At 43.7% G+C, this 57,671-nt stretch carries 48 protein-coding genes and 1 riboswitch (1 of these 49 running past the window's edge); of the genes, 19 read left to right on the top strand and 29 right to left on the bottom strand.

Going from position 1 to position 57,671, the window contains the following annotated elements:
- The 6 genes from hflX to ABGU93_RS00215 form a co-directional block, all read right to left on the bottom strand.
- Positions 1 to 763: the beginning of a GTPase HflX gene (hflX, locus tag ABGU93_RS00240; protein WP_347411499.1), read on the bottom strand. 1,049 nt of this gene lie to the left of the window's left edge; 763 of the gene's 1,812 nt are visible here — the first part of the coding sequence; it begins with the start codon at positions 761 to 763; the stop codon falls past the left edge of the window.
- Between the two features lie 172 nt (positions 764 to 935).
- Complete coding sequence (thiI, locus tag ABGU93_RS00235; RefSeq protein ID WP_347411498.1) at positions 936 to 2,096, bottom strand: tRNA uracil 4-sulfurtransferase ThiI; 1,161 nt, start codon at positions 2,094 to 2,096, stop codon at positions 936 to 938.
- A gap of 16 nt (positions 2,097 to 2,112) precedes the next feature.
- Positions 2,113 to 3,279 carry a cysteine desulfurase family protein gene (locus ABGU93_RS00230; protein WP_347411497.1) on the bottom strand — a complete coding sequence of 389 codons (1,167 nt, stop codon included), beginning with the start codon at positions 3,277 to 3,279 and terminating at the stop codon, positions 2,113 to 2,115.
- A 42-nt stretch (positions 3,280 to 3,321) separates the two neighbouring features.
- Positions 3,322 to 3,855 (bottom strand): dCTP deaminase, encoded by a 534-nt coding sequence (dcd, locus tag ABGU93_RS00225; protein ID WP_186894404.1) that lies wholly within the window; start codon positions 3,853 to 3,855, stop codon positions 3,322 to 3,324.
- 165 nt (positions 3,856 to 4,020) lie between these two features.
- Positions 4,021 to 6,390, bottom strand: a complete 2,370-nt coding sequence (locus ABGU93_RS00220; RefSeq protein ID WP_347411496.1) for an endonuclease MutS2 — start codon at positions 6,388 to 6,390, stop codon at positions 4,021 to 4,023.
- 17 nt (positions 6,391 to 6,407) lie between these two features.
- Positions 6,408 to 8,903 (bottom strand): U32 family peptidase, encoded by a 2,496-nt coding sequence (locus ABGU93_RS00215; RefSeq protein WP_347411495.1) that lies wholly within the window; start codon positions 8,901 to 8,903, stop codon positions 6,408 to 6,410.
- A gap of 216 nt (positions 8,904 to 9,119) precedes the next feature.
- Between ABGU93_RS00215 and ABGU93_RS00210 the strand changes: the two genes are divergently transcribed.
- Positions 9,120 to 10,394 (top strand): glycosyltransferase, encoded by a 1,275-nt coding sequence (locus ABGU93_RS00210; protein WP_347411494.1) that lies wholly within the window; start codon positions 9,120 to 9,122, stop codon positions 10,392 to 10,394.
- A gap of 87 nt (positions 10,395 to 10,481) precedes the next feature.
- Here ABGU93_RS00210 and ABGU93_RS00205 read toward each other — a convergent pair whose 3' ends face one another.
- From ABGU93_RS00205 to ABGU93_RS00185, 5 genes are all read right to left on the bottom strand, one after another.
- Positions 10,482 to 11,096 carry a DUF308 domain-containing protein gene (locus tag ABGU93_RS00205; protein ID WP_347411493.1) on the bottom strand — a complete coding sequence of 205 codons (615 nt, stop codon included), beginning with the start codon at positions 11,094 to 11,096 and terminating at the stop codon, positions 10,482 to 10,484.
- 42 nt (positions 11,097 to 11,138) lie between these two features.
- Complete coding sequence (locus ABGU93_RS00200; RefSeq protein WP_347411492.1) at positions 11,139 to 11,573, bottom strand: C-GCAxxG-C-C family protein; 435 nt, start codon at positions 11,571 to 11,573, stop codon at positions 11,139 to 11,141.
- Positions 11,574 to 11,706: 133 nt separating this feature from the next.
- Positions 11,707 to 12,885, bottom strand: a complete 1,179-nt coding sequence (gene metK, locus ABGU93_RS00195) for a methionine adenosyltransferase (protein WP_347411491.1) — start codon at positions 12,883 to 12,885, stop codon at positions 11,707 to 11,709.
- A 96-nt stretch (positions 12,886 to 12,981) separates the two neighbouring features.
- Positions 12,982 to 13,078, bottom strand: a riboswitch (SAM riboswitch).
- Between the two features lie 122 nt (positions 13,079 to 13,200).
- A complete protein-coding gene (locus ABGU93_RS00190; RefSeq protein WP_347411490.1) occupies positions 13,201 to 14,382 on the bottom strand; it encodes an aminopeptidase P family protein in 1,182 nt (393 codons plus the stop codon).
- Positions 14,383 to 14,397: 15 nt separating this feature from the next.
- Positions 14,398 to 14,883 carry a small multi-drug export protein gene (locus tag ABGU93_RS00185; RefSeq protein WP_347411489.1) on the bottom strand — a complete coding sequence of 162 codons (486 nt, stop codon included), beginning with the start codon at positions 14,881 to 14,883 and terminating at the stop codon, positions 14,398 to 14,400.
- Between the two features lie 151 nt (positions 14,884 to 15,034).
- On the opposite strand from ABGU93_RS00185, the gene ABGU93_RS00180 reads away from it, so the two are divergent.
- The 4 genes from ABGU93_RS00180 to ABGU93_RS00165 are packed head-to-tail and all read left to right on the top strand — an operon-like array spanning position 15,035 to position 19,403.
- Positions 15,035 to 15,745: a tRNA 2-thiocytidine biosynthesis TtcA family protein gene (locus tag ABGU93_RS00180; RefSeq protein ID WP_347411488.1), complete on the top strand. Its 711-nt coding sequence runs from the start codon at positions 15,035 to 15,037 to the stop codon at positions 15,743 to 15,745.
- 52 nt (positions 15,746 to 15,797) lie between these two features.
- Complete coding sequence (locus tag ABGU93_RS00175) at positions 15,798 to 16,484, top strand: response regulator transcription factor (protein WP_347411487.1); 687 nt, start codon at positions 15,798 to 15,800, stop codon at positions 16,482 to 16,484.
- A complete protein-coding gene (locus tag ABGU93_RS00170) occupies positions 16,484 to 18,292 on the top strand; it encodes an ATP-binding protein (RefSeq protein WP_347411486.1) in 1,809 nt (602 codons plus the stop codon). The genes ABGU93_RS00175 and ABGU93_RS00170 overlap by 1 nt, the downstream gene beginning before the upstream one ends.
- The gene (locus ABGU93_RS00165) at positions 18,273 to 19,403 is read left to right on the top strand and encodes a hypothetical protein (protein WP_347411485.1); all 1,131 of its coding nucleotides are present in this window, start codon (positions 18,273 to 18,275) and stop codon (positions 19,401 to 19,403) included. Before ABGU93_RS00170 ends, ABGU93_RS00165 begins: the two co-directional genes overlap by 20 nt.
- A gap of 73 nt (positions 19,404 to 19,476) precedes the next feature.
- Here the strand turns inward: ABGU93_RS00165 and pyk are convergent, their stop codons facing one another.
- The 3 genes from pyk to ABGU93_RS00150 form a co-directional block, all read right to left on the bottom strand.
- Positions 19,477 to 21,219 carry a pyruvate kinase gene (gene pyk, locus ABGU93_RS00160; RefSeq protein ID WP_347411484.1) on the bottom strand — a complete coding sequence of 581 codons (1,743 nt, stop codon included), beginning with the start codon at positions 21,217 to 21,219 and terminating at the stop codon, positions 19,477 to 19,479.
- A 181-nt stretch (positions 21,220 to 21,400) separates the two neighbouring features.
- Entirely contained in the window at positions 21,401 to 22,357 is a 957-nt protein-coding gene (locus tag ABGU93_RS00155; RefSeq protein WP_347411483.1) for an ATP-dependent 6-phosphofructokinase, read from the bottom strand.
- A gap of 2 nt (positions 22,358 to 22,359) precedes the next feature.
- Positions 22,360 to 25,908: a DNA polymerase III subunit alpha gene (locus ABGU93_RS00150; protein ID WP_347411523.1), complete on the bottom strand. Its 3,549-nt coding sequence runs from the start codon at positions 25,906 to 25,908 to the stop codon at positions 22,360 to 22,362.
- Positions 25,909 to 26,420: 512 nt separating this feature from the next.
- Here ABGU93_RS00150 and glpK point away from each other — a divergent pair.
- From glpK to ABGU93_RS00105, 9 genes are all read left to right on the top strand, one after another.
- The gene (glpK, locus tag ABGU93_RS00145) at positions 26,421 to 27,911 is read left to right on the top strand and encodes a glycerol kinase GlpK (protein ID WP_347411482.1); all 1,491 of its coding nucleotides are present in this window, start codon (positions 26,421 to 26,423) and stop codon (positions 27,909 to 27,911) included.
- A 163-nt stretch (positions 27,912 to 28,074) separates the two neighbouring features.
- Positions 28,075 to 28,662, top strand: a complete 588-nt coding sequence (locus ABGU93_RS00140; RefSeq protein ID WP_347411481.1) for a glycerol-3-phosphate responsive antiterminator — start codon at positions 28,075 to 28,077, stop codon at positions 28,660 to 28,662.
- A gap of 111 nt (positions 28,663 to 28,773) precedes the next feature.
- A complete protein-coding gene (locus ABGU93_RS00135) occupies positions 28,774 to 30,246 on the top strand; it encodes an NAD(P)/FAD-dependent oxidoreductase (RefSeq protein ID WP_347411480.1) in 1,473 nt (490 codons plus the stop codon).
- Positions 30,246 to 31,514, top strand: coding sequence for an FAD-dependent oxidoreductase (locus ABGU93_RS00130; RefSeq protein ID WP_347411522.1), 1,269 nt, complete (start codon positions 30,246 to 30,248; stop codon positions 31,512 to 31,514). The genes ABGU93_RS00135 and ABGU93_RS00130 overlap by 1 nt, the downstream gene beginning before the upstream one ends.
- Positions 31,514 to 31,876 carry a DUF1667 domain-containing protein gene (locus ABGU93_RS00125; RefSeq protein WP_347411479.1) on the top strand — a complete coding sequence of 121 codons (363 nt, stop codon included), beginning with the start codon at positions 31,514 to 31,516 and terminating at the stop codon, positions 31,874 to 31,876. The genes ABGU93_RS00130 and ABGU93_RS00125 overlap by 1 nt, the downstream gene beginning before the upstream one ends.
- A gap of 198 nt (positions 31,877 to 32,074) precedes the next feature.
- Positions 32,075 to 32,839, top strand: coding sequence for a GDSL-type esterase/lipase family protein (locus ABGU93_RS00120; protein WP_347411478.1), 765 nt, complete (start codon positions 32,075 to 32,077; stop codon positions 32,837 to 32,839).
- A gap of 102 nt (positions 32,840 to 32,941) precedes the next feature.
- Positions 32,942 to 33,322 carry a DUF4358 domain-containing protein gene (locus ABGU93_RS00115; protein WP_347411477.1) on the top strand — a complete coding sequence of 127 codons (381 nt, stop codon included), beginning with the start codon at positions 32,942 to 32,944 and terminating at the stop codon, positions 33,320 to 33,322.
- 9 nt (positions 33,323 to 33,331) lie between these two features.
- Complete coding sequence (locus ABGU93_RS00110; protein WP_347411476.1) at positions 33,332 to 34,732, top strand: MBOAT family O-acyltransferase; 1,401 nt, start codon at positions 33,332 to 33,334, stop codon at positions 34,730 to 34,732.
- 10 nt (positions 34,733 to 34,742) lie between these two features.
- On the top strand, positions 34,743 to 35,930 hold the full coding sequence (locus tag ABGU93_RS00105) for a DHHW family protein (RefSeq protein ID WP_347411475.1): 1,188 nt from the start codon (positions 34,743 to 34,745) through the stop codon (positions 35,928 to 35,930).
- 47 nt (positions 35,931 to 35,977) lie between these two features.
- Here ABGU93_RS00105 and ABGU93_RS00100 read toward each other — a convergent pair whose 3' ends face one another.
- Entirely contained in the window at positions 35,978 to 36,622 is a 645-nt protein-coding gene (locus tag ABGU93_RS00100; protein ID WP_347411474.1) for a 5-methyltetrahydrofolate--homocysteine methyltransferase, read from the bottom strand.
- A 211-nt stretch (positions 36,623 to 36,833) separates the two neighbouring features.
- Between ABGU93_RS00100 and ABGU93_RS00095 the strand changes: the two genes are divergently transcribed.
- The 4 genes from ABGU93_RS00095 (at position 36,834) to ABGU93_RS00080 (ending at position 38,259) form a co-directional block, all read left to right on the top strand.
- The gene (locus ABGU93_RS00095) at positions 36,834 to 37,085 is read left to right on the top strand and encodes a hypothetical protein (protein ID WP_347411473.1); all 252 of its coding nucleotides are present in this window, start codon (positions 36,834 to 36,836) and stop codon (positions 37,083 to 37,085) included.
- Between the two features lie 105 nt (positions 37,086 to 37,190).
- The gene (locus ABGU93_RS00090; protein ID WP_347411472.1) at positions 37,191 to 37,439 is read left to right on the top strand and encodes a hypothetical protein; all 249 of its coding nucleotides are present in this window, start codon (positions 37,191 to 37,193) and stop codon (positions 37,437 to 37,439) included.
- Positions 37,440 to 37,516: 77 nt separating this feature from the next.
- Positions 37,517 to 37,897, top strand: a complete 381-nt coding sequence (locus ABGU93_RS00085; protein WP_347411471.1) for a hypothetical protein — start codon at positions 37,517 to 37,519, stop codon at positions 37,895 to 37,897.
- A 134-nt stretch (positions 37,898 to 38,031) separates the two neighbouring features.
- The gene (locus ABGU93_RS00080; RefSeq protein ID WP_347411470.1) at positions 38,032 to 38,259 is read left to right on the top strand and encodes a hypothetical protein; all 228 of its coding nucleotides are present in this window, start codon (positions 38,032 to 38,034) and stop codon (positions 38,257 to 38,259) included.
- 259 nt (positions 38,260 to 38,518) lie between these two features.
- On the opposite strand, the gene ABGU93_RS00075 is transcribed toward ABGU93_RS00080, so the two are convergent.
- The 14 genes from ABGU93_RS00075 to ABGU93_RS00010 form a co-directional block, all read right to left on the bottom strand.
- Positions 38,519 to 39,100, bottom strand: coding sequence for a TetR/AcrR family transcriptional regulator (locus ABGU93_RS00075; RefSeq protein WP_347411469.1), 582 nt, complete (start codon positions 39,098 to 39,100; stop codon positions 38,519 to 38,521).
- A gap of 179 nt (positions 39,101 to 39,279) precedes the next feature.
- Positions 39,280 to 40,515 (bottom strand): CaiB/BaiF CoA-transferase family protein, encoded by a 1,236-nt coding sequence (locus tag ABGU93_RS00070; RefSeq protein WP_347411468.1) that lies wholly within the window; start codon positions 40,513 to 40,515, stop codon positions 39,280 to 39,282.
- A 111-nt stretch (positions 40,516 to 40,626) separates the two neighbouring features.
- Positions 40,627 to 42,057, bottom strand: a complete 1,431-nt coding sequence (locus ABGU93_RS00065) for a sodium:solute symporter family protein (protein WP_347411467.1) — start codon at positions 42,055 to 42,057, stop codon at positions 40,627 to 40,629.
- Positions 42,058 to 42,476: 419 nt separating this feature from the next.
- Positions 42,477 to 43,658 carry a thiolase family protein gene (locus ABGU93_RS00060; RefSeq protein ID WP_347411466.1) on the bottom strand — a complete coding sequence of 394 codons (1,182 nt, stop codon included), beginning with the start codon at positions 43,656 to 43,658 and terminating at the stop codon, positions 42,477 to 42,479.
- 135 nt (positions 43,659 to 43,793) lie between these two features.
- Positions 43,794 to 45,833: a 3-hydroxyacyl-CoA dehydrogenase NAD-binding domain-containing protein gene (locus ABGU93_RS00055; RefSeq protein WP_347411465.1), complete on the bottom strand. Its 2,040-nt coding sequence runs from the start codon at positions 45,831 to 45,833 to the stop codon at positions 43,794 to 43,796.
- A gap of 214 nt (positions 45,834 to 46,047) precedes the next feature.
- Positions 46,048 to 47,430, bottom strand: a complete 1,383-nt coding sequence (locus tag ABGU93_RS00050) for a glycoside-pentoside-hexuronide (GPH):cation symporter (protein ID WP_347411464.1) — start codon at positions 47,428 to 47,430, stop codon at positions 46,048 to 46,050.
- A gap of 46 nt (positions 47,431 to 47,476) precedes the next feature.
- Positions 47,477 to 48,649 carry an electron transfer flavoprotein subunit alpha gene (locus tag ABGU93_RS00045; protein WP_347411463.1) on the bottom strand — a complete coding sequence of 391 codons (1,173 nt, stop codon included), beginning with the start codon at positions 48,647 to 48,649 and terminating at the stop codon, positions 47,477 to 47,479.
- 14 nt (positions 48,650 to 48,663) lie between these two features.
- Positions 48,664 to 49,449 (bottom strand): electron transfer flavoprotein subunit beta, encoded by a 786-nt coding sequence (gene etfB / locus ABGU93_RS00040; protein WP_347411462.1) that lies wholly within the window; start codon positions 49,447 to 49,449, stop codon positions 48,664 to 48,666.
- Between the two features lie 52 nt (positions 49,450 to 49,501).
- Positions 49,502 to 50,638 (bottom strand): acyl-CoA dehydrogenase family protein, encoded by a 1,137-nt coding sequence (locus tag ABGU93_RS00035; RefSeq protein WP_347411461.1) that lies wholly within the window; start codon positions 50,636 to 50,638, stop codon positions 49,502 to 49,504.
- Between the two features lies 1 nt (position 50,639).
- On the bottom strand, positions 50,640 to 52,199 hold the full coding sequence (locus tag ABGU93_RS00030; RefSeq protein ID WP_347411460.1) for a class I adenylate-forming enzyme family protein: 1,560 nt from the start codon (positions 52,197 to 52,199) through the stop codon (positions 50,640 to 50,642).
- 4 nt (positions 52,200 to 52,203) lie between these two features.
- Positions 52,204 to 53,328: a 2-hydroxyacyl-CoA dehydratase family protein gene (locus ABGU93_RS00025; protein ID WP_347411459.1), complete on the bottom strand. Its 1,125-nt coding sequence runs from the start codon at positions 53,326 to 53,328 to the stop codon at positions 52,204 to 52,206.
- A gap of 1 nt (position 53,329) precedes the next feature.
- Positions 53,330 to 54,562 carry a 2-hydroxyacyl-CoA dehydratase gene (locus ABGU93_RS00020; RefSeq protein ID WP_347411458.1) on the bottom strand — a complete coding sequence of 411 codons (1,233 nt, stop codon included), beginning with the start codon at positions 54,560 to 54,562 and terminating at the stop codon, positions 53,330 to 53,332.
- Positions 54,555 to 55,349 carry an acyl-CoA dehydratase activase gene (locus tag ABGU93_RS00015; RefSeq protein ID WP_347411521.1) on the bottom strand — a complete coding sequence of 265 codons (795 nt, stop codon included), beginning with the start codon at positions 55,347 to 55,349 and terminating at the stop codon, positions 54,555 to 54,557. Before ABGU93_RS00015 ends, ABGU93_RS00020 begins: the two co-directional genes overlap by 8 nt.
- Positions 55,349 to 56,551 carry a CoA transferase gene (locus ABGU93_RS00010; RefSeq protein ID WP_347411457.1) on the bottom strand — a complete coding sequence of 401 codons (1,203 nt, stop codon included), beginning with the start codon at positions 56,549 to 56,551 and terminating at the stop codon, positions 55,349 to 55,351. Before ABGU93_RS00010 ends, ABGU93_RS00015 begins: the two co-directional genes overlap by 1 nt.
- Before the next feature lie 318 nt (positions 56,552 to 56,869).
- Between ABGU93_RS00010 and ABGU93_RS00005 the strand changes: the two genes are divergently transcribed.
- Positions 56,870 to 57,553 (top strand): GntR family transcriptional regulator, encoded by a 684-nt coding sequence (locus ABGU93_RS00005; protein WP_347411456.1) that lies wholly within the window; start codon positions 56,870 to 56,872, stop codon positions 57,551 to 57,553.
- Positions 57,554 to 57,671: the final 118 nt, after the last annotated feature.

Raw genomic sequence — 57,671 nt, 5'->3', positions numbered from 1 at the left:
TGATGTCGTTATTTTGAATCACCTTGATCAGTTCCTGCAGCTTGCCCTTGCCCACATAAAAAGTAGTGTCAATCTGGCTTCTGGCCTGACAGACCTGTTCCAGCACCGTTCCCCCGGCAGTTTTTACCAGTTGCCGCAATTCTTCCATGGAGTCAACCAGCTCTACGCCCTTATTCCCGGGCAGATCCAGACCAATCAGTAAGGCCCGTTCCTCTTCATCTTCGGAATCAAACTTATTGTTGGGATCGTCTTTAATAAACCGATCTGCTAAAAGAATGTAATGCTCCAGCGGAAACTTGTTCAGTTCCTTGAGGGTTTTAAATAGTGCCTGTCCGTATTCCATCGTCGCTTCTTCAACCACTGGCACACCGATGCTAAAGCTGGTCGGTATTTTTTCATCGACGCCAATAGCAATGATACACTGAAGGTTCTGTTTTTTTGCTGCTGAAAAATCCTCGTCGGATAACCGTGGATTGCCGCCGGGATGGGTATGGATCACCCGGTATTTATTTAGCGCCTTAACGTGATACAGCATTTCCGCATTGCCAATATTGACGGTGGCGGCATCGCCGATATTAACCCATTGGACGCGGTTTTTTTCGTTGGTGCAGATCAGCACTTCCCGCTTTGTTGCCAGGGTCAATCGTTTCATGATCTCTAGAATAGTTTCATCCAAAAGAACCTGGTTTTCCATTTCATAGCCAACCAGGTCATCCAGTTCTTTTATATAGCTTTGGCGAATGCCACTTTTATTATCTGCCATTATTTTTTCCTTCTATTTTAATATAATGATTTGTAAAATAATTCCTAAAATGATAAATCGAACGTCTTATTATAACACAAAAACCAGGCAAAATGATTGCCTGGTTTTATGTTATAGACAAAGGGCTAACGTAGTACCGACAATTGGTCGGTACGGGAGTTAAAGTTTCCCCCTAGAGTGTGACAACTTCAGATTCGGCCACGGCGGTGGCCATCATCTCTACCATCATTTCCGCAATTTTTTCTTCGGAACGCAGCATTTCCGAAACTTTTGGTCTGGTTTCCGGATGCTTGGGTACGAAAATGGTACAACAATCTTCGTAAGGCAGAATCGAGGTTTCAAAGGTGCCGATGGTTTCGGCGATCTTGACAATTTCGGTTTTATCAAAACCGATCAGCGGTCTGAACACTGGCATTTCGGCCACCGCATTGGTAGCTGCCAGGCCTTCCATAGTCTGGCTGGCAACCTGACCCAGGCTTTCCCCGGTAATCATAGCCTTGGCCCCTTCATTGTTGGCAATCATTTCGGCAATCCGCATCATATAGCGTCGCATGATTATGGTGGTTTGTCGATCCGGGCACATTTCGACAATCTTAGTCTGGATCTCGGTAAAGGGCACCACAAACAGTTTGATTTTGCCGCAATACTGACTCATAATCTTGGCCAGATCGATGACCTTTTCCTTGGTCCGGTCACTAGTGAAGGGGAAGCTGTGGAAATAAACGCCAATGACTTCGACCCCCCGCTTGGCCATCAGATAACCAGCCACCGGACTGTCAATGCCGCCGGATAACAGCAAGGCCCCTTTGCCACTGCAGCCCACCGGCAACCCGCCGTTGCAGGGAATAAATTCGTGGTACATATAGGTTTGTTCGCGAACTTCCACCCACAGATTTAAATCCGGGTTGTGGATATCCACGGTGATACCCGGGACGTTATCCAGTATTACTTCACCCAACCGGCAGCATAGATCCGGTGATTTAATTGGGAAGGTTTTATCGCCCCGCTTGGCGGTGATCTTAAAGGTTTTGATGTCCTCGGCGGATCGCACCTGCTCAATGGCATTTTCTTCAATCACAGCAATATCACTTTCAATAACAATGGCCGGACTGATGGAAACGATGCCGAATACTTTTTGCACCCGCTCCATGGCCCGGTTCAGATCTTCATCACTGACATTAACGATCAAGCGCCCCTGTATTTTTTTTACCTTCGCCGATGGTACACTGCGCAGAGTATTCCGGATATTTTTTGCCAGTAATTCGATAAAAAAATTACGGTTCAACCCTTTCAGGGCTATCTCCCCGTATCGAACCAATATAACATGTTCCATTATTTTTTTGCTCCTGTCATCTATTTTTGTTTGGTTTAACCAAAAGTCTCAAGCTGTTTACGGCCTGGGCAATGGCGGCCACTGCGGTCTCCACATCATCTTTGGTGATATCTTTTGAAAAGCTGATGCGAATGGTTCCTTCTTTGTATTCTTCGGCCAGCCCGATCGCTTTGAGGACATACTGCTTCTCCTTTTTATGGGACGAACAGGCTGACCCGGTGGACACAAAAATCCCCTTGGCTTCAAGGCTGTGCAGTAGCACCTCGCCCCGCACCCGGTTAAAGGAAACATTCAGCACATAGGGGCTGCCGTTGGGATCGCCATTTATTTTGATATCATCGATTTTTGCTTCCAATTCGTTGATAAAGGCAGTACGCAGGCTGCGGATCGCTTCAAACTCGTCACTAAATGAGTCTTTCCGTAAACGGATGGCTTCGCCAAAACCAACAATCCCCGGGACGTTTTCAGTCCCCGAGCGCATGTTGTTTTCCTGACCGCCACCCCGTAGCAGGGGTTTAATGTCAGTCCCTTTTTTAATATAAACGGCGCCCACGCCTTTGGGCCCAAAAATCTTATGTCCGGACAGGGTCGCGGCATCGAGCAGGCTAGACTGCACATTCATGGGGATTTTCATAAAGCCCTGAACAAAATCAGCATGAAAAACGCATTTGGGATTAACCGCCTTAACAATTTTGCCAATCGCCTTCAGATCCTGAATCGTTCCCAGCTCATTGTTCACGCCCATAATGCTGATCAGAATGGTATCCTCGTTCATGGCCGCTTCCAGCTCATCCAAACGAATATGCCCCTGGGTATCCACTCCTAAAACAATTACCTCGATCTGGTGGTTTTCATAAAAGGTAAACACATCCAGCACCGATGGGTGTTCAATGGCCGAGGTGATAATCCGCATCCGGTTGCGCTTTTTATTTTCCACCACCCCCTGGATAATCAGATTATTACCTTCGGTTCCACCGGAGGTAAAATAGATTTCCTGGTTCTGGCAGTTCAGATTCTTGGCGATTAATTCCCGGACTTCCTTGATCGCTTGTTCAGCGCGAATCCCCAGGCGGTGGAGGGATGAAGGATTCCCATAGTTGTTCACCAGGGCATCCATCATTTTTTCAGCAACCTGGGGATGAACCCTGGTGGTTGCTGCGTTATCTAAATAAATTTCTTTCATTATTTTGTTCCTTCTCTCATAGGACCGCTTTAACACTTCGGATCAGCATTCCTCATCCAGAAAAACGCGACTCCCGACGGCCGAACGCTGTCCCTGATATTTTCCCTGATAGGGGTTTAAGGCCATATCATCCATTTGGGCAAAAACCAGCTGGCAGATCCGCCGGCCCTTTTCCAGTTTAATTGGCAGGCGGTTGGCATTGTAAAGTTCCAGGGTGATCTCCCCTTCAAAGCCCGGGTCCACCCAGCCGGCATTCTGAATAAATAACCCCATCCGACCAATCGAGCTACGGCCTTCGACAAAGGCGGTCAGATTGCAGGGCAGCTTGATATATTCCATGGTGGTTGCCAAAAGGAAAGAGTTGGATGGAATAATGATCTCATCCGCTTCCATCGAAATATACTTAATTTCATCCGTCAGCGTCATCATCTCAAAATTATTTTCATCCAGCTTTAAAAAACTACTGCCCAGGCGAATATCCACCGAGGCTGGCTGCACCTGGCCCTGTTCCAGTGGGTCGATGACCAACTCACCGCTTTCCAGATATTTATAAATGGTCTTATCCGATAAAATCATGTTTCCTCCAAAATTTCCAAATTCAGTTTATCCGTGAAATTTTCCCATTAATTGTATTATGGGTGCTGTAAATTTACAAGATTATTTTTTTAATCTCCGTGTCTGCTTATCTATCGCCTCATCTGCTCTGGTGATCCCTGCTCTTCTGGAGCAGATAACGCTCTTTTATAACGTCACGATGGTCACCCCGGAGCCGCCTTCGTTCATGGCGCCCAGACGAAAATCTTCGATTAGGGGGTTTCCTTTTAAGTATTCATGAATAATCTCCCGGAGCCTGCCGGTGCCCTTGCCGTGGACAATCACAATCTGCTTGTTGCCTGAAAGCATCGCATCACCGATCATCTTATCGACCAGATACAGCGATTCTTCGCCATTTTTCCCCCGGAGATCGAGCTTGGTATCCATCACGTGCCGATCGACCTTTTTATAGGTGACCTTTTTCTCTTCCGGCTTGGCCAGCGCCGTTGAGACACTCAGGTCACCGACGTCTACCTTCAGTTTAATCATCTCCGCCTGAACCATGGCTTTATTTTCATTGGGCAACAGGTTTATAACCTCCCCTTCCCGGCGCAGGCTATTGATATAAACCTTCATCCCAACACTGAGATCGTCCATTTCCAGAGCCGCCCCCTGATAATCTTTGGGTCGGCTGCCAAATTGATAGAGATTTTTTTCTTTTTCTTTAATACGCTTGCGAATCGCTTCCAATTCTTTATTATCTTTGACCGCGTTGGTCGTGGTCTCCTGAATAGTCCTGATTTCCCGGTAAATTTCTTCAGTTTCAGCCCGGGTTTTCTTAACGATTTCCATCGCTTCTTCCTGAGCTTTTTGGAGCAGCGCTTTTTGTTCGTCCGCAAACTTCTGCTTTTCCTGATCCATTTGTCGTTTCAGGGCTTCGGTTTCCTGCTTCAGGCGAATAATGGCATCATGTTCCGCTTCGGTGCGGCGACGCTTTTCATCAATTTTTATCAGCGTTTCTTCAAAGCGGATGGCTTCGTTCTTGATCAACTCCCGGGCATTTTCAATGACATCCTCACCAAGCCCCAATCGCATCGCAATTTCAAAGGCATTGGATTTTCCCGGCACCCCAATTAACAGGCGATAGGTCGGTCTTAGCGTTTTGACATCAAATTCGACACTGGCATTGACCACCCCCGGAGTGACCAGGGCATACTCCTTAAGCTCGCTGTAATGGGTGGTGGATACACTGGTTACCTTGCGCAGATGCAGGGCATTAAGTATCGATATAGCCAGAGCGGCCCCTTCGGTGGGGTCCGTGCCGGCGCCCAGTTCGTCAAATAACACCAGTGAGTTATGATCCGCTTTGTTCATAATCTCAACGATATTGGTCATATGCGAAGAAAAGGTACTGAGGCTTTGCTCAATGCTTTGTTCATCCCCGATATCCGCAAAGATATCGGCAAAAATCCGGGTTTTACTGCCTTCCCGAACCGGGACAAAAAGCCCGGACTGCACCATCAGGTTCAACAGGCCGATGGTTTTTAAGGAGACCGTTTTCCCACCGGTATTTGGCCCGGTGATAACCATGGTGTCAATGCCTGCTTCAAAATAAATATCCGAGGCGACGACCTGATCTTCGGGAATCAGCGGATGCTTGGCCCGTAACAGCTCAATCACGCCGGTTTCGGTGACACTGGTGCGGACACCATTGATAGTCAGACCATACTTGCCTTTGCCAAACTGAAAATCCAGATCCACCAGCACATCATAATTGCAGATAATTTCATCCCGCTGATTCGCCACCTTTTCGGTGAGATCTTTGAGAATCCGGACAATTTCCTGTTCTTCTTCGGTGACCAGAATTTTGATATCGTTGTTCAGTTCCACCACCGCCATCGGTTCAATAAACAGGGTCGCGCCACTGGCTGACTTATCGAGAACGATCCCAGGCACCTGGCTGCGGTATTCCTGTTTGACGGGAATAACATAGCGATTGTTCCGGATGGTCACGATTTTTTCCTGGAGTATTTTTTCATAGGCGGTTGAGCTGATCATATGGCTTAGTTTTTCAGTGATCCGCTTGTATTTAAACTGCATCTCCCGCCGAATCCGGGACAGTTCCCGGGAGGCGTTGTCAGCCATTTCTTCCGATCCCAGTATTTTTCGGCTGATTTCTTTTTCCAGTTCTTCACAGGTTTCCAGCGAAGTAAACAGATCTTTTAGTAATACCAGGGTGTCCATCTGCGTATCACCATGGTAATAATTATCCATATCCCGGGCAATCCTTAGCAGGGTGGCAATCGACAACAGTTCTTTCATCGACAGCATTGAGCCAATGGCGGCCCGCTTGACGTAATCACTGGTATTGGGCACATCTGCCAGGGGCGGACGGCCGTTGCGAAGGATCATCCCCAGACTCTCGTTGGTTAAATCAAGGCCCCGATTGACTGCCGTCAGGCTTTCCAGCGGCAATAGATTTTTGGCCTGATCCTTCCCACCCTGGGTGACGCAATGCTCACCCAGACTTTTTAATATTTTATGATATTCCAAGACCTTCAAACTTCTTTGATCCATGTATTTATTTCTCTCCTCTATTTTACGCCTCGTTTAAAACTTCCCCGGGTGGTTCCTTCGGTTCCAAGCCCTTCGGGAAGACCCCAATGTTTGTCATAAATCCCCTGACTGTAATAGCTGATGATGGTCCTTAACTTTTCCATACTTTCGTTGTGATGCTGGATTCGCCAGGTGTCCACACCTTTTAGTTCCAGGATTTCTTCCCTTAAAAATAAGGTATCGCTATTATAGACATGAATTAGTCCCTGGTCATCCCGTTCTACCGGGAAAGCAAACCCACGCTCATCCACCAGCTTACCGGTCGTTTCCTGACGGCACAAACCGGTTGTCCCTTTTTTCTTTTCCAGACAGCTTTTACAGCCAAACAGACATTTTTTGCTGACCATCAGCTCCTGCGAACCATAAACTGGTAAAACCATGGCAATTTCAGAATGCTCGGTTATTTCTTTCAGCTCAGTTTCATTAAGTTCCGGTGATAACACGCCGCCACCGACGCCCCACTCTTTTAATGCCCTGGTTGCCAGGGTATTAAACAGGTTAAATGACTGATCAGCCTCTAAATAAGATGATGTTTTATTTAGCAGATGCAGGGCTTCATAATTGCCAATTAAAAAGCCATCCTGATTCATCTCTTGGGTTATTAAGCGACGTACTTTTTTAGTTAATTCGTCATCCATTATTTTAGGTGTCTTCAGTAGCACTGCGATTCCCAGATCCTTTAAGAGGGCGGCCTTTTCCGCGACACCCTCCCCAAGCAATGGCAGCACGACCTGATCCAGACTCAGTCCATCCAGGAGCGTTAAAAACTGGCTATCCGGCATTTTTTCGAATGCCAATGAAACCCGTTTTTTCGAGTCTGCTAATTGCCGTTTTTTAAATCGTTCTGATTGACCCGCCAGCTCTTTCTCCAGCGGCACAATCGTAATGGCCTGATTTAACTCATGCGTACTTCCGGCGTTTTTTTCAGCGTCAGCCAGAGCCTCTGCCAGTTTAATCAATACTTCTTTGCGCAGCGTGTTTAACTGGCTGCGGGATAGAAACACCTGATCATCCAACTCCATGGAAATGGTACCCAGTTCATAACCGGTGCCGCCGATCCGGGAAATCTGCTCCCGGACCATCGCTTCATCAATGGCATTTTTCAGCGGTACTTCGGGACCGAAAGCGGCTATATAATTGACCGCATACCCCTGGCTGAAAGCTGCTATTGCTGCCGGTTTTCCCAGCTTGAGGAGCAGTTTAAAATTCACTGCGGCGCCTGGTTGATCAAGCGATTGGGAACCAAGTTGTTTAAGGCTATCCATTAAATTTTTATCGAGATTTTTATAAAGCGGCGTCCCTGGTGAAACCCCATATCGACAGGGAATAGCCACGGTTTCGCCACCAAGGCCTTGTTCCAGCCGGCGGCCTGCCGGGGTGAAAATTGCATCCACCTTGGTCCCCATTTTGCCATCCTCACCAAAAGATAAACCATCCCCGACATGAAGCTGGGCATCCTCATTGAGACGAATCCCCAGAGGCTGATAGGCACTTTTATGATTCTGGTTTTTAGCGGTTTTAGCAAGGCTGACAACCTGGCCAATTAAAACGCCCCGGTTCTTGCCCACCTGGGCATTGAGGAGATCCGCTTCATTAAAAAGATGACCCCTGGTGAAATCCCGGTTAAACACCTGCATAACGGCCTGATTATCAACAGTTTTGGTAATCTTATCCCCGGCAGCAGCATCGATGCCTTCCCGATAAGCCCGGGTGATCCCATAAACGTATTCCGGTGTTTTCATCCGGCCTTCAATTTTTAAGGAGTCCACACCCGAAGCGATGATTGTCTCCAGGTCGTCCAACGTATTTAAGTCCTTGGGACTGAGGAGATAGCCTTCCTGAACCAGTCGATTGTTCTCATCAAACAGCCGGTAATTCTTGCGACAAGGTTGAGCACAGAGACCCCGGTTGCCGCTACGACCACCAATCATACTGCTCATCAGACATTGGCCGGAATAGGCGTAGCACAAGGCTCCATGAGTAAATATTTTTAATTCAACCTTGGTTTTTTTCTTAATTTCAGCTACCTGGGTTAATGGCATTTCTCGAGGCAGCACCACCCGGGAAAAACCAAGTTCCTGGAAAAACAGTACCCCTTCCACACCATAAACAGAAGCCTGGGTGCTGGTCTGGAGTTTGAATTCGGGAAAATAATGACGGAGCAAATAGATTAATCCCATATCCTGTACAATCAGGCCATCCAGATTAAGAGTTTTCAGAAAATTAAGGGTATTGACTAATTCGCTCATTTCACTATTTTTTATTAATATATTCAAGGTGACATATACTTTTACCCGATGCTGATGACAAAGCGTGACCGCCTCTTTTATTTCTTCATCCGTCATGTTCTCAGCATTGCGACGGGCATTAAAGGATTTGCCACCAAAATACACCGCATCCGCCCCGCCGTTAATGGCCGCAGTGACCGCTTCCATTGTTCCGGCCGGTGCCAGCAGTTCTGGTTTTTTATTCATTTTTACCTCATGTTCCTATTAATTGATGTTTCACGTAACTTCTTTGCAATTGATTATTATAACATATCTAGATAAAATAAAGAAGATTTGAAATTTTTTTTCGTCGTGTAATTCATTTATTACCGGTAGCCTTATTAATCTTGAAAAATCAGGGTAAAAAAAGTATCATAACTAAATGGATTTAATTGCAAACTGAAAAGAGGAGATGAGCCATTAATGAAAATTTCAATCTTAACCCTGGGAACCCGTGGTGATGTTCAACCTTTTGTCGCCCTGGCACAAAAAGCGCTGGAAAAAGGTCATCAGGCCGTCATCTGTACCGGAAAAACTTTTAAGCCGTTCATTGAAGAAGCCGGAATCGAATTTAAAGAAGCTGCCAGTGATCTGATGGCGATGCTGGAAACCGAGGAAGGACAAATGGTTTTCAAACATGCGCTTCAACATCCATTTCGCACCAAAAAATATCTGGACGAGGTGGTCAATCCAGTCTTTCGACAAACCCTCGATCAGTTCTATGAGGCTGCCCTGGGGGCTGATGTGATCCTCTATCATCCCAAGGCTTTCGGCGCTCCGGATATTGCCGAGGCTCTCGACATTCCCTGTATCAGCATCCCCCCGGTGCCGATTACCTTTCCGATTGATGAATTTCCCAACCTGGCCATCTCCCCGACCAAAAATCTCGGCAAGCGATTGAATCTCTGGACCTATTCGGTGATCGCTCAAGCCGAGCGGTCAAGCATCAATGAGGTCAATGATTTCAGAGAAAAAACCTTGCATCTACCCAAACGTAAAAGCGGACTCTACACCTTTTCCCTGAATGGTCAAGTCATCCCGATTATTTATCCCATCAGCAAGGCCTTATTTCCAGAAGTAACAAGCTGGGAGGGTCGGGTTCTAACGCCGGGCTTTTTTTATCTTGATTCCCAAGCCGAGCATCTTGATTCCACCTTAACTGCGTTTTTAAACTCAGGTCCAGCACCGATTATTATCTCGTTTAGCAGTATGCCCCTTAAAGCTCCGGAACAATTTAAAAACTGCCTGCAGGAAGCCCTTCATGCCACCCATCAGCGGGGCATCCTTTTATCGGGCAACAGCGGCTTTCGCTTTGATGAGGATGAGAATCTGCTGACCATCGCTGCCGCGCCCCATTCACTGTTGTTTCCACATGGCAAAGGCATCGTCCATCATGGCGGCGTGGGAACCATGGCAGCAGCCATCAAGAGCGGCAAACCACAGCTGATTATCCCCTTTTCGGTGGATCAACCCTTCTGGGCCAACCGCCTCTATCAACAGGGGTATGCCCTAAAACCGCTGAAGGAACCCCAGGTCACGACACGAGCGCTGATCCAACGCTTCATTCAATTTGATGAAGAGACCGTTCAATCAAAAGCGCATGAACTGAAAGCCATGATCGATCAGGAAAATGGAACTGAAACTGCCCTAGCGTTTATCGAGACCCATTGCCGCAGCAAAGTGAAGGACCATCGATAAAGCTCCGCTCATTTGTTATTTATCAAAAAAAGCAGCTCCGATTCTTCACCGGAGCTGCTCAATGGTTCATGCTATTATTTAATCTCTTTACTCAATATGATAATCCTCATAGCCTCTTTTGACTTTTTTTATTTCGGTATAAGTTCGTTTCATTCCAATCGACTGGATCACCAAGAACAGACCAAATATGCCAAAAGCAATACCAACAATCATCACGATAATTGTTGCCGGACCCATGGGATTAATAAAGGCGTAGATTCCAAACCCAATCAATGCTACCCCCATGACGATTTTAACAATTCTGCCCACTTTTCCCGAATTTGCGGAAATAATCAACAGAAAGATACCGGTAATAATGGACCAGATGCCGATGATGATGATAAAAAATGCCACTATCACATTGGGTACCAGTAAAAAAACAGCAGCAATGAGCAGATCAAAGATTCCCCTTGTCAGACTGAAACCGATATTGGCATCATATTTATACCGCATGATCAATGCTGAGACAATGTATATAATTCCCATAATCCCACGATAAACACCAAAAGTAAAAACCAGCAGGGTTATGGCATGATTGCTGAAGAATATCGCAAATATGCTTAGTGCAATAAAACACAACCCATCCAGCAACATCAGCCACCACTTGCCATAAGACCGTTCCAGCATATCAATGCCCAGGGATTTCGCTTCACTTTGATTCATATGATAACCTCCATCAATTTTTTTCTGTGGCTATTTTTATCCTTATTCTTTTTCCAGAGCATCAACCACCCGATCAAAGACCTGACCGGCCCGCAGTTTAACCGGATTACAGGCGGCTACTTCATCGCGATGATGTTTTTTGATGTAATCACAATCCAGACTGCCAAACTCTTTCTCAAATTCTTCGACTAAAAGCTTTGCTGCTCGCGTCATTTTAGCTTGGTCTGATGGTCTTTCTTCAGTGTATAGAGCGCCCAGGGCCGCCAAAGCTCCTGAAAAAGCGCCACAGGTCCGTTCTGAATAAAATCCGGCCCCAAATCCCTGCAGCATCCGAAAGCTTTCCGGCGGCAGATTTAAGTCATATTTTTCATTGGCCGAACGAAGCAGAACCTCAGCACAATTCATGTGATACTGGGGTTGTTCATCAACTGGTTTGTCTTTTCCAAAAGCATTATAAATCTCAACATATTTTTCCATCTTTTCCTCCACATAGTTTATAGCGTTATAGCTGGGATACATCGTAGTTATACTTAAGATTATTTTACCACGATGCACCCCATTTAGCTAAACAAAATTGATGAGGTGGATGGATTTTTTGATTTAATTAATTCTATAAACTGCTTTTCAGTTTTTCTACCATGTCAAGTCGTTCCCAGGGCAGATCGACATCGGTTCGGCCAAAGTGACCATACGCCGCGGTTTGTTTGTAAATAGGTGCTCTTAAGGCAAGGTTCTTAATAATCGCGGCTGGTCTAAGATCAAAATGTTTTTCAATTAAGGCAATAATCTTATCATCTTCAATTTTTCCGGTACCAAAGGTATCCACATAAATTGAAACCGGTTTGGCTACACCGATGGCGTAGGCTAATTCCACTTCACATTTATCTGCCAGACCGGCAGCGACGATATTTTTGGCCACGTGTCGGGCTGCATATGCCCCGGATCGGTCTACCTTTGTGGGATCTTTTCCCGAAAATGCCCCGCCGCCATGACGGCCATAGCCACCATAGGTGTCGACAATAATTTTACGACCGGTTAAACCGCAATCTCCCTGAGGTCCGCCAATGACAAAACGACCGGTGGGATTAATAAAGTACTTGGTCTCGGCATCCAACAATTTGGGATCAATTACGACCTTGATGACTTTTTCAATCATATCTTTCTCAATTGTTTCTGATGAAACTTCACTGCTATGTTGAGTAGAAATAACCACCGTATCAATCCGCGTGGGCACCCCATCATCATACTCCACGGTTACCTGGGTTTTTCCGTCCGGACGTAAATAATCAACGATTTTTTCTTTACGGATATCCGTCAGTCGTTTGGCCAGCTGATGAGCCAAAGAAATCGGTAACGGCATTAATTCTGGGGTTTCATTGCAGGCAAAACCAAACATCATCCCCTGATCGCCGGCTCCGGTAGCCAGATCCGCTTCACTCGCTTCACCTTTTCGGGATTCCAGGCCTTCATCCACGCCCATGGCAATATCGGCAGATTGTTCATCAATCGCAGTGATCACGGAACAGGTATCGCAGTCAAAACCATATTTTGCGCGGTCATAACCAATTTCTCGAACTGTTTCTCTTACCAACTTAGGAATGTCGACATAACAGGATGTGGTAATCTCGCCAGCAACCAGTACCAGCCCGGTTGTAACCAGGGTTTCGCAGGCCACTCGAGCCATTGGATCCTGTTCGAAAATCGCATCCAGAACGGCATCAGAAATCTGGTCACAAATTTTATCTGGATGGCCTTCAGTCACCGATTCTGAGGTAAATAATTTTTTCATTGTGTTCTCCTTTTTAATAGCGTAATGTCCATTTACCTGATAACCTTAATCACGAAAAAAGCCTCGTCTAACGACGAGGCTAATGTTCTACATTAAATCCCATCATTGCGAAAAATATCGCAGGTATTGGCACCATGCGTATGCTGGTTGCCGGGTTTCATCGGGCCTGTCCCTCCACCTCTCTGGATAGGTAAATATTCAATTACTTTTTCTAAATCATACACATCATTATTTTCTTTGTCAAGCATTTTATTCCAGACTAAAGTTTTCTGCAAGCATGCTCTGGATCAATCCTCCAATGATGTTTGAAAGCCACTATAAGACCGTACAGCCGTGGTCGGTAATCACCACATCATCTTCAATCCGGATGCCGATGCCCAACTTTTCCAGATAGAGACCTGGTTCAACCGTCATCACCATACCTGGTGCCAAAATCAGGTCACCGGTCGGCCGCAGATCATGGGTATCCAAACCCAGCGGGTGGCCAATCCCATGATAATAAAATTCGGTAATATCGTTATTAGCAGGAACAAAGCCGGCACTGCAGCATTTTTCCAGGAATAGCTCCTTCGTCAGATTCTGCAGATCTTTCATCACTGCTCCCGGTTTGTAGGCTTTGAACATTTCCTTTTGAACTCCATCGACAATTTCATAGAGTTTTTCCTGCGGGGCTGTCATTTCCCCGTTAACCGCAAAGGTTCGGCTGATGTCGCCGCAGTAGCCATCCACTCTGGCGCCCAGGTCAAAAAGAACCAGATCGCCTGACTTCAAGGGACAACGATTGGATACATAATGCAGAACGGTGGCATTCTTTCCCGACGCAACAATGGTTTCAAAGGCCAATCCCTCAGTTCCTGCTTTTTTTACAAAATACTCAAAAAAAGCTGCCAGTTCGTATTCATAGGTGCCTGGTTTGATTAATGCCTGCAATTCGCTGATGCCTTGTTTTGTCACCGCATTGGCTCTGCCAATCGCATTGATTTCTTCCGGGGTTTTAATCAGCCGCAGCGCTGCCAAAATAGGGTGAAGGTCCTTTACTTCGCATTGCTTTAAGATCTTTTGAAGCCCTTCGTCTTCGGTTTTAAAACTCTGATGTTTCGGGGCTTTAAAATCAAAATACAATGATTGAACCGATCCTGCCCGGGTAATCTCCTGGGGCAGATCTTTGATATAATAGACTTCATCAATGCCCGAAACCGCTTTTGCCTCATCGCGGCTGATCTTTTTACCCACCCATTTTTCTTTCAGCGGATCAGCCTCCTCGATGAAGAGTTGCCAGGACAGCTCGTCATGATGATCTTTTGTCAGGACAAGCACCACCTCTGGTGCGCGGATGCCGGTTAGATAATAAAAATTATTGTTGGCAAAAAAAGGATAGTTCGCATCTTCCGTCATTTCTATTTCCCGGCCTGAAAATAGAATGGTAAGGCTGTTGCTTTTCAGTTGACCCGCCAATTTATTTCTGTTTTCCTGATAAAAACGCTGTGATAGTGCCATTACTACTCCTATTATCTAAAATAAAGACAGACCGCCTGCCACCAGTGCCGTGACAATAATGCCCGCCGTTGCCGATCCCAATGCAACGGAGATCATACTGTGTTTAAAGTCCAGTCCGATCAGCGATGCCGCCAGACAGCCTGTCCAAACCCCTGTTCCCGGCAAGGGAATGGCCACAAAAAGAAACAAACCCCAAAACTCATACTGGGTCAATTTATCCGATTTTTTCATTCCTTTTGCAATAATCCAGTTGGCCATCTTTCCGAATACTTTTGTACCCGACATCCATTTCAGGATAGCCGGAATAAACATCAGGATAAGCGGTGCCGGGATAATGCTTCCTAATACCCCCAGAAAATATGCCTGTAAATAGGGCATATCATAGGCCAGAATTGCCAGGGGGATGGCACCTCTCAGTTCAACAACCGGAATGGCAGAAACAACAATAATCTCCAACCAATCCGGCAAAAATGCCAAAAAATTAATAATTGCCTGTTGCATATAAACAAATCTCCTTTTAATCTCTCCAATTAAGTGTTAGAATGACTATAGAATGCCATTAAAAGTATATTGTACCTTTTATGAATGATTTTGACAAGCGTCGGTTAAAGGACGGTTTCATTCGGCATCATGATAAAAACAGGAGAACTCAATGAAAAAAATTCTTGGCCCCCTTCGCCGGGGGGTTGAAAAATATCAAATGATTAAACCCGGAGACCGTATTGCCGTGGGTCTGTCCGGCGGTAAAGACAGCACGGCTCTGCTGTTTGCCATGAAACGCTTTCAGTACTTTTCCCCGGTTCCTTTTGAACTGGAAGGAATTACCCTGGACATGGGCTTTGGCGGCATGGATCTGACCCCTTTGGTCGATTTGTGTGCTAAACTCGAGATTCCCTACACCATCAAAAAAACCTTAATTGGCCCAATCGTTTTTGAGGAACGACAGGAAAAAAATCCCTGCTCACTCTGTGCCCGAATGAAACGCGGCACCCTTCATGATCTGGCTATTGAGCGGGGATGCCGAACCATTGCGCTGGGCCATCATGCCGACGATGCCATTGAGACTTTTTTTCTCAGCCTGTTCTACGAAGGGCGAATTAACACTTTTTCGCCGGTTACCTATCTGGATCGAAAAGACATCACCCTGATCCGTCCCTTAATTTTTGTTAAGGAACGGGACATCATCGGCGACCCGGAAATGAAAGCGCTGCCCGTGATCCACAGCACCTGTCCCGCCAATGGCTATACCAAGCGGGAAGATATCAAAAAGATGATTAAAAACCTTCGCAAAACCATGCCGGATCTGGATGATCGGGTGTTGGGAGCCATCCAAAACAAGGAACAATTAAATCTGTGGTTTTAAACTATTATTAATGGTTTTTTATTATAGTAACGTTAAGAAAGCAGGTACGAAAATGAATGAAAAAATACTCGTTGTCGATGATGAAGCGTCGATTGTTGATTTAATAAAACTGGAACTGGAATTTGAAGGTTATCAGGTTGAAACTGCCAGTGATGGCGTCGAAGCCGTCGAAAAAGCGTTGGCGATTCGCCCGGATCTGATTGTGCTGGATATTATGCTGCCAAAGAAAAACGGTTATGATGTCTGCCGGGAGCTTTCGCCTCAATTGGGTGTTCCCATTATCCTGTTAACCGCCAAAACCGATATTATTGATAAGGTTTTGGGACTGGAGCTGGGAGCAGATGATTACCTGACCAAACCCTTTGACAACCGCGAGCTTTTAGCCCGAATCAAGGCCCACCTGAGACGTTCAAACATTACCATTGAGCCCCAAAAACAGGAGTCACTGCTTAAAAATGGCGACTTGAGCATTTATGCCGATGAGCGGATGGTCCTGCTGGACGGCAAAGAAATCCATCTCACCCCCAAAGAATTTGAATTACTCTTTTTGCTGGCTTCCAATTTGGAGCAGGTTTTTCCCCGGGATACCCTGTTGGAAAAAATCTGGGGATATGATTATTACGGGGATACCCGAACTGTTGATATGCATGTTCAACGAATTCGCCGTAAAATTGACACCCAGGGCAATAAATACATCCAGACTGTTTTTGGAATTGGATATAAGATGAGGAAACTTTAATGCAACTAAGCTATCGGGTTCGAATGATCTTATACAACATCCTGCTTTTTGCTTTTGCATTTTTGATTGTTGTATTTTGTGTTTTTCAGGGAACCTCCTACTACTATATCAATCAAACAAAAGATATCTTGCAGAAAACAGCCCAGGACTCCACCTTATTTATCAGCCAGGAATTGAAGAATGTCCAGAGTTCCGATTCCCTTAAGAACAGATTCAACGCTAATAGTCTGTATCTTGTAAAAAGCATCTCCGAAAATGAAAACCATCGAGTCATGCTTTTTGATACCGTGGGGAATCAGATTGCTGACTCGGTGGAAGAAACCGCGTTTAATAATACCCTTAAAACCGAACTTGACCTTTCACTGGCTGAGAATGCCCCGGTATTTACTTTAAAATCGATTAACGATGCCAGTATGGCATATTTCACCGCCCCGGTTACCATTGATAATACCGTCGTTGGATACATTGGCTTTGTTTATTCGATGCACGAAATGGACACTTTTTTACATGTTGCCGGCATCCTTTTTGTGATCGGTGGACTCATTGGCCTGATGGTTCTGGTCTTCGTCACCATGTCTTTTGCCAAACACTTTTTTCAGCCAATTAAAGATCTGACAAAAATCTCCAAAGAAATTAATAACGGTAATTATAATTTAACCATATACTATAAGCACACCGATGAAATCGGCGATTTGACCCATGCTTTTAATGGTATGGTCACCAATATCAACAATGTTATCCTACAGCTGGAATCCGAAAGAAAGCGGCTTGCCGGGGTTCTGGCTTCGATTGATGATGGGCTGCTGGCGATTGATAAAAACGGTAATATCATCACCTCAAACAGCTATATTAAAACTTATTTTAATGTCAGCAATCCCAAAACCATCTACGACTTTCAATATCAATCATTTTTACGTGATATTTTTGATAGTCTCAAAAACGGCAAAGACCACATCTCAGAAGAAATTGACTGTAACAACCGGAATCTGCTGCTGATTGGCAGTCCCATCCGGGAAAAAGGTTTTGAAGAAAACTACATGATCATCATCCGTAACATGACAGCAGCACGACATATTCAGGAAGAACAGCGAAAATTCATCAGTAGTGTTTCCCATGAGTTGCGCACCCCATTAACCACCATTATCGGTTATACTGATATGCTCACCCGCCGACAGGTAGCAGATCCTGAAATTCTCAACCGCTCCCTGAACACCATCAACCGGGAAGGTCACCGACTGTTACGGCTGGTTGATAATCTTTTAAATGTAAACAAGTTTGACAAAGCCGAGTTTGATTTCCGCAAAACAAACCTGAATATTGTTCTGTTGCTATCCGAAGTGGTTGAACAAATGCAGATTAAGGCCAGTCAGAACGACGTCGAAATTAACTATGTGTCCGAGGAACTCCCCGAGATTCTTGGCGATTACGACCGGCTTCAGCAGGTATTTATCAACATTATCCATAATGCCATCAAATATTCAAACCGCGGAGATATTATTGATGTTATTTCAGCCATCGAGGATAATCATATCGTTGTCTCGATCCGGGATTATGGACCAGGTATTTCAGAAATCGAGCAAAAGCGAATTTTTAACGCTTTTTATCGGGTTGAAGAGGATCGCTCCCGGGGCTATGATGAAGGCGGTTCAGGACTGGGTCTTTATATTGTTAAACAAATTGTCGAAAAACACGACGGAAAAATAGACATTGTCAGTCAGGTTGGCGAAGGTACCAACATTATTGTCACCCTGCCCATTCTATCGGTCTTGATTTATGGAGGTGATACAGATGAAAAAAACACAAAATAGGGTGCTTTTCTTTTGTTTCATTCTCTTAACCCTGTTTATCAGTAGCGGTTGTCAGAATCTGTTTATCCCAACCAACGTCCCCGTTGTTTTGCGTGACAATCCAATCGCAAATAATCCATCGCTACAGCAAGTCAGTATCCAATCTTATACCATGGCTTCCCCGGGAATCGTTCAGGACATTACCAAAAGCGGAAATAATCTGATCCTTTTTACCTTTGGCACCACCTATAATATTGATACTTATAATACCGAGACCATGCAATTGTCTTCATTTGTGAATTCTGACAAAAAAGCATTAAGCGCTCTTTATGATACCTTTGACACCGGCATCTATTATGCCGAAAAGCTGATAGATCCGATAACTGGTAGCGTGGGCAGCCAGATTATCTGGTCGGATGTAAACCAGAATACCACCCGGGTCATTTCCCTGCCGGAAGAAAATGTTGTTCAACACTTTGGTATTGGTAATTCCGGACAGGTAGTCTATGCCAATAATAATAATCAAATTGTAATGGCAAACAGCGAAGGCAATCGACAGGTTTATAAAGTTCTTAACAACTACAATATCCTCGCCGTTGACTATATTGATAAAGAAACGGGCTTTGTATTCATTGCTACTGCCCCCCAAAATGAAGAGCGAACAAACCTTTATTATGCAAAAATTACGGATGATTCGGCTGAATTGTCTTCTACCCTGATCGCTGAAAATGTCAATAGTTTTGAAATTAACGATTTGACGAATCAGGTCGTCTTTATCAAAAACAACAGCGATTCCCAAACGATTCGCACCTGGAATACCAGTTCAACAAATTCAAGCGGTGTGGCTACCGGTAATTATGGATCGGCCCGCTTTACTCCAAACGGTGAACGGATTGTCTTTACCCAGTCAACGCCTGATTCTGATATTCAGACAGAATCGATCTGGATTATGGATGCCAGCGGAAAGAATTCGCTCCAACTCACTGCTCCGCTTAACATCAACTCCGAGATTATCTGTCACCCTTACAAGTCAGTACTGTTTTTTTCAGTCGAAAAAAGTTCCGACAACATCAGTTCTGCTGATGAGCATACCCTTTCTAAAACCTATCAGCTCACTTATAAAATAGACTGAGCCCCACGAAAAAAGCGACCGCATAAAAACAGCGGTCGCTTTTTTTTAATATACTTCGTATTTATGCCGATTGTTACATCATCTGAACGCGGCCCTGATAAACGACCCCACGTTTGGGATCAACCGAAATGAGTTTACCATGTTCCAGGATATCCAATGCTTTAACAACATTAACGATAACCGGAATATCATAGTGGAGACCGGCAATGGCTCCTTCTGAACTGAGTCCGCCTTCTTCGGTAATAATTGCTGATGCCAATGGTAATATTTGACTGACTTCTGGTGTCAGGGTTTTTACAACTAAAATGTCACCTTCCAGGAAATCGTCCAAATTGGCAGCGGTAATTAGTTTAGCATGGCCGGTCACTGGTTTTTTTCCAATCCCCACACCATTAATGATGGCATTTCCCACCGTATGAACCTTGATCATGTTGGTATTTCCCTGGACGCCCAGGGGCACTCCTGCTGCAACAACGGCAATGTCGCCAAATTTTACATACCCCTGTTCAACCGCTTTTTTAACTGCATCCATAATCATGCTGTCAGTATCACCAAATTCTGGGGTGTAAATACAATTGACGCCCCAAACCAGGGCCAGCCGACGAACTGTTGTTACCTTGTCGGTGACCGCCAGAATGCCGCAGTCCGGGCGGTATTTGGAAATCATCCGGGCGGTGTGCCCTGAAGATGTTGCAGCAATAATTGTCTGCGCGTCAAGCTGTTCAGAAATCTGGCAAGCTCCTTCACTGACCGCATTGGTAATGGTCAGTTCACCGTGATCGGGTTTTTTTCGACGAGCATATTCTTCTGAATCTTCGCTTTTAACGACAATATTAAACATCGTTTTGACAGATTCGACAGGATAGGATCCCGCCGCAGTTTCACCGGATAACATCACTGCATCCGTTCCATCAAACACGGCGTTTGCCACATCACCAACCTCAGCCCGGGTCGGTCGGGGGTTACGCATCATCGAATCCAGCATCTGGGTGGCGGTAATAACCGGTTTACCAACTAGATTACATTTTCGGATAATGCTCTTTTGAACCAGTGGTACATCTTCGGCGGGTATTTCTACCCCTAAATCACCTCTGGCAACCATGATTCCATCTGACACATTAAGAATCCGGTCGATGTTCTCAACACCTTCCTGGTTTTCGATTTTAGAAATGATATCGATACGATCCCCGCCATTGCGTTCCAGAACCTTTCTGATTTCTAAAACATCATGAGGTTTTCTGACAAATGATGCCGCCACATAATCGACTTTTTGCTGAATCCCAAAAATAATGTCACTGCGGTCTTTTTCTGTTAACGCTGGCAGTTCAATACTCATACCCGGCAGGTTAATGCTTTTTTTACTGCCCAGGGTTCCGCCATTTAAAATGCTGCAAACCATCTCGTTATCAAAAACATCTTCCACTTCCAGCTGAATTAATCCATCATCGATCAGAATGCGACATCCGGTTGACACTTCATTGGGAAGATTCTCATGGGATACACTGAATCGTTTTTCATTGCCTGAAATCATTTCTGTAGTCAGCGTCACCTTTTCACCGGCAACCAGTTCCACTTTTCCGGCACTCAGATCTCCGGTTCTAATTTCTGGCCCCTTGGTATCCAACATAATGGCCACCGGTATGCCCAGTTCTTTACGGACTTCTTTGATTCGCTGAATTCGTGCGGCATGTTCTTCATGACTGCCGTGAGAAAAATTCAACCGTGCCACATTCATCCCATTAAGAATAAGTTCTCTTAATATTTCCTTTGTATCTGCTGCTGGTCCCAGTGTGCAGACAATCTTTGTTTTTTTCATTTTCTACCTCTTTTCGTATTTAATTTCTATTTATAAAATAACCAATGCGAGAATTTTACTGATAACCCCTGCTGCATTGTCATTGTTGACGGTTCTGGCTAACCAGATTACTACTATTCATCATTTTAAAGTTCAGTTATTCAGTCAATTGCGGATCGTTTACGGATTTATATAATTTGCGTCAAATAGATAATACCGAGGCCATATCATAAATATCCTGGCGGAAAATCTTAGGCATTTGCAGGGCTTCTTCAATGGGAATTCCCAGATAAGAACCGCAACGCTGGGCCATAACCGTTCCCGTTTCTTTCTTGACAATGCTTAGCACCGCATTGTACCCCATAAAACTGGCCAGATTACGGTCCATATTAGAGGGTGATCCCCCTCTTTGAATATACCCCAGATTTGTACCCTTGGTGGTTACCTGGGTTTTCTCCTCAATCTTAACACAATAATCCCGGTAATTACCGCATCCCTCTGCCAGCATCACAATACTATGAAGCTTGCCCCGATCTTTGCCCTGGAGCAGACGCAGACAAATGGCATCCAGATCTGTTTCCACCTCCGGCAAAATCAATGCTTCGGCCCCCCCGGACAGCCCGGAAAAAAGGGCTATATCTCCGCATTTTCGGCCCATCACCTGAACCACATTAATACGATTGTGGGAATAGGTAGTATCTCTGATCTTACTAATGGCGTCGAGAGCTGTTGTCACCGCTGTATCAAAGCCGATGGTATAATCAGTGAAGCCCAGATCATTATCAATGGTTCCGGGAATCCCCACGACGCTGACTCCCAGTTTCTGAAGCGCCAGCGCTCCATTCATGCTGCCGTCTCCGCCAATGATGATCAGGTGTTCAATGCCATATTCTTCCAGAACACTGGCACTTTGCCTGACACCGGCGTCCGTGGCAAAAAACTCACTCCTGGAGGTTCTGAGAATGGTGCCGCCCCGTTGTAGAATGTCTGCCACCGAGTAAACACTAAACGGAGTAATATCCCCTTCCAGTAAACCTGAAAAGCCCCGATTAATCCCATACACTTCAACCTTATTGTAGATTGCCGTTCGAACAATGGCCCGAATACAAGCGTTCATCCCGGGTGCATCGCCTCCGCTGGTTAAAACTCCAATTCTCATTTCTATTTAACCTCCACATTTTTTATTCCTAAAATTTGGCCTAATTCTGTGATCAGTGTTTCTCCGAGAGTAACCCATAATTCCTTATTGGCCCCAAAATGTTTATCTTCGTTTTTCAGGTATAATACCACCGGCACTGGTCCCGGATACTTAATTAGAATCGATTTGACCGATTTTATCAAGGTCTTTTCTGTTAAATCCCCTAAACTCAAAACCAGTTTCTGACGATTCTGTGCCCCGCCATTAGTCTCATATCTGGTCTTACTCTCTTTAACTTCAAGGCTTTCTCTATCTTTAGGTGGCTCGCCGATGGGATAGATTTGCGCCGCAATCACCGAGGTGCGTGCTTCTTCATTGTAATTAATCCGGCCCTTGATCACCACTGGCTGATCCGGTTTTAAATAGCGACGATATTCATCATAGGTTTTTGGAAAAACCACCACCTCGATTCGTCCATATAAATCTTCCAGCGTCAGAAACGCCATCATCTGACCTTTTTTTGTCATCATGGTTTTCATTTCCACAATTAACCCGCCAATACTGACTTGCTGTCCATCCCGGATACCGGCATCTTTTAAATCCTGGTAGCTGTCAACTATATTGGAAAACAAGGTGACTGTTTTTTTGAGGATGTCTTCATATTTTTCCAGCGGATGGCCGGTAACGTAGAGACCCAAAACCTCTTTTTCCAATGCCAGCCGCTGTTCTTTGGAAAATGGCTGTTTTTGAGGGAAATGATTTTCTTTCAGACTTGCCAATTCTTTAGATCCGCCCAGTCCGGCCATATCCATCAGGGACATTTGCCCAGAGATGCGATCTTTCTTTTCCCGCTGAACCTGATCGACAATCAATTCGGCGTTAGCCAGCATTTGCGCCCGGCTGCTGCCGATGGCATCAAACGCACCGCCCTTGATGAGACTTTCGATACTTCGTCTATTCAGGGATTTCAGATCCACCCGTTCACAGAAATCCCGGAGATTCTGGAAATCACCTTTGGCTTTTCGGGCTTCAATGATAGCTGCAATGGCATTTTTCCCCAGCCCTTTAACTGCTCCCAATCCAAAACAGATGGAATTGCCGGATACACTGAATTTTTCATAACTGGCATTAATGTTGGGTGGTAATACATGAATACCCATTTTTCGGCAATCTTCAATATATTTTGCTACTTTTTTCTCATCATCCATAATACTGGACATTAGCGCTGCCATAAACTCGGTAGGATAGTAGCATTTCAGCCAGGCCGTCTGATAGGCAATGACTGCATAAGCCGCAGCATGGGATTTATTAAAGGCATACTTGGCAAAGTCTTTCATTTCATCAAAGATTTTTTTAGCGGCTGTTTCAGATACCCCTCGTCGGATTGCACCTTCAACAATAATTTTTCCGGTTTCATCGACTTCGCCATGGATAAAGACCTCACCCTCTGCCTCCATCACGCTGGTCTTTTTCTTGGACATAGCCCGCCTGACCAGGTCACTGCGTCCCATTGAGAAGCCTGCCACATCTCTGAAAATCTGCATAACCTGTTCCTGATAAACCATACAACCATAGGTAACATTGAGGATATTCTCTAGAATGGGATGATCATAGGAAGCCAGGGACGGATTTTTCTTATTTTCAATGTAACGGGGGATCTGATCCATCGGCCCGGGCCGATAAAGCGAGATCCCAGCAATAATATCTTCAAAACTGCCAGGCTGAAGTTCTTTGATAAACTGCTGCATGCCCCGGCTTTCCAGTTGAAAAACACCGAGAGTATCCCCTTTTGAGAGCATTTCAAAAACCTTGGCATCATCCATTTCCAGACTGTCCAGATCCAGACGATTGCCAATGCTATGCTCAATATTTTCCAGCGCATCCCGGATCACTGTTAAGGTTCGCAGACCCAGAAAATCCATCTTGAGCAGGCCCAGATCTTCCAGTAAGCCCATTGGAAACTGGGTTGTGATTACATCATTGTTTCGATATAAAGGTATATACTCTACCAGCGGTAAATCAGAAATAACGACTCCTGCCGCATGGGTGGAGGCATGACGGGATAACCCTTCAATGGATTGGGCAGTTTTAACAAGCTTGGCAATATCGGCATCGTTGTCTTCCAACTTTTTGAGTTCAGGATTTTCCGTCAAGGCCTCAGCAATGGTGATATTGACACCGGGATGAATGGGTATTTCTTTGGCAACCCGGTCCACCAGATTATAGGGCATATCCAAAGCTCGGCCTACATCCCGGAGAGCACCCCGGGCGGCCATGGTTCCGAAGGTGATAATTTGAGCCACCCGGTCTTCCCCATACTTATTCACTACATAATCGATGACTTCCTGGCGACGTTCGTAACAAAAATCCACATCGATATCCGGCATGGTTACACGCTCCGGGTTGAGAAAACGCTCAAACAGCAGCTGATACTTAATCGGATCGACGGTAGTAATCCCCAAACTATAAGCAACCAGACTTCCGGCGGCACTTCCCCGTCCGGGTCCAACCATAATCTGGTTGTCTTTGGCATACTTGATAAAATCCCAAACGATCAGAAAATAATCGTCAAAGCCCATATTGTGAATGGTTTCCAATTCGTAGATCAGACGATTCTGCAGGTCTTTGGTCAAGATTTGGTATTTTTTTTCCATTCCCGCCAGACAAAGGCTTTTCAAGTAGTTATCAGCTGTTACGCCAGGTGGCAGTTCAAATTGGGGCAGATGGGTTTTTTCCAGGTCAAAACTGACCTGGCAGCGTCTGGCAATGCGGTTGGAGTTTTCAATGGCTTCTGGCAGATCGGAAAAAAGTTTACTCATTTCCTCCTGACTCTTCAAATAAAACTCATTATTGGGAAAACGCATTCGTTTTTCTTCCGATACGGTAGCAGCTGTTTGAATGCATAAAAGAATGTCATGGTTTTCACTATCCTCTTTACGGACATAATGGACATCATTAGTTGCCACCAGAGGAATGTTCATTTTTTTTGACAGCTGGATCATCCGCTCGTTGATCAACGCTTCTTCGCGAAGACGATGATCCTGAATTTCCAGAAAAAAATGATCCTTGCCGAAGATATTCTGATAAACCCGGCAACGTTCTTCAGCTCCGGTAAGATCATTATTTAGAATCATTTGCGGAATTTCTCCGGCAATACAGGCCGACAGACAAATAATTCCCTCGCTGTATTCCCTTAAACAGTCATGGTCCACTCTGGGTTTATAATAAAATCCATCAATGAAACCTTTTGAAACAATCTTCATGAGGTTTTTATACCCCAAGTTGTTCTCCGCTAACAAAATAAGATGAGCCCGTTCTTTGTCATAAACTGGATCTTTTTGTTCAAGACTTCTTGGCGCCACATAGACTTCACAGCCAATTACCGGATGGATTTTTTCGCTCAGACAGGCTTTATAAAAATCAATGGCGCCAAAAAGGACCCCATGATCGGTCAGGGCAACACTTTCCATTCCGCTTTGCGCCACCGCCTTGACCAATTCATTGATTCGGCCAAAACCATCCAGCAGACTATATTCACTATGTACATGAAGATGTGTAAATTGTTTTTCCATCATTTTTTCCACTTTACTGTTAAAATTTAGTTTTATGCTTTTCTTGTTATTTCCGATTTCTTTAGTTTTTATTATAACATAGATTCTTAAAAATAAATAGATGTTTTGTCCCGGGCGGTTGAAATTGATCCCAGTTCTTAATGAGCATCTCCTTTCCTTCATTATATACTATTTCTCAAAGGTTATTAAGTTTCATTTGAAATGATCCGTTTTAATCGCCATTTTATTTGTTATTTTTTTAACGTTATTTTTTTGCCGGTAATCCTTTACATTATTTCCGAATTGTGTTATCATATGCTCGTAAATAGTTTTGCAATTGTTTACGAAAAGATTTAATAATTTCATATATTGGCAGGAGTTATGGAGGGCCGTACTTTCGTTTTTACATTAAGAGAATATGTAAATTTGTTAGTATGTGCTTTTTTTGTTTGTTTTTATTCCTTTCCTTATGGTTTCATTATGTTTTTCAAACATAATTAAATAAATAATAAAATAAATAGGGGGTTATACTTATGAAAAAGTATATCTTATCACTGGATGCAGGAACTACGAGTTCAAGAGCGATTTTATTTAACCATGACAGCGAAATCGTTAGTGTTGCACAAAAAGAATTTACTCAAATCTATCCAAAAGCCGGTTGGGTTGAACATGACGCCATGGAAATTTGGGCTACCCAAAGTGGTGTTGTAACTGAAGCTATGTCAAAAATTGGCGCTACCGCTGAAGATATTGCTGCTATCGGTATCACAAACCAACGTGAAACAACTGTCGTTTGGGACAGAAAAACTGGCGAACCTATTTATAATGCCATTGTTTGGCAATGCCGTCGTACTGCATCTTTCTGTGATGAATTAAAAGCCCGTGGACTTGAAGACTATGTCCGTGAAAACACCGGCCTTGTAATCGATGCATACTTCTCTGGAACAAAAATCAACTGGATTTTAAATAACGTTCCTGGTGCTCGTGAAAGAGCTGAAAAAGGCGAACTGGCTTTCGGAACCATCGATACCTGGTTAATCTGGAAATTAACCGATGGTAAGGTTCATGTAACTGATTATTCTAATGCTTCCCGTACTATGGCATTTAATATTAAAACCCTTAAATGGGATGAAAAAATGTTAAAAGAACTGGATATCCCAGCTTCTATGTTACCAGAAGTTAGACCATCCTCAGCTGTTTACGGAACTACTTCGCTTTATGGCGCAGAAATTCCAATCGCTGGAGCTGCTGGTGACCAACAGGCTGCCCTCTTCGGACAAGCTTGCTTCGAACCTGGTATGGCTAAAAATACATATGGAACCGGTTGCTTCATGCTGATGAACACTGGCGACAAACCAGTTAAATCTAACAGTGGCTTGGTTACTACCATTGCCTGGGGCTTAGATGGCGAAGTTGACTACGCATTAGAAGGTTCAATCTTCGTTGCCGGTGCAGCAATCCAATGGTTAAGAGATGAAGTTCGACTGGTTGACTCTTCACCAGACAGCGAATTCTATTGTAATAAAGTTGCTGATACCAATGGTGTTTACATGGTTCCTGCTTTCGTAGGACTGGGCGCTCCACATTGGGATATGTATGCTCGTGGCGCAATCCTGGGATTAACCCGTGGTGCCAACAAGTCACATTTAATCCGAGCAACTGTTGAATCTTTAGCTTATCAAACAAAAGACGTTCTGGATGCAATGGAAAAAGATTCCAATATTAAATTGGCAGCATTAAAAGTAGATGGCGGCGCTTGCGCGAACGATTTCTTAATGCAATTCCAGGCTGATATTTTAGGCGTTCCTGTTGATCGTCCTTCTATCGTTGAAACAACCGCTATGGGCGCTGCTTACCTTGCTGGTTTGGCTGTTAAATTCTGGGATGGCAAAGCTGATGTAACTGCTGCCTGGAAACTTGACCGTACATTTGCTCCTGCCATGGATGCCGATGTTCGAGCTAAATTATACGCTGGCTGGTTAAAAGCTGTAGAATGCTCTAAAGGCTGGGAAGACGTAGAATAATCCGGTTTATCATAAAATTCATTAATCATTCTATTGTTGGGGTGTTTAAAACACCCCGGCAATTTAGATTTTACTCTTTCCTATTTTTGTGATTGTGTTATAATGAATTTACAAATACGATCCTACAGGGAGGAGCTATATGTCGACGAGAAAATGTCTTCTCATGTTTCAGGACAACCCCATTATTGTCGCTGTTCGTAATCCAAAGGATATTTACGATGCTATTCACTCAAAATCGCAAATCATCTTTTTGCTGACTGGCAACGTCTATAATCTAAAAAAAATGGTAGAGCTTTGTACCAAAGCCGACAAACATGTGTTTACCCATTTGGATCTCATAAAAGGTTATTCGCAGGATAATTATTTTATTAAATATTTAAAGGATGAGATCAAACCAACGGGCATTATTACCACCAAAAACAATATTATCACTCGGGCCAAACAGGAAGGTCTTATGACGGTACAGCGTCTATTTCTATTGGATTCATCTGCCATGGATATTTCAATCAATTCGGCCAAAAAAATTAAGCCCGATGCCATCGAAATTCTGCCTGGTCTGGTTCCAAAGCTGATTACAGCCGTTAAAAAAGAGGTCGATATTCCAATTGTTACCGGGGGATTCATAGAGACAGAGGAAGAAGTTCGTTCTTGTCTTGCTGCTGGTGCATTATCTGCCAGCACATCTCACAAGCCGTTGTGGGAAAAAATAGAGCTTATTCGCAATGAACAAAGATTGTTACGCAAAGAATAAGTTAAAATAAAATACAAGGCAACGGAGAGCCATACTGTTTTCTTAAATGAATCCTTATTTAAGAAAATTGTATGGCTTTTAATTTTTTATAGTTCTTAGGAGGAATAAATTATGTATGATATCGCCATTATTGGAGCTGGAATTGCCGGTTCCTACATTGCTCGGGAATTAACCCGATACAAACTGGACATTGTTTTATTAGACGGAGAAAATGATGTCGGAAATCAGATTACAATGGCCAATTCTGCCATTGTTCACGCTGGTTTTGATGCCCCTGCATCTAAGTTGAAAGGAAAATTCAACGCCCCTGGAAACATCATGTATGAAAAAGTATGTGAAGATCTGGACGTCCCTTTTAGTCGTTGCGGTTCTTTAGTTGTTGCTCATAATGAATATGAAATGGCAACTATTCAGGGACTTTATCAGAATGGTTTGAAAAATGGAGTACCAGGTCTCCAGATTTTATTCAAAGACGAAGTTCATGCCATGGAACCCAATCTGAATGAAGATATCTGCGGTGCTCTATATGCCCCAACTGCAGGAGTTGTATCACCCTTTGAACTGTGTATTCACGCTGCTGAAAACGCTGTCGACAATGGTGTTACCTTAAAAATGAATCACATGGTCAGTGATATCAAAAATCATCATGGTTACTTTGAAATTTTCACCAATGCCGGAAACGTAGAAGCTAAATATGTTATCAATGCCGCTGGATTATTTGCTGACAATATCTACGCGATGGTTGGCGAACCATACTTCAAACTGCTTGCCAGAAAAGGTCATTACTTTATCTTCGATAAAGAAGCCGGATCACTGGTCAATAATGTTATTTTCCCATGTCCTTCAAAAAAAGGAAAAGGAATTTTGGTTGCACCGACTGTTCACGGTAACCTCTTGATCGGTCCGGATGCCGAGCCAGTCTCTTATAAAGGCGATATTGCAACAACTGGCGAACGTCTCGACTATATCAAAGAAAACGCCCTTAAGAATTGTCCTGATCTGCCATTTAATAAGATCATCCGCTCCTATGCCGGGCTACGAAATACTCCGGTAAGAGATACCTTTACTACAACAGACGGTGACTTCATCATCGAAGAATCACCAGTACGAGGCTTTATCAATGTGGCTGGCTATGAATCTCCAGGTTTGACCTCGATTCCTGCAGTCGCTCACTACGTAGTCGAAGAGTTAGTTAAACCAATGATTCCAAATATTGAAGAAAACCATGACTATAACCCTAAAGTTCGCAAACATCTTCGTTTTGATGAAATGTCTGAAGAGGAAAAAGTCGAAATTATCAAAGAAGATCCTAAATACGGTAAGGTCATCTGCCGCTGTGAAACCATCACTGAAGGTGAAATTATTGATGTTATTCACCGCAGTGCCGGTGCCAGAAGTGTCAAAGCTGTAAAAAAACGAACTCGAGCCGGTATGGGCCGTTGTCAAGGCGGTTTCTGTTCACCCCGAGTAGTCGAAATTCTTGCCCGGGAACTCAATGTTCCATTAGATGATATTATGTATGATCAACAGGATTCTGCCTATATCCTTTCCGGTCACACAAAATCTGTTAAGGAGGAAGCATAATCATGATTTATGATGTTGTAATTTTAGGTGGCGGACCAGCTGGTCTGGCTGCTGCTGTTGAAGCAAAGAATGGTGGAGCCGAAAATGTTCTGATCCTCGAACGAGACCGGGAATTAGGCGGTATTCTTAACCAATGTATCCATAACGGATTTGGTCTGCATACCTTTAATGAAGAGTTAACCGGACCCGAATATGCCGAACGATATATTCAAAAAGTAATAGATTTAAATATTCCTTACATGCTGGATACCATGGTTCTGGATATGCATGATAACGGCGATCTTAAATCGATTCATGTTATCAACGAAGAAAACGGGTACATGATTATTGAAGCCAAGGCAGTTGTTTTAACCATGGGATGTCGGGAGCGAACCTCTGGAGCTATCGGAATCCCCGGTTATCGCCCATCTGGTGTCTTCACTGCCGGTACAGCTCAGCGTTTTATTAACATGGAGGGCTTTATGCCCGGAAAAGAAGTGGTTATCCTCGGTTCCGGTGATATCGGACTGATCATGGCCCGCCGTATGACCCTGGAAGGTGCTCATGTTCAGGCTGTCTGTGAACTGATGCCCTATTCCAATGGTTTAGTACGAAACATTGTTCAGTGTCTGGATGATTATGATATTCCTTTGAAATTAAGCCATACCATTACCTTTATCCATGGTAAGGATCGCTTAGAAGGGGTTACGGTTGCCAAGGTTGATGAAAAACTGAAAGTAATACCTGGTACTGAAGAATTTATTCCCTGTGATACTCTGCTACTTTCAGTCGGACTGATCCCCGAGAATGAAATTACCCGTAATGCTGGAGTTGTCATGGATAACCGAACTAATGGTGCCATTGTCGGTGAACTGCGTCAGACCTCCATGCCTGGTGTTTTTGCCTGCGGTAACGTCGTTCACGTTCATGACCTGGTGGATTTTGTTAGTGAAGAAGCCGTTCTTGCCGGTAAGGGTGCGGCCAAATACATCAAGGGCGATCTGGATACTGAGATCACCTTCACCACCACCAACGGCGATGGGATTGGCTATGTTGTTCCGCAACAGGTTGCCATGAAAAACGTGGAAGAAAAAGTCACCTTCTATATGCGAGTCCGTCAGGTCTTTCAAGATAAGGTGGTTAATGCCTATATCGGCGACCAGTTAATCGCCACTAAAAAAGAAAAGAAATTACTGCCCGCAGAAATGGTTAATTTTAAAATTAGCAAAGATGTTCTAGCTCAATATCCCGCCGGAGAAATCCGATTTGTCGTAGAGGAGGCAAAATAATGAAAAAAGATATGACTTGTATTGTTTGCCCCATCGGGTGCCAAATGACCATTGAAGAAAAAGCTGACGGTACCTACGAAGTTACAGGCAACACCTGTAAACGTGGCCCAAAATACGCCGTCAATGAAATGACCAACCCCACCCGGGTTATTCCCACCACGGTGGTGATTAAAAACGCCATGCTGCCCCGTCTGCCGGTTAAGACGGCAGAACCGATCCCTAAAGGTCAGATTTTTGATGCCATGGCTGTGATTAACCAGGTTGTTGTAGAAGCTCCCATCAAAACCGGTGACGTTGTTATCAAAGATCTTTTAGGTCTTGGGATTGATGTGGTTGCCACCAGAACGATGGATAAATGCTAATACCATTGATCTAAGTCATTTAAAAAAGAGTCTGAAAATAATCTCACCGATTATTTTCAGCTCTTTTTTATTTTTTCATTTCTGCAAATTGAAGTCGTAACGACAAAATATTAATTTGTTACAAAACAGACATTGAATTACAACCATCTTTCATGATATGTTTAACAATGCAAATTCTACAATTAAAGGTGCTACCCGATGTTTGAAAAAATAAAACCGCGTTTAAATAAAAACCTGATCCTTGTCATTCTTATTCCCTGTGTCATTATTATGATTACCTTAATTATTCACTATCAATCGGTTGCCAGAGAAAAAGCTAAACTGGACGAAGGTGTTCAGATCCTAAATGCCTTGGAAACCCGTGATCTTTATATTATGGAAGAAAAAATTGATTATATGAAACGTCAAGCCGTTGATTCCGGCGATTATTCCGCTTTATTCGGTAATGCCGTTGTTTTTGGCGATTCTATTGCCGAAGGGCTCGGTTTGTACGGTTTTTTAAGCCCGACCTCGCTGGTGGCGGTGATGGGCAAATCCACCGAAAACAGTCTCGAAGATGTACCAAATCTAGTCAATCTGGCACCCCGATATGTTTTTTTTGAGTTGGGGCTTAATGATATCAGTCATCCTTACAATACCCTGGAATCCTATCTCAATCATTATGAAAAAATCATTGATGCCGTGCGGCTGCAATTGCCCAATACGCAAATCTATATTTGCAGTATCTTCCCAGTTACCGATGAAGCTCTCAAAGAAAACCCGGAGTTCAGCCAGATTGAGACTTATAATGCTGCCCTTGTTGAAATGACCAAACGAAAAAACATCCATTATATCGATACCTATACTCTTTTAAAAAGCAATCCCCAGTACCATGCTGAAGATGGCATCCATGTGATCCGGGAATTTTACCCCCTCTGGATGGATACCCTTGTTAATAACAGTAGTCTGAAAAATTTATTATAGAATTGGAAACTCATGAAAAAACTTGCTTTACTGCTGTTTATTTTAATATTTACTCTGCCATGTTTTGGCTGTCAATCAACTGACCAAGCATCTTTATCCCAGGTGGAGACCGAACTACTGGCCGCTTCCCAAAATCTCAGCGGGATGGAGAAAGGCGATGGCAAAGCCTTGAAACGTTATTACGCACTCAATATCAACGACTATCAGGAAGCGCTGATTTACGTCCCGGCAAATTACATGGATGTTCCCGAACTTCTGGTGATAAAAGTCGTGGATCCCGCTCAACTGGATCTGGTTGAAGAAGCTGTAGATACCCGGAACGCCATGCAGCAGGAAAGCTTTGGGGGTTACGGACCGGAGCAGGTTGCACTGCTTGATAATTATGAGTTCAAAATTGTGGGAAACACTCTTTTTTATTGCGTATCACCTGATGCGTCCACACTAAAAGATACCTTTGTCAAAAGCATCAAAAATAATCAGTAAGGAGTGGCCATGGTTTTTAGTAGTATCTTGTTTATTTTTGCTTTTCTCCCCATCGCATTGGGTCTATATACCATTATCCCCAAACAGGGAAAAAATCTGATTCTGCTATTAGTCAGTCTATTTTTTTATGCCTGGGGCGAACCGGTTTATGTTTTCTTAATGCTTTTCACCATTGCCTTTGACTTTGGCATGGGGATTCTGATGGAAAAAATGCCTCATTTAGTTCGAAAACGGATTTTTATTTTTACCGTGATTGTGAATCTGGGGTTTTTATTCTTTTTTAAATACTGGGGCTTTCTGCTCGATACCGTTAACCAGATCTTCAATCTGGGTATCCCCTATACCCCACTGCCCTTACCGATTGGGATTTCCTTTTACACTTTCCAGATCCTATCTTATATCATCGATATCTATCTGGGGAAGGTTCCGGTCCAAAAGAATATTATTTCCTTTGGTTTGTATGTAACCATGTTTCCCCAGTTGATCGCCGGGCCCATTGTTCGCTACAAGGATATTGATGACCAACTTTCAACCCGGGTGATGAATCATGAAAAATTTGGTATCGGAGTCGAACGTTTTATCCAGGGGCTCGGCAAAAAAGTCCTGCTGGCCAACAACATTGGTTATGTCTGGACTCTGATTTCGGCTATGAACGTGGGCGAAATGTCGGTTCTCACTGCCTGGATCGGGATTATCGCCTTTACCTTCCAAATTTATTTCGACTTCAGCGGCTATTCGGATATGGCCATTGGTCTGGGGAAAATGTTCGGTTTTGAATTTCTGGAAAACTTCAACTATCCCTATATTTCCCGAAGCGTGTCCGAATTCTGGCGACGCTGGCATATTTCTCTGGGAACCTGGTTCCGAGAATACCTCTATATCCCGTTAGGCGGAAACCGCGTCCCCATGCCCCGATTATTTTTAAACCTCGGTGTCGTCTGGTTATTAACCGGCCTCTGGCATGGAGCCAGCTGGAATTTTGTCATTTGGGGTGGTTATTATGGGTTGATCCTTTTTACCGAAAAATTATTCTTGAAGGCTTTACTGGAAAAATTGCCAACATTCATTCAGCACAGTTACACCCTGATTCTGGTCATGATCGGCTGGGTTTTCTTTGCCAGTCCTGATCTCGGTTTTGCCCTGTCTTACCTCCGGGTGATGTTTTTTACTACCGGGGCATCTCTGGTCGATTCAACCGGACTATATTACTCATACACGAGTCTCATCCTGTTGGTTATTTGCGGGATCTGCTGTACCCCAATTGTCCATCAGCGTTATAACAAACTGATTCACCAGGAAAAAAACTGGGTTGTTCCTTTTGGACTGGGACTCAATAGCGTGATCATGTTTTTATCCGTCGCTTATTTAGTAACAGAAACATATAATCCCTTTTTATATTTTAGATTTTAGGTGAAGCCTTATGCGAAAACAAGATATCCACCATGAACACGATCAATACACCCATTCGCTGTTTTACAAAAAATACATTAATCTATTGGGCCTGCTTTTTATCGGGATCATCATCTTTTTTCCACTGGCCTCACTGCTCCTACCGGACACCAAACTGTCTGAGAACGAAAACCGGATTTTAACCCAATTGCCTCGTTTTTCGGTAGATGGCATCATTGATGGCCGCTATATGAAAAAAATGCAAAAATATACTGCCGATCAGTTAGTCGGCCGAAATTTCTGGATTTATACCAAAACCAGCACGGATCGGCTGATGGGCAAAAATAGCTCTAATGGCGTTTACTTGGGTAAAAACTCTACCCTTATCGAAAATTTCGATCCCTTGCCTGCTGATGCTACCGAACCGACAAAAACCGCATTAAATACATTTGCTGAAAAGCATTCCGATTTGAATCACTATTTTATGCTGGTTCCCAATGCCGTCAGTATCACTGACGAAAAACTGCCGGCATATGCCCCGGTTTTGAACCAAAACGACTATATCAATGATTTTACCGGCGGATTAAATGAAAAATTAACGGTCCTTGACCCCAGACCGATTCTGGAACAGAATCAGGCCCAACTGCTGTATTATAAGACCGACCATCACTGGACGACTCTGGGCGCCTGGCTTTCTTTTCAGGGCGTTGCCGATGCCATGGGGATCAAACCAGATCCCGATGCCTATACTGTTTATCCTGTCACCGACTCGTTTTCTGGCGCCCTGGTTTCTAAAAGCGGCTACCTGACCTTTACTACCGATACGATTGATGTTTATATTCCTAAAAGCGAAGAGTCCTATTCGGTGGTCAATTATGTGGAAGAGCAAAAAAAATCCCCCTCCCTTTATAGCAGTGAACAATTAAAAGGAAAGGATAAGTATGCAGTTTTTCTGGAAGGCAACCATCCGATTATTAAAATTAAAAATCCAGTGGTGATTGGAAAAAATCTGCTGATCATCAAAGATTCCTATGCCAATGCCTTTATTCCTTTTCTAGCACCCTTTTACAACGAGATCACGGTCATTGATCCCCGTTACTACTATGACAGCATTGATGCTCTCATCACCGATGCACAGATCACTGACGTCTTATATCTCTTTAATGCCAACACCTTTTTCAGGGATACAACCCTGGAACCGGTGCTAAATGATGAATAAGTGATTCCGTCTAATAAAAAGGTTTCCGCCAGTCGACGGAAACCTTTTTATTGATCTATATTTCGATATTCACAGGTAAGATTTGAACACAATATACAGTCATGATCTTTTTCTGCCAGTTCAATGCTTTGGTCAGCTCCATAGACATAGCCCAGAGTCTTGACCGGATAATACATGAATCCTTCCGAGATTCCCACCGACAAAAGCTCTTCACCATTGACATATTCCAGTATTTTTTTCTGTACTTGTATGGGAATAATATTGTCGTCAGGTGAATAACGAAGGGTCAGCGCATAACCCTGTTCTTCATATACATCCCTTTTTACCGTGTCGTAATAGTCATTTGATGCGTTAAACAGCAGGATATCGGCCATGGCATCAATCATCAGGCCATTTAGAAAGTCTTTCTCGGCAAAATACGCCGTGGATTGCTCACTGATTTTAGGCCCCAGGGTCACCAGACAATAGACAATGTGACTAACCTCACAAAGTCCCTTATGAATTTTTTCCTTTTCATCATTTGTTTTTAGAATATGCGTTGCCTGGATGTTTAATAAGTCAGGCAATGATTCAAACAAATTCTGATAGTTCTTTTTGAATTTATGATAATTTGGCCGCTCCTTCGAAATATGCATCCGCTCAAACAATTCTTCTCGATCAATACGATGGGGGATTCGGGTAATTTTATTCACTGATTTCACCTGCATTCAAAATTTTTGACATTTTCTATTCATTAACTGAATTTTACCATACGCTAATTATGATGAAAAGTCAAATCACAACACTCTTAAACACAATTAATACAGTTTAATCGAAATATTTCAAAATACTATGTCAAGTTTCGGCAGAACGGGCTATAATATATATAGACAAATTAACTACAAATCTTAGGAGGATACGAAAATGGGCTTAAGATACTCAAGCAAAGTAATTGACGGAAAACTAAATATTAGAAATGATTATATCCAAACCGAGGGCGGTGATTTCCAGAAGCTGACAAAAAACTGGATAATAAAAGCATATGAAAAAGCTAGAGAATTGAACGACGCCGAATCCATGGAAAAATTGGAAAATCTGAAGATTGATATATGGATTCCCGGAGAAAATAATGAGTTGGGAAAAAATGTGACTTGGTGCTTAAAAGACGAATTATAAGTAATCAGCAGCCTAAAACCGCAAATTATTTTTTATACTCCATGGTTTAGCCTTCGTTTAATTGGGTATTTTATAAAGATATAAATACTTTAAGGAGGTTTTTTTATGAGACAAATTATGGGAATTCAAGTTGGAAATCGCGAAAGCGAAGCATTAAAGGTGCAGGAATTACTAACCAAAAATGGTTGCATTATTAAAACACGTCTAGGTTTGCATGAATCTTCGGAAGAATTGTGCAGCATAACCGGACTGATTATTTTGGAATTCTTACCCGACAAAGAGGACGAAATCACTGGATTGGAAAAAGAATTAGCCACTCTTAGTACTATCGTCGTTAAAAAAATGGTTTTCTAAAATCAAAATAAAAAGAAAGTTACTCAATTATGCTTCAATCAATTGAGTAGCTTTCTTTTATAATCAAGGAGCTGAAAATGATCGACTTTAAAGATTCCCGATTTATTATTACCGACAAAAAAAATACTTCCATGATTCATAAAAGTATTCAGAGTATGCTGATTGATAACGAACGAGTTATTGAATTTTACGTAGCTGATCGATTCCCGGTCCCTTCCGAGGTATTATTTACTTCTAAACGAATTATTATATGTACCTTTGAAGAACGGGATTTCCCCATTTTTACATTTTTGCCCTACACGAAATTCATTGCTTTCTCAGTAAAAAATTCAAAAGATGATACCATGGAAAACGAACTGGAGTTATACAATTACTATGTTGATAAAATAGCCTTCGAGTTCCCCGGTAAATATGATCTAAGCCTAATTATAAAATTAATCGGCAATGCGATTAGCTAACGCAACTGGCTTATCACCCTTTGCTGCTCAGAATGTTTTATCTTAAGGTCTTTTCACCAGACCTTTTCTGCGACTATTTTATAGGCTCATGCAAAACACCTAACCCATTATTCTTGAAGCGAAAGGAGAAGGCGATGCTAACTGAATTAAGCATAACAATAAGAAGAACCGGAGATCATCTTGAAATCCTTCAGGATGGTTTGATGGTGGCAAAAAGAGAAGCTATTAAAGATATTTTAAATAATGGCGAAGTTGAAGAATTCTACGACAATTGGGTTTATCCCCAGGATCCAGATGCGCCGGAAAAAATCGGAAAGATCGTCCTTGGATTAATGGATGGCGATTTTGGGAAGGTCGAATAAAAACTTTGCTACTTAGTTCTTTATTATCTTCGAAAATCAACGATTTTCCCTACAAACTGGTAAAATTTTCAAGCCCTGTATATTATTATACGGGGCTTAAAAGATAAATCAAAAATATCATTAGTTGTTCCACACAAGACTGGTGATTCTAAAACCTTTTCCGATCAACTTGACAAGAACAAATAAAATTATGCATCGCCTCTCATTTCTTAAAGCGATACACAATTTTATTTAGTGGTACGTAATTCTCAAACGATATTTATTTTTTTATGAATTGCAGAAAATACGCACTGCAGCGACTGAACTTTTCTTCCAATTCATAGCTACCATTTCGTCTTGACCAATCGAGAGCAAATCCCCGAATATAAATGATATACATATCAGTTATTTCGTTGGCACTGATTTCAGTGATAAATTGCCCCTTCGCCTGCCCTTTTTCAACTATTTTCAGGGGAATACTGAAAAACATCCGCTCCCACTCCTTCGTGATGCCTTCGGATGTGTTAGGCAATGGGATCCCGCTAATCAGACCGGCAATGACAGGACCGGTGCTGGTGATTTGCTGCATTACGAGCCGTCCAAAGGTGATCAGATTTTCATACTCAGCGTCATTCGTCAGCTGATCAGCAGCCTGTTCTTCCAGATAAATATCGATTTCTCCCAGAATTTCATGGATCAGCGCATTCTTATCGGCGAAATAGTGATAAAAGGTGCCCGTCGAAATGTTCGCCGTGTCACAGATCATTCTGACTGTTAAGGAATCAAATTCATATTCTTCCATCAATTTAAGGACTGCATCCATAATTGCTTTTCTCTTTAAAAGCTGCTTTTCTTTAACCAATTGCTTTCCTCCTGACTGCAACAAGAGATTGTCACATATCGTTAAAATTTTAGCAGATAAAAGCACCGGAGTCAAACATCATTCTAAAATACTGTTCTATTTTTTGAATAAAGAAACAGCAATCTCCCAATAATGATTGAGATTTTGCTGTTTCTGAATCAATGCTATTTCATTCTTGACTATTTATTTTTTATGTCATCCCACTCAACGAAGATTCTTTTGTCCTTCAGTTCGCTGATTTCCTCATTGGTATAACCAAGATCCTTCAACACTTCATGGCTATGTTCGCCGATATAGGGTCCTCTGGTATATTCCGGCAATCCCATTTCTTTGAATTTAATCGGTTGACGCAGCAATGTCCGGGTATTGCCATTGTCATATTTCAGTGAACAAAGAAAATCATTGGCCCAGGCCTGCTCATCATCTAGGATTTCTTCCCAAAGTTGGGCAATGGCAAAAGGAATGTCCTCTTTGACAAATATTTCTTTATGCTCGACGACAGTTTTAGTTTTCATGTAGTCATTAACCAGATCATAAATGTGTTTTGAATTATCTCCCAGCGTTTCAAAATGACAATACTTTGGATCATTTTTCAGTTCAGGTTGTCCGATTATTTCCATAAATTTAGGAAAGAATACATTGTATGGTGGCATCGCCAGCTGGATCAGTCGTTCATCACTGGTTTTGAAGGCATTCATAAAAGGATTCAGCATATCTCTTTTATTGATCGGATAGCGGTTGCCATACTGTGCTGATTGAACCAGTAAACCCAGGGCGTAAATCGCACAGTGGTAAAGACTGACGGTTACCTTTTCACCCTGACCCGTTTTTTCAGCTTTGTAAAGTGAGGACATAATCCCCGCTGACAGGTACAATCCGGCTTGGTGATCGCCTAAACCGGCAACCAGATTCATAGGGTCCGAGCCCTTTTCATATAAGGTGCCCAGCCATCCGCCTCTGGCAAAAAAAGCAGTGAAGTCAAATCCGGGCAAATCTTTATCCGGACCCAATTCGCCGTAACCGGTCAGATGGGCATAGATAAGCTTAGGGTAACGGACTTTGATTGTCTCATAATCAAGCCCTGCTCTTAGCAGTGCGTCGCTGCGCCAGTTGGTGATAAATACATCGGCTTCATCCAACATTTTGAACAACACATCTTTTCCAGCCTGATCTTTTAAATTCAGGGCGATGCCTTTTTTCCCGGCATTTTCCAGATCCCAGGTGGTATCTTCATAGGGATCAGAGGGTCGACCTTCACTCGGTGCGGTGGTTCTCAGCGGATCGCCGCCAAACCCTTCGATTTTTACCACGCTGGCGCCTAAATCGGCAAAATACCTTCCTGCACATGGGGCCGCTACATAGGTTGCCAACTCCACGACTTTAATTCCACTAAAAACATTCTCTTGCGAATTCATTTTTTTGCCTCCTTAGGCTTGTAAACTTTTTATTTTAAATTCAAATCATTTTTTCAATCTTCGCATTTTATCCTATTGCCGCTTCCACTACATCTCTATTCGTATTGGCTTTTATGTGTTTTGAGAAGATTCGGCTGCGTAAAGCACCGATAGATCTACCGTCCGTTTATCGAAGATTGTTGTCAGCGCCATTACCAGGGCTGAGATCGGCAGGCATAAATAAACAGCCTGGCTGACGATATGTGATTGTGGTACGGCGATCCAGATGACCATAACCACCATCGCTGAAAGAACCGTTAAAAAACAAGTGCTTTTGCGCAAAATCTTCGGTGCATATAAGATTGCAAAGATCAGCAGGGTGTATGGGGTATAAAGCGTCAACAGCTGCATCAGGAAGCTGATGATGCCACTGATATTCATGGCCACAAAGAGTCCCATTAAGGCTGAAACGATCAAAACAACCTTGGAAATGACCAGTTGTTTTTTGTCCGGCATTTCTTTGTATATTAAATCAACAATAATATTTTTTGTCACGATTGAAGAGATTCCCAGTAATAAGGCAATCGCCGTTGAAACATCCGCCGCCCAGAGACCGGCAAATACCATTCCGGCAATAATTGGATTTAGGGTTATCGTTAAGGCCGGCAGGGCCATGGCGCTGTTTTCCAGACCAGGAAATTGAATGGCTGCCAGAATACCCAACGCTGCCGCAACAAAGCCAATCGGAAAAATCAGCACCGCTGCCGATAACATCCCTTTTTTTGCATGTTTTTCGTCAATCGCCCCCAAAGTCGGTTGATACAGGGTTTGGTTGGCCGGGGTGTTAATAATCATCGTGATTACCCAGCCCAGCAGCACCCCAGGCCCCATTCCACTGACTAAATCGGTCCATTGATCGCCCGGTGGAATCGCAGCTACGACCGTACTGACCCCACCCATCTGAGTGATTGCAGCAATGACGGCGATAACTAGTCCCACATAAATAACAATGACATTGACCAGATTGGCCATACTGGCACCCAGTAATCCGCCAATAAACGAAACCAGAATATAGACAACGGTGGATGCAATCATGCCACTGGTAAAATTAAAGAATTCCGGTAGCAGGGTACTCAACAAAGCGCCGCCGGCAATGATCTGGAGAGCATTGATACCAAATAAAATGATCACCTGAATAACGATTGCGATCGTACCATTAACTTTGCCAAACGATTTTAGAAAGATTTCGCTAACCGTATTGATGTTCATTTTTCTGACTTTTGCTGAGATGAAAAGACCGAAGACCACCGCTCCGGCCGCCCAGGCGCCAGTGTACCAACCTGCCGAGATGCCGCTGGTGTAGGCATTTTGAGCAACCCCGACGGTACTTGAACCACCGACGGCATTTCCCGTTACCATCACGGCAATCAGGTACCAGGGCAATCGTTGTCCGGCCAGTAAATAATCTTTACTGGTTGATGTTTTTGTGAGCTTAGTTGAGTAATATGCAATTCCAACAATCATTAACATATACAAAATAACGATAATCAAGGGTATATTCACTTTATTCACGCTCCTGTTCAAATTTTGCTTGAGCACTCAAGCTAATAATTTCTCATTTACTATTCCATAAACAGGTTTTATATTGTGATGATGCATTATTGCATCACATTTTCTTTTGATTCCTATGTTGATACTTACAATAATTCCGCTAATCCATCAATCCTGATAAACTTTTTCGCTCCTGTTCCATGCTTCATATCACAAAATACTTCATGACGGGAATGTTGTTAACGCTTACAGTCCTTGTGCTTCAGATATTTCCTATAATTAATCCAACCAATGCAGGAGGTGACTCTGCATTGGCTGAAGAAATAAGTCAAATTATTAATTTCTTGTGTAAACAATTGGAAGTTTGTCTTTTCGATGTTCTCTGAACTGCCCGGGATGGTCTGATCCCGGGCGAGTCCAGGCGCTTGTTATTAACCTACTTTTACAATGATTGCCGCGGCTGAATCGCCAGCAGCACAACCGCAAGCGAGTACATAGCCGCCGCCTTTAATGACGGCTTCTTCGATGCCTTCCATCAGTAATCTGGCGATGGTTGGTCCCTGAGGATGTCCAAATACCAATGAGGTTCCATAATTGTTAATGCGTGATTGTTCAATCCCCAGTTCTTTGGCCAAATGAAGATCATTCGCAATGAAAGGGCTATGGTTTTTAATCGCAACCAAATCATTGACGCCAATTCCGGCATTGTCAAGCGCCATTTGTACGGCTCCTGCCGGAGCGGCCGGCATGAAGGCTTTTTTCGTCCGATTAAAACCATAGGAAATCACTTGAACCGGTATTTTTTCAGTGCTTAATTCGGCCGCTTTTTGCTTGGTGGTAATGATCATCCCAGTATTACCGTCAGCAGGATGGGTTTGCGATCCAAAGGTATGAATACCTCCTTCAGCAACTGGTCGAAGTCTGTCCAGACCTTCTCTGGTTGTTTGGGTAACACCCTCATCCTCGCTGATGACCAGGGTGCTTTTTCTTGATTTCAGTTCGATCGGGAACATGTATTTTTTCTGAAAGGCCCGGTCATTGGCCAGGGCATCAGCGTATTGTTCATAACGCATTAAGGTTACTTCGTCAGCTTCTGTTCTGGAGAAGCCCCCTTCTTTAGCCACATTTTCTGCGGTTGTCAGCATCCCAAAGCCAGTTGATGGATCACGGTTGATATTGTCCATATTGACGTTTTCTGATAACACTTCGCCACCTGGACCCTGAGGATTTGGCCAGACAATATGTGGTGCATTGGAAATTTTGTCAAACATCATGCAATAAGCAGTTGAAAGGTTGCCGGTTTCAACGGCCATAGCAGCTGTGTAAATGGTATTGGTGGAAGTTGCACAGGCATGGGCAACTGACATTCCAGGAATACTTAATCCCATTTCATTCGCTGCCCAGGATGCGCCAAAGAAAGAACCGGGTTGGATAATGGTATGTCCCAGATAAAGGAATTCAATCATCTGAAGATCTAAACCCTTAGTTTCGAAGAACCGTTTGCTTGTATCCGCAGCTAGTTTAATTGAGTTTTCATTCTGAAGGCTACCTTGCCATTTACAAAATGGTGTACTAAAATATCCGCCGTAAGGAATATATGCATTTTTGAACATTTATTTTCTCCTATTTAATTTTCTTGTTTCATCGTCGTCGCGAAAGGGTTGTGAGCTTCGCGTTAGTTTACATGAAACTGGAAACAAAGCTCACTCGCTTTTCGCCACTAACTTACCTGTTTTATTTTATTTGGTTTATGCTTTTTTATAAGCTGGTGCTTTTCCCGGAGGTGCAGTTAAACCTACCCAGGCATCTTCGGTTGTAAACATTTCGATCAGTCGTCCTAATTCCATGGTGATCGCTTCATCAATTGAAACCTTTGACTGGGCTTCCATCAGCTCGTTCGCCACGATCAGAGCCAGCGGCGCTTTTTTACTGATGATTTTGATTGTAGCGTTGGCAAAATCTGCATCAACCCCGTCAGGAACGACACCGTTCATGATCTTATCGAGGTTTTCTCCGGCAAAGACAGCCGTTTCATTTTCGAAACCATCGGCAACTTTTTTGCCCAGGTATTTGTCCTGTTTTTCCTGAACAGCAACCTTTTTAATCGTTGCTTCCAGCTGATCGATGGTAGTCAATTCGGTTATCATTCCCATCTTCAGGGCTTTTTCAGCACTGATTGATTTACCGGTGAAAACATAGTATTTGGCCAGATCTTTGCCGACCAGTCGTTCCATTCTGATCATGCCACCCAAACCTGGATAGATGCCGATTCCGGTTTCCGGGAATCCAAATGAACCTGCTTCGGTCGCAACAATATACTGACATGCCAGTGCCAATTCACTGCCGCCGCCCAAGGACAGCCCATCAACAACCGCAATGGTTGGCTTAGCTGAAGTTTCAAATCGTCGCAGTAATTCGTGACCTTTTCGGGTAAACTCAACCGTCCGATCGAGGGTTTTATTTTCCATGTTTTCGATGAAGAATTTAATGTCCGCTCCGGCAATAAATGCTTTTCCAGCGCCAGCAATGGCAATAGCTTTAACTGCTTCATTGCTTTCAGCTTCGTCAAACTTCTTTTCCAGTTGATTGACTACTGTTTCATTCAGGGCATTCATGGCCTCTGGTCGGTTAATGGTGATATAAGCAATGTCCTCTTTGACTTCAAGTTCGACATATTTGAATTCAAATGGTTTCCCGCTTTCATATTGTTTAACCAGTAATTCCGGCATTTTGAAGTCAGGGTAACGCTTACACATGGCGTCAACCACTTCATATACTTTAGCAATGCCCAGCTTATTCATGATTTCAAAAGGTCCAAATTTCCAGGCCAGTCCAATTTTGGCGCCGCGGTCGGTATCTTCGATTGAAGCAATCCCTTCATCCACTAATTGGCAAGCCACACCTAATGAAGCCCCAAAAAGAAAATCGGTTACTTCCTGGATTTTTGATTCATCCACTTCACCGCTTAAGTCAAAGAGTTCTTTTGACTCGACTTGTTCAACGAGTCGTTTTGGTGCTGCATAAAAATTACCCAATTCGTCTTCCAGGGTTTTCGCTGAATGAACCGCAATTGGAATCCCGGTTACATTCATCAGTTCAAACGGTCCCATGCCAATGCCAAAGGCTTTTTTACAAGCGGCTTCAATCGTAGGGATATTGGCAATTTTTTGCTCCAAAACCCGTACTGCTGATACATAGAAAGGAATGAAGATTCGATTCACACAAAATCCTGGTGAATCCTTTACAATGATGTTTGTTTTTGCATGTAGTTTTCCGATCAGCAATGCTGTATTCAAGGTTTCTTCACTTGTTTCATCATGAGGAATGACTTCCAACAATCTGTTTTTAGCAGGGTGAAAGAAGTAATGCATCCCCACCACTTTGTCTGGTCGACCAGTCCAAGCTGCCAGTTCGTGTACATATAAGCTTGAGGTATTGGTCGCCAGGATGGTTTTAGGATCACAAATTGCATCCAGCATTTTGAACAGTTCACCCTTCATTTTCTTATCTTCAAAAATTGCTTCGACAATCAGATCCATGTCTTCAAGATCTTCGTAAGAAGTTGTGCCCTTGATTCTTTTTAAGGTTTCCTGCATTTTATCAACGGTAATAACATTTCGCTCAACTGCCTGCTTAAGCATATTGGTGATGATTCCGATGCCGCGTTCTACCTGCGCATCATTCATATCAACCAATGTCACATTTAAACCTTCTTGGGCCATCTTTTGAGCGATACCGCCGCCCATATTTCCAGCCCCAACAATACCAATTTTGTAACCGTTACTCATTATTGTCCTCCTTTTTTGACCGTTTTATTTTTGACGGTCGTTTGAAAATTCACTATCCCGGCTTAGTTGCCATCTGAAAGCTATTCTTTCGAATACGTTTTCTTTATATAACATCGTTCTAGAATTATATTCTAGAACGATGTTATATTTATTATACCTGTCATTCCTCAATTGTCAATAGCTTATTTGGGGATGTTATTTTTCTAACAAATTTTTAAGCATTCGTGCTTGTCGCTTGTCTTTTTTTTGCGAGTTCAGCGCTCATTTCTTCCATTCGTTTCGGTGTTAAAGAGTACATTTTGAACATTAACAGTAAACCAACGATGATGATAATGGCTGGATACAGTGAAAATCCGTTTTTGATCCCCTGGATCAGTTCCGGGGTAACCGCCATATCGGCGACATAGTTTACTGAGCTAAGCACAGCAGCAATAATCATGGAACGAACAAAGATCGAAATTTTGATCGGGAAACTAATCAGTGACATAACAAACCCACGGGCATTCTTGCCAGTTTTCCATTCACCATAATCACTGGTAGCGGAGTACATCGCTACGCCCAATGAATCCGGCAAGCCATAACCGATGTAGGCCAGTAACATAACAATTTTAAATGCGGTAGCTTGAAGCGGGATAAACCAGACGATTAATAAACCAATAACTAACAGACTCAAAGCGATCATATAGGTGTTTTTTTCACCCAGACGTTTGGCAATCGGTGCTGCAATCATGGCAGAAAGGAAATTGATGACGGTTAATCCAGTCATGAATAGTGCCATTCCCGGTAAATCATTGATGACATATTTAAAGTAGTAGAAGGCCATTCCGAAAATAATGAAGCGGCCCAGGTAACGGCCCAGTTCGACAATCATCAGTCCCATTAATGGTGGATTGACAATAATCTGTTTGAGCATTTCGGCAACGGACATCTTGTCAGCTGCTTTTCCTACTGGTGCGGCACAGCCGTTAAAGACATAATCTTTGGTCAGTACAAAATAAATCCAGTTACAGGCAATCATGATACAGCCAGTGATGGCGGCCATATAGGTATAACCTAACACCGGGTTACCAACGGCGACGCCAATGCTGGTAATCGCTTTTACACCAAAGTAGGTAAATGCCAGGGTTCCCAGGGCATTGAACATCCCACGGTTACTGGCCATGGAAATTCGTTCGCCACGATCCAATGTCATCGCATTATTCAGTGAAATATGAGCGGCATAAAAGGTATTCCAGACTAAATGACTGACGACAAAACCAGTAAAGATGATCAGCGCCGTAACTGTCGCTGAACCGCCGAGCTGGGTAAACTGCAGGATGTAAAATAGCGCCGCAACCGGTGGACCGACTAATAGCCAGGAGCGGTATTTTCCCCATTTTAAATTACTTTTCTCCAGAATAACCCCGGAAGTCGGAACTGCTAAAATATCGACTAAACTGGTGGCCAATAAGATCGTGCTGACCAATGCCAATGGCAGTTTCACAAAGTCGGTCAAAAATGCTGCAAAAAACATGACCTCGATGGTAACGAGGGTCTGAAACCCGAAGGACGGTAACCCGTAAAGGTTGACAACTGATTTTTTCAATGGTTGACTCATGATTTTTCTCCTTAAAATTTTATATTTTTAGTGCTTTGTGGACTGCTTATAATTCTTCTAAAATAGCCGGAATCACTTCATAGAGATCGCCAACAATCCCATAGTCAGCGACTTCAAAAATGGGGGCATTTTCATTTTTGTTGATGGCGATAATATAATCTGAATTTTGCATCCCGGCCAGATGCTGGATCGCTCCGGAAATACCGCAGGCAAAATAAATCTTTGGTTTAACGGTTGTTCCCGTTTGACCAACCTGGTAGGAATGGTCAATCCAGCCTGAATCGACACAGGCTCTTGATGAGCCAATGGTGCCGCCCAGTTTATCGGCCAGTTTTTTAAGTAATTCAAAACCTTCCGGATTTCCCAGACCCAGACCGCCAGAAACGATGAATTCAGCGTCTGTCAGCGAGGCCAGCTCGCCGGCTTCTTTAACAATTTTAATGATCTTGGTGCGGATTTCATCCTCTTTAAAGCTGACGTTCAAACGGATCGCGACACCTTCACGACCGGCAAGATATTCCGCCTTGTCCATGACTCCGGGTCGTACCGTTGACATTTGTGGTCGATGGTACGGACAAATAATCGTGGCCATCAGATTTCCACCGAAAGCCGGTCGGGTCTGACGGATTTTTTTGTCGTCGGGATCAATTTCCAGCTTGGTGCAGTCAGCAGTTAAACCGGTATCGCAGCGAACTGCCAGACAAGGTCCGAGATCCCGTCCGATATGGGTAGCCCCTAATAGAATGATTTCTGGTTTGTATAAATGAATGGCTTCCTCAATCACCTTGGTATAGGCATCCGTGCGGTAGTTCTTCAGTTCCGGATGAACCGCCTGATAAACCTTATCCGCCCCATAGGCAAACAATTCATGGGTCAGCGCATCGACTTCATCGCCACAGACCACAGCACTCACATCGGTGCCGATTTCGGCAGCCAGTTTTTTTGCTTCGCCAAGGAGTTCGATCACAACCGGCATCAGTTTGCCTTCACGCTGTTCTGCAAACACCCAAACCCCTTTGTACTCGCTTAAATCTTTTTTAACATTATCTTCTGTTTTTTCAATGGCATCAAAGGGACATTCATCCACACATACGCCGCACCCGGTACAGGCATCGCCAATAACGGCAATTTTATTTTCCATATCAATGGCACTGAAAGGACAGCTTTTTACACAGATGGAACATCCTTTGCATTTTTCTACTATAACTCTAACCGACATCTTTTTCGTCCTTTCTAAATAACGTGTAACCCTTTTAATTTCGAAACTAAGCTTTTACTCATTTCCCCCGCTGTTCCGTTTAGCATTTCGCCTTTGCCCTTGGTGGGTGGTGTAAACGAACGGAAAACCTGGGTCGGTGATGCTTTTAAACCGCAGTTTTCAGGCGACAGCTTGATATCCTCATGTCCCCACACGGTAATTTCTTTACCGCAGGCATCGACAATGTCGTAAATGCTCATAAATCGCGGCTCATTTAATTCTTTCACGGCTGTCAGCAGACAGGGGGTCTGAACTTCAATGAGTTCGTAACCGTCTTCCATCTGCCGCTGAACCACGACCTTATTGCCGACCACTTGAACATGCTGGACATAGGTTACCACCGGAATATCCAGCCGTTGGGCGGTTTGCGGGCCAACCTGGGCGGTATCGCCATCAATGGCCTGACGGCCGGCAAAAATAATATCCAGATCGCCGATTTTACGGATCCCCGCTGCCAGAGTATTGGAGGTGGACCAGGTGTCCGCGCCGCCAAAGGCCCGATCACTTAACAGATAGGCATCGTCAGCTCCCATCGACAAGCATTCTCTGAGCATCTCGCAGGCCTGCGGTGGTCCCATCGTTAATACTGAAACCTTGACATTGGGGTCATTATCCTTAATGGCCAGGGCTGCTTCCAGCGCATTGGCATCATCCGGATTCAGGATGCTGGGCACACCTTCCCGTATCAGTGTTCCTTTTACCGGATCGATTTTAACTTCGTTGGTATCCGGCACCTGTTTTACACATACTAATATTTTCATATTTAACATTCTCCTTTATTTGCTGATTCGTCTTCTACTCGCGCTGTCATTCTTATTTGAGCAATTGGCCGGCAATGACCATCTGCTGCACCTGAGATGTGCCTTCATAGATCGTGAAGACCCGACAGTCCCGATAAAGACGCTCAACCCGATATTCTTTCATATAACCGTAGCCGCCATGGATCTGAACCGCTTTGGCGCAGATTTCATTGCAGACTTCCGAAGCGTAAAACTTGGCCATGGAAGCTGCCGTCGTTGCATTCTGGTTGGTGTCTTTCTTATAAGCCGCATCATAAACCAGATGCTTGGCCGCTTGCAGCTTGGTGGCCATTTCGGCAATCATGAAACTGATTCCCTGGAAGTCGGCAATCCGTCGGCCAAACTGTTTTCTGTCCTTAGCGTATTGAATGGCTTCATCCAGCGCTGCCTGAGCCACCCCGATTGATTGCGCGGCGACGCCGATGCGACCAACGTCCAGGGTTTTCATGGCGTTGGTAAAACCCTGATTGAGTTCGCCCAGCATATCTTCTTTCGGCACCCGCACGTTTTCCAGAATGATATCGCTGGTGGCACAACCGATCAGACCCATCTTATGTTCGGGTTTCCCGCAGGATACACCTTCCGACTTCATCTCAACGACGAATGCTGTAATCCCTTTTGCGCCTCTGCTCATATCGGTTTTGGCATAAATCACCGCATAGTCAGAAAATGGCGCCATCGTGATAAATGTTTTACGGCCATTTAAGATATAATGGTCACCATCTGCTACCGCCGTTGTTGTCATCCCACTGGCATCAGATCCGGTACCGGGCTCGGTTAATCCAAAGGCCAGAATTTTTTCACCGGTAACAACTGGTCTCAGATACTTTTCCAGTTGCTGTTCTGTCCCTGACAGCAGTAATGGACCGCCGCTCAGTGAGTTCGGTGAAGACACATAAAGACTGGCAACCGCACTGGCTCTGGCAATTTCTTCCATCACCACAACATAACCTCGATGATCCGACCCGGCGCCGCCCAGTTCCTTCGGAATTTTAATTCCAAAGAATCCGGCTTTACCCATTTTATTCAAGATTTCTTCGGGAAAAACATCGGTCTCTTCTATTTTATCCAACACTTCCGATGTCAGTTCTTTTTTGGCAAAATCGCTTGCCAACTTACGAATTAATTCGTGCTGTTCATTAAAAATCATTCTATAAATTCTCCTCTTGTATTTCTAATTGAATTTCTTCCTTCATCTTTTTAACGTCAATCTTGCAACTGTCATTCAGGGGAAATTTTTCGTATAATTTAATATATTTCGGCATTTTGTAAGGTGCCAGATTGTCGCTAATCAAGGCTCTGATTGCGGCGACAGTGACGCCACCGTCCGGACATTCTACACAGGCAACAATTTCTTCCTGTACCACCGACATCGGAATCCCAAAAACCTTGGCCTGAACCACACCTTCATGCCTGATAATCACTGTTTCAATTTCTTTCGGCGAAATATTTTCACCGGAACGGATGATCATTTCCTTGATTCGGCCAACAATATATAAATTTTCGTCCTGATCTAGATAACCAAGATCTCCGGTTATCAGCCAACCATCATCGGTAAACACTTTGGCTGTTTCATCCTCATTTTTATAATAACCCTGCATGACATTGTAGCCACTGACTTCAATGCGCCCGGGCTGATTCACTGCTAATGGCATCCCGGTCTCCGTACTGATAATCCGTATCTGAACATTGCTGATGACTTTCCCCACTGTTTTTGAGCAGCGTTCCGGGGAATCATCGTCGCTTGAAAAGGTGATACTTGGCGATGCTTCCGTCTGCCCATAGGACTGTTTGAGATGATACATGCCCAGGTCCTCAGCAATTTTCAGGTAATCGTTTGGAAAGACTGACGAACCGGCAATGATGCCCGAGCGCAGACTCTTCAAACTGAAGTTTTTTCTTTCCTGGTGATGCACAATGGCCAGAAATTGTGACGGAACGGCATTCAGGACATTGCAGTGATATTGATCGATGACACCCATTACTGTTTTGGTGCGACAATCCGGGGTGACATAGAGACGGCCACGATGAACAAATAGTGACAACAGACCCGTCGACAAACCAAAACTATGAAAGAGCGGCAACGCCAGACAGACCTGATCCTGGTCGTTCCAATGCATACATGAAACCGCTTCCCACGCCACATTAATCAGCTGAAAATGGCTCAGTAAAATCCCCTTGGGCTGACTTGTCGATCCTGAGGTGAAGAGCATGCTGGCCATATCGTCGGGCCTGATTGCTACTTCCCGGGTTTTGAGCAACCTGCGCTCTGCGTCTGTTAGTTGTGCCTGATGTCGCAGCTGCTTCCAGAGTTCCTGACCGATTGACAGTCCGGGGTAACCCCCGGAGAGACAATCTGCCTGTTTTCCATAAAGTTGATCACCGTAGCAGATATAATCCACGTCGGCAAATGACATCATCGCATCCGCTTCTCTGGCTGAAAGCTTGGGATTGACCAGCACCGATATCGCGCCAATTTTAGCGATGGCAAGATAAGTACAAATCCAGGCCAACGAATTAAAGCTCCACAACGCCACGTGTTTTCCCTTTTCAACCTGATCAGCGATGAGCATCAAAGCCAGACGATCCGAAATAAAATCAATATCTTTCCAGGACAAAACTTCCCTTTTATCGATTATGGCTGCTTCATCTTTTTTTTCTGCTACGGATTGACGAAACTGCTGAATTATCGTTATTGATTTTAATTCCATTGCTTTATCTAAGTATTTCTCTAAATGTTTCTACGGCTGTTCTGACTTGCTCATAGTTAGTCATCTGACGGTCAATTTCAACCAGCAATAAGGGAATATTCTTTTCTTCACAGGCCTTTTTAATCATGACATAATCAAACTCTTCCGGATCACAGAATTTTGTCATCACGAAGACTACGCCATGCGCCTGGTATTTTGCAACCAAATCGACAGTATGCTCTGCAATCGCTTTGTCGACATTAAAGAGTACCGAACAGTTATCCATATCTGCAAACTTTTCGGCCAGGCTGTCCAGTCCCGTTTCTGCCGGTTTGGCATCAACCTGATATTGACGTGATTCGCTGGCGACATTATCTGCTACGATTTGGATATCATTATCATCCAGTATCTGCAGCAGATCATCGGCATCAACCAGAATACCGGTTGTGACAATTTTAATTTTCTGGTTCGCTGTTTTCTCTGCTTTTGTCAGTTCACTGATTAAGGCTTTAACCAAGGCGGTATGCTCGGATTTCTCCATATAGAAAGCGCTTTGGAAAATGGCGTTGCGATCAGCAGCTGTAACTTCCGGATAATCATTCAAACAGTCTGACAATTGTCGCATTGCAGCATTGTGGGCGTTATAAATTTCGATCGATGCGATTAACTTGGCATCATCAAATCCTTGACCCGTCGCTTTTTCCAGATCCGCAATGACCCGTTCATAACCCGCCTTGGTAAATGCTTTACCAAAGTCAGCTTTACGATTCTGCGGATAAACCATCGGGATAAAGGGAATATTTTCAACCGAAGATTTCCAGTTTTCACCCAGACATTTTAACGAATCACAGAGTGACGGAATAATGATTGCGGAGGCGCCTGCAAATTCACCACGAATGCCCAATTCCAATACTGATTGCATCACTGAGCAGATAAACGCTGGAAAATAAGTCTTCGCTTCTTTGATTTCAATGTCAGCTCCCCAGGTGCCCATTGGAATCATGCCCATGGCATGGACAATTTCTTCCGGAGTATAGACTGGCGCACAAAGGACAACTTCTTTATCCTGAGCGAGGTATTTTTTTAATTGTTCCTTTGGTGAGGATGCAATTTTATGAAATGCTTGTAAACTTTCTTTTAAACCCGACATCTTAGCAGCCTCCTTTTTTTGATTCCATAATTTCGGTTAAGCCTTGGACTCTGGTTTCATATTGCGCTTCCGAGAAATTTCGCGGATCCGCCTGATCGCCGTCAAATGCGACATGAGGAATTTCGCATTCTTCAGAAATCTGTCGACTCATTTCAGCCATAAAGCCGCTCCATAATTTACATGAGCGATTGGTATGAACCAATAAGCCTTCAACATGATTGTCTTTGATCAATTTTACCCGTTTATCCCGGGCATGTTCCAGGTTCATAGCATTTGGTACATTACAATAAGCTTTGACCATGCCGTCAAAATCGTCATAGATAAAACCAAAAGCATCGGCATAAATGGTTGTGACCATATTGATGCCACGGCTTTTCAACCCGGTCGATGTTGCTCGCAGATACGGCCAGCAAGCGATTCCTTCGAACATAATCCGATGTTTTTCTTCGGCTCGGAAGGTACTGTTGCCTGTTTCAACATTTTCCAGATATTCTTTATGAAGAACTTCCATCGCTTCCGCCGCTTCTTTTTTACCCCGGGCAGTTACCATAACTGCCATGTGATTTAGAAGATCAAAACCATTAAACGGTGAAGGCGTATGTTTCGCTTCAGATGTTGCCGCTAACCAGGCTCGACTGGTTCGGCCGGAATATTCCATAACTTCCTGGAATTTTTCTTCGGTCCATTTTTTGCCGGTCAGCTCTTCCAGTTGTTTAATCGCTTCCAGGAACTGCGCTTTGACATATGCGACCTGAGCATCAGAAACTTCATAATCCGGGTTAAACGGAATGTCGATGATGATCATTGGAATATCCAGGTCTTTCGCCAGGTTTTCATACCATTTGATCATGCAGTTACAGATATTGTTACAGCATAACAAGAAGTCTGGCTCCGGCATATTTTGTTCTGGCGTATCTTTTATTTTGGCATAGGCCAAATTGATTCTGGCATAGGCACAGATATCATTGGAATAGCCATCATCTTCACTGATATTACATAAACGTTCGCCGCCACCACGAGCAGCGATTCCGGCTGCCTGGTTTTCGGGATAGCAGACCGCCAATCCTAAGGTCTCTGGGATTTCCACAGGGAAATTGGATGAACACCAGCCAATCATTTCGCCACGATCTTTGGCTGCTTGAGCATCAACATAGGCATCTGTGGCAATTTTCCCTAATTTAAACTTAGCCGAATTAGGATCTGGCGGACTTTTTTTCTTTACTTCATTACTCATTTAAAACACCTCTCTTTTTTACTTGTTCATAGGCGCTGATCGCAGCCCCTAACGCGCCCATCATCTGTGATGTTTCTGACCACTTGATGGGAACCTTCAATTCTTTTTCCAATGCTTTTCTGACCCCGCCGTTTTGGGCGACGCCGCCACTCATAAAAACTTCTTCTTTGATGCCAACGCGCTTGGCCAGCCCGGCAACCCGGCTTGCCACCGAATTACAAATACCGGCGATGACGTTTTCCACCGTTTCCCCTGTCGCCAGCTGAGAAATAACCTCAGACTCGGCAAAAACGGTACAGGTACTGGATATTTTAGCCGGCTTTTCGGCTAATTCAGCCCTTTTTTCTAATTCATTGACGGGCATCTGGAGAATGTTTGCCATCACGTCTAAAAACCGGCCGGTTCCGGCGGCGCATTTATCATTCATCATGAAATTTTCCATGACCCCTTTGTCGTTGATCCGCAACACCTTGGCATCCTGGCCGCCAATATCAATGATCGTACGAACCTGGGGATTTGTAAACAGCACCCCTTTGGCATGGCAGCTCAGCTCGCTTAACTCGCCGTGAGCCGGATCAAAATTTCGACGTCCGTAGCCGGTTGCCATCACAAAGTCAATATCATCGCGACTCAGATCAGCCTTTTTGAGGACCGTTTCCATGATTTTTTCAGCGCCAACTGTCCCAATCCCGGCAACCAGAAGCTCCGTTCCGATAATGCGTTCGCCATCTTCCAGCAAAACGCATTTCGAGGTGGTTGACCCGATATCGATTCCCAGTGTCCGTATTATTGTATTTCACCCTTTCCTTTCATTGCTTCAATATCTTCAGCGGTAAAACCGATACTGCTTAAGATTTCGTCGGTATTGCCGCCATAGGTTGGGCCTTTTTTATAATCCGGTAAACCGGCGTTTTCAAACATAACCGGTGTACGCGTCATTGCTTTAGGGCCGGATGGATAATCCAGTTTGGCGAAAATATCACTTTCCCAAGCTTGAGGATCTTCAACAACCTGTTCCCAGGTCTGACAGATTTCAAAACAAAGATCTGCTTCATCAAACATTTTTGTGCACTCTGCCAATGTTTTTTCTTTGATTGCCGCAAAAATAATACGATTCAGCTCCTGCGGATTTTGGGATACGTGGGCCAAAGTATCGAACCGTTCGTCTTTAGCCAGTTCCGGTTGACCGATGACTTCACTAAATTTACCGATGGTGCGGTTATAGTCTGGCAATGCCAACTGAACCCAAACTTCATCTTTCGTGATGAAAGTCGATTGCAGCGGATTTAGCATATCTTCACGACTGATCGGATACTTGTTGCCATACTGGGCTGAATGGATCATGATCGCTAATCCGTAAACAGCCGCATGGTATAAACTGACCGTTACTTTTTCGCCTTTGCCGGTTCTTAAGGCATGGATGTAGGCTGCCAACAAACCGTTCCCTAAGTACATCCCACAGGCATGGTCACCAAAACCGGGAACAATATTTACCGGAGAAGTGCCTTTTTCATATAAGGTTCCGCTATATCCGCCGCGGGCTGCAAAAGCGGTAAAGTCAAATCCTGGTTTGTCTTTTAATGGACCCTTGGCTCCATAACCTAATACCTGTCCAAAGACCAATTCCGGTTTTTTATTGGAAAGGGTTTCATAATCGATACCAAGTTTGACCAATGCCTGAGTTCTCAGATTGGTGACGAAAATATCCGCTTCATCGAGAAGCTTCATGAAAATCTCCATCCCCTTTGCACTTTTGAGATTCAAGGCGATACCCTGTTTGTTGGCGTTTTCAAAATCGAAAGCCAGACTTTCGTCCTGATCTAAAGGCATTTTATTTCCTGGTCCAACATAACGGATCGGATCTCCTCCAATGGATTCAATTTTAATAACCTGAGCACCCCAATCGGCCATTGCCCGTGTTGCTGCCGGTGCAGCAATGAACGTAGCCAATTCCAAGACCTTTACACCTTCTAATAGTTTAAGTGACATAATCTTCTCCTTGTATCGTATTCTTGTCTTCTTGTATTCTTGTCTACTTGTTGACAAGTTAAATTTGAGATCATTCTAGCACACTTTTAATCTTATGTAAACATTTAATTTGCAAATATTCGAACAATATTCTAAAATAATTTTTATTAATGTAAACGTTGTTATGAAATGTTCTTACCCTGTCAAATACAAATCCCCTGAATTCGCATCGACTTCAAAATGTCATTGCAAACCAGCCTTATAAATATTATAATAAATGTTTACAAAAGCATCTCACAATTTACTTTTCGATGATCAAATCTGAAGGAGGACAACTTAATGCATCTTGTCAATCGAAATTTTTTAACTACTGAAGAAGTCTACCAGGATTTATTTCACAAAATTGAAACCCTTGTTTATATGCCTGGTGTCCGCATCAGCGAAAATGATCTCTGTGAGACCTATGGGGTCTCCCGGCACATTGTCCGCAATGCCATCACCCAACTAAAAGCTCAGGGGCTGATTACGGTCTACCCCCAACGTGGCACCTATGTCAGCTTAATTGACATGAAACTGGTAGAAGACATTTTATACGTTCGCGAAGCCGTGGAGCAGGAAGCCCTGTACCGGGTTATAGATCTTTCGGATACGACGGAACTCATTGATCATTTAGACGCAAATATTACGGAACAAAAAAAAATCATCAGCCATGAAATAACGGTTGATGATTTCAATACAGCCGACACAGCCTTTCATCGTAATCTGCTGAATGCCGTCGGAAAAGGCAATGTGCTCGACCTTCTAAAAGAAGAGTATGTTCATGTTAAACGCTGGAAAAATTTCGAACTGCGCGATGAAAAACGTTATGAACAAATAATCCGTGATCATCAAGGCATACTTGATGCGATAAAAAAACGAAGCCCACTTGACGGACGAAACGCTCTCCATCAACACCTCGACACAGTTACGAATTTGCGTGATGTCTTTACAACTGCAAACCCGGAATATTTTATCCGCCCCTGACCACACTACTCGCATAAAAGTATTTTTTAAATATTTGTTACCATTAATTTCGAAACGATCAAAAAAATCGGGTAGGAGGCTGACCATTAATTGATCAGCCGACCTCCCACACCACCGT

Origin of the sequence: Acetobacterium sp., from assembly GCF_039830195.1 — a bacterium.
GTDB lineage: Bacteria > Bacillota > Clostridia > Eubacteriales > Eubacteriaceae > Acetobacterium.
Note: the sequence above shows the minus strand (reverse complement) of the source record. Positions and strands in the feature narration are given on the sequence as shown.

Excerpts from the sequence above, each read along its gene's own strand:
- thiI (WP_347411498.1), bottom strand. The coding sequence starts at position 2,096 with ATGGAACATGTTATATTGGTTCGATACGGGGAGATAGCCCTGAAAGGG.
- ABGU93_RS00230 (WP_347411497.1), bottom strand. The coding sequence starts at position 3,279 with ATGAAAGAAATTTATTTAGATAACGCAGCAACCACCAGGGTTCATCCC.
- dcd (WP_186894404.1), bottom strand. The coding sequence starts at position 3,855 with ATGATTTTATCGGATAAGACCATTTATAAATATCTGGAAAGCGGTGAG.
- ABGU93_RS00220 (WP_347411496.1), bottom strand. The coding sequence starts at position 6,390 with ATGGATCAAAGAAGTTTGAAGGTCTTGGAATATCATAAAATATTAAAA.
- ABGU93_RS00215 (WP_347411495.1), bottom strand. The coding sequence starts at position 8,903 with ATGAATAAAAAACCAGAACTGCTGGCACCGGCCGGAACAATGGAAGCG.
- ABGU93_RS00210 (WP_347411494.1), top strand. The coding sequence starts at position 9,120 with ATGAAAATTTCAATCTTAACCCTGGGAACCCGTGGTGATGTTCAACCT.
- ABGU93_RS00205 (WP_347411493.1), bottom strand. The coding sequence starts at position 11,096 with ATGAATCAAAGTGAAGCGAAATCCCTGGGCATTGATATGCTGGAACGG.
- ABGU93_RS00200 (WP_347411492.1), bottom strand. The coding sequence starts at position 11,573 with ATGGAAAAATATGTTGAGATTTATAATGCTTTTGGAAAAGACAAACCA.
- metK (WP_347411491.1), bottom strand. The coding sequence starts at position 12,885 with ATGAAAAAATTATTTACCTCAGAATCGGTGACTGAAGGCCATCCAGAT.
- ABGU93_RS00190 (WP_347411490.1), bottom strand. The coding sequence starts at position 14,382 with ATGGCACTATCACAGCGTTTTTATCAGGAAAACAGAAATAAATTGGCG.
- ABGU93_RS00185 (WP_347411489.1), bottom strand. The coding sequence starts at position 14,883 with ATGCAACAGGCAATTATTAATTTTTTGGCATTTTTGCCGGATTGGTTG.
- ABGU93_RS00180 (WP_347411488.1), top strand. The coding sequence starts at position 15,035 with ATGAAAAAAATTCTTGGCCCCCTTCGCCGGGGGGTTGAAAAATATCAA.
- ABGU93_RS00175 (WP_347411487.1), top strand. The coding sequence starts at position 15,798 with ATGAATGAAAAAATACTCGTTGTCGATGATGAAGCGTCGATTGTTGAT.
- ABGU93_RS00170 (WP_347411486.1), top strand. The coding sequence starts at position 16,484 with ATGCAACTAAGCTATCGGGTTCGAATGATCTTATACAACATCCTGCTT.
- ABGU93_RS00165 (WP_347411485.1), top strand. The coding sequence starts at position 18,273 with ATGAAAAAAACACAAAATAGGGTGCTTTTCTTTTGTTTCATTCTCTTA.
- pyk (WP_347411484.1), bottom strand. The coding sequence starts at position 21,219 with ATGAAAAAAACAAAGATTGTCTGCACACTGGGACCAGCAGCAGATACA.
- ABGU93_RS00155 (WP_347411483.1), bottom strand. The coding sequence starts at position 22,357 with ATGAGAATTGGAGTTTTAACCAGCGGAGGCGATGCACCCGGGATGAAC.
- ABGU93_RS00150 (WP_347411523.1), bottom strand. The coding sequence starts at position 25,908 with ATGGAAAAACAATTTACACATCTTCATGTACATAGTGAATATAGTCTG.
- glpK (WP_347411482.1), top strand. The coding sequence starts at position 26,421 with ATGAAAAAGTATATCTTATCACTGGATGCAGGAACTACGAGTTCAAGA.
- ABGU93_RS00140 (WP_347411481.1), top strand. The coding sequence starts at position 28,075 with ATGTTTCAGGACAACCCCATTATTGTCGCTGTTCGTAATCCAAAGGAT.
- ABGU93_RS00135 (WP_347411480.1), top strand. The coding sequence starts at position 28,774 with ATGTATGATATCGCCATTATTGGAGCTGGAATTGCCGGTTCCTACATT.
- ABGU93_RS00125 (WP_347411479.1), top strand. The coding sequence starts at position 31,514 with ATGAAAAAAGATATGACTTGTATTGTTTGCCCCATCGGGTGCCAAATG.
- ABGU93_RS00120 (WP_347411478.1), top strand. The coding sequence starts at position 32,075 with ATGTTTGAAAAAATAAAACCGCGTTTAAATAAAAACCTGATCCTTGTC.
- ABGU93_RS00110 (WP_347411476.1), top strand. The coding sequence starts at position 33,332 with ATGGTTTTTAGTAGTATCTTGTTTATTTTTGCTTTTCTCCCCATCGCA.
- ABGU93_RS00105 (WP_347411475.1), top strand. The coding sequence starts at position 34,743 with ATGCGAAAACAAGATATCCACCATGAACACGATCAATACACCCATTCG.
- ABGU93_RS00095 (WP_347411473.1), top strand. The coding sequence starts at position 36,834 with ATGGGCTTAAGATACTCAAGCAAAGTAATTGACGGAAAACTAAATATT.
- ABGU93_RS00090 (WP_347411472.1), top strand. The coding sequence starts at position 37,191 with ATGAGACAAATTATGGGAATTCAAGTTGGAAATCGCGAAAGCGAAGCA.
- ABGU93_RS00085 (WP_347411471.1), top strand. The coding sequence starts at position 37,517 with ATGATCGACTTTAAAGATTCCCGATTTATTATTACCGACAAAAAAAAT.
- ABGU93_RS00080 (WP_347411470.1), top strand. The coding sequence starts at position 38,032 with ATGCTAACTGAATTAAGCATAACAATAAGAAGAACCGGAGATCATCTT.
- ABGU93_RS00070 (WP_347411468.1), bottom strand. The coding sequence starts at position 40,515 with ATGAATTCGCAAGAGAATGTTTTTAGTGGAATTAAAGTCGTGGAGTTG.
- ABGU93_RS00060 (WP_347411466.1), bottom strand. The coding sequence starts at position 43,658 with ATGTTCAAAAATGCATATATTCCTTACGGCGGATATTTTAGTACACCA.
- ABGU93_RS00055 (WP_347411465.1), bottom strand. The coding sequence starts at position 45,833 with ATGAGTAACGGTTACAAAATTGGTATTGTTGGGGCTGGAAATATGGGC.
- ABGU93_RS00050 (WP_347411464.1), bottom strand. The coding sequence starts at position 47,430 with ATGAGTCAACCATTGAAAAAATCAGTTGTCAACCTTTACGGGTTACCG.
- ABGU93_RS00045 (WP_347411463.1), bottom strand. The coding sequence starts at position 48,649 with ATGTCGGTTAGAGTTATAGTAGAAAAATGCAAAGGATGTTCCATCTGT.
- etfB (WP_347411462.1), bottom strand. The coding sequence starts at position 49,449 with ATGAAAATATTAGTATGTGTAAAACAGGTGCCGGATACCAACGAAGTT.
- ABGU93_RS00035 (WP_347411461.1), bottom strand. The coding sequence starts at position 50,638 with ATGATTTTTAATGAACAGCACGAATTAATTCGTAAGTTGGCAAGCGAT.
- ABGU93_RS00030 (WP_347411460.1), bottom strand. The coding sequence starts at position 52,199 with ATGGAATTAAAATCAATAACGATAATTCAGCAGTTTCGTCAATCCGTA.
- ABGU93_RS00025 (WP_347411459.1), bottom strand. The coding sequence starts at position 53,328 with ATGTCGGGTTTAAAAGAAAGTTTACAAGCATTTCATAAAATTGCATCC.
- ABGU93_RS00020 (WP_347411458.1), bottom strand. The coding sequence starts at position 54,562 with ATGAGTAATGAAGTAAAGAAAAAAAGTCCGCCAGATCCTAATTCGGCT.
- ABGU93_RS00010 (WP_347411457.1), bottom strand. The coding sequence starts at position 56,551 with ATGTCACTTAAACTATTAGAAGGTGTAAAGGTCTTGGAATTGGCTACG.
- ABGU93_RS00005 (WP_347411456.1), top strand. The coding sequence starts at position 56,870 with ATGCATCTTGTCAATCGAAATTTTTTAACTACTGAAGAAGTCTACCAG.